General features: G+C 54.4%; 52 protein-coding genes and 2 pseudogenes (2 of these 54 only partly in view). 11 read left to right on the top strand and 43 right to left on the bottom strand.

Annotated elements, in window-relative coordinates; genetic code table 11:
• From PVV54_RS18340 to PVV54_RS18350, 3 genes are all read right to left on the bottom strand, one after another.
• Positions 1–568: the 5' portion of a DUF4823 domain-containing protein gene (locus PVV54_RS18340; RefSeq protein ID WP_274906609.1), read on the bottom strand. Its footprint begins 38 nt before the window's first position; 568 of the gene's 606 nt are visible here — the first part of the coding sequence; its start codon is at positions 566–568; its stop codon lies off the left edge, out of view.
• 66 nt (positions 569–634) lie between these two features.
• Positions 635–1,603: a GTP 3',8-cyclase MoaA gene (locus PVV54_RS18345; RefSeq protein ID WP_274906610.1), complete on the bottom strand. Its 969-nt coding sequence runs from the start codon at positions 1,601–1,603 to the stop codon at positions 635–637.
• A 108-nt stretch (positions 1,604–1,711) separates the two neighbouring features.
• Positions 1,712–2,347: a TetR/AcrR family transcriptional regulator gene (locus tag PVV54_RS18350; RefSeq protein ID WP_274906611.1), complete on the bottom strand. Its 636-nt coding sequence runs from the start codon at positions 2,345–2,347 to the stop codon at positions 1,712–1,714.
• Between the two features lie 72 nt (positions 2,348–2,419).
• Between PVV54_RS18350 and PVV54_RS18355 the strand changes: the two genes are divergently transcribed.
• A complete protein-coding gene (locus PVV54_RS18355; protein WP_274906612.1) occupies positions 2,420–3,553 on the top strand; it encodes an aminotransferase class V-fold PLP-dependent enzyme in 1,134 nt (377 codons plus the stop codon).
• A 238-nt stretch (positions 3,554–3,791) separates the two neighbouring features.
• On the opposite strand, the gene PVV54_RS18360 is transcribed toward PVV54_RS18355, so the two are convergent.
• From PVV54_RS18360 to PVV54_RS18390, 7 genes are all read right to left on the bottom strand, one after another.
• Complete coding sequence (locus PVV54_RS18360) at positions 3,792–4,574, bottom strand: TatD family hydrolase (protein ID WP_274906613.1); 783 nt, start codon at positions 4,572–4,574, stop codon at positions 3,792–3,794.
• Between the two features lie 29 nt (positions 4,575–4,603).
• The gene (locus tag PVV54_RS18365; RefSeq protein ID WP_274906614.1) at positions 4,604–5,590 is read right to left on the bottom strand and encodes a DNA polymerase III subunit delta'; all 987 of its coding nucleotides are present in this window, start codon (positions 5,588–5,590) and stop codon (positions 4,604–4,606) included.
• Positions 5,583–6,206 carry a dTMP kinase gene (tmk, locus tag PVV54_RS18370; RefSeq protein WP_274906615.1) on the bottom strand — a complete coding sequence of 208 codons (624 nt, stop codon included), beginning with the start codon at positions 6,204–6,206 and terminating at the stop codon, positions 5,583–5,585. Before tmk (PVV54_RS18370) ends, PVV54_RS18365 begins: the two co-directional genes overlap by 8 nt.
• Positions 6,207–6,761: 555 nt before the next feature.
• Complete coding sequence (locus PVV54_RS18375; protein ID WP_274906616.1) at positions 6,762–8,942, bottom strand: DEAD/DEAH box helicase; 2,181 nt, start codon at positions 8,940–8,942, stop codon at positions 6,762–6,764.
• On the bottom strand, positions 8,939–10,567 hold the full coding sequence (locus PVV54_RS18380; protein WP_274906617.1) for a HamA C-terminal domain-containing protein: 1,629 nt from the start codon (positions 10,565–10,567) through the stop codon (positions 8,939–8,941). Before PVV54_RS18380 ends, PVV54_RS18375 begins: the two co-directional genes overlap by 4 nt.
• A gap of 399 nt (positions 10,568–10,966) precedes the next feature.
• The gene (locus PVV54_RS18385; protein WP_274906618.1) at positions 10,967–11,155 is read right to left on the bottom strand and encodes a helix-turn-helix domain-containing protein; all 189 of its coding nucleotides are present in this window, start codon (positions 11,153–11,155) and stop codon (positions 10,967–10,969) included.
• Between the two features lie 62 nt (positions 11,156–11,217).
• Entirely contained in the window at positions 11,218–12,468 is a 1,251-nt protein-coding gene (locus PVV54_RS18390) for a DUF4427 domain-containing protein (protein ID WP_274906619.1), read from the bottom strand.
• 891 nt (positions 12,469–13,359) lie between these two features.
• Here PVV54_RS18390 and PVV54_RS18395 point away from each other — a divergent pair.
• Complete coding sequence (locus PVV54_RS18395) at positions 13,360–13,995, top strand: HAD family hydrolase (RefSeq protein ID WP_274906620.1); 636 nt, start codon at positions 13,360–13,362, stop codon at positions 13,993–13,995.
• A gap of 54 nt (positions 13,996–14,049) precedes the next feature.
• Here the strand turns inward: PVV54_RS18395 and PVV54_RS18400 are convergent, their stop codons facing one another.
• The 3 genes from PVV54_RS18400 to PVV54_RS18410 form a co-directional block, all read right to left on the bottom strand.
• Positions 14,050–14,403, bottom strand: a complete 354-nt coding sequence (locus PVV54_RS18400; protein ID WP_274906621.1) for a hypothetical protein — start codon at positions 14,401–14,403, stop codon at positions 14,050–14,052.
• A gap of 285 nt (positions 14,404–14,688) precedes the next feature.
• The gene (locus PVV54_RS18405) at positions 14,689–15,882 is read right to left on the bottom strand and encodes a restriction endonuclease (RefSeq protein ID WP_274906622.1); all 1,194 of its coding nucleotides are present in this window, start codon (positions 15,880–15,882) and stop codon (positions 14,689–14,691) included.
• Positions 15,883–16,026: 144 nt separating this feature from the next.
• Positions 16,027–16,503, bottom strand: a complete 477-nt coding sequence (locus PVV54_RS18410) for a hypothetical protein (protein WP_274906623.1) — start codon at positions 16,501–16,503, stop codon at positions 16,027–16,029.
• A gap of 219 nt (positions 16,504–16,722) precedes the next feature.
• On the opposite strand from PVV54_RS18410, the gene PVV54_RS18415 reads away from it, so the two are divergent.
• Both PVV54_RS18415 and PVV54_RS18420 read left to right on the top strand, forming a co-directional pair.
• On the top strand, positions 16,723–18,261 hold the full coding sequence (locus PVV54_RS18415) for a hypothetical protein (RefSeq protein WP_274906624.1): 1,539 nt from the start codon (positions 16,723–16,725) through the stop codon (positions 18,259–18,261).
• A gap of 227 nt (positions 18,262–18,488) precedes the next feature.
• On the top strand, positions 18,489–19,184 hold the full coding sequence (locus PVV54_RS18420; RefSeq protein WP_023099156.1) for a hypothetical protein: 696 nt from the start codon (positions 18,489–18,491) through the stop codon (positions 19,182–19,184).
• Positions 19,185–19,250: 66 nt separating this feature from the next.
• On the opposite strand, the gene PVV54_RS18425 is transcribed toward PVV54_RS18420, so the two are convergent.
• From PVV54_RS18425 to PVV54_RS18455, 7 genes are all read right to left on the bottom strand, one after another.
• Positions 19,251–19,412 carry a type II toxin-antitoxin system CcdA family antitoxin gene (locus tag PVV54_RS18425; RefSeq protein WP_274906625.1) on the bottom strand — a complete coding sequence of 54 codons (162 nt, stop codon included), beginning with the start codon at positions 19,410–19,412 and terminating at the stop codon, positions 19,251–19,253.
• A 292-nt stretch (positions 19,413–19,704) separates the two neighbouring features.
• On the bottom strand, positions 19,705–22,131 hold the full coding sequence (locus tag PVV54_RS18430) for a DEAD/DEAH box helicase (protein WP_274906626.1): 2,427 nt from the start codon (positions 22,129–22,131) through the stop codon (positions 19,705–19,707).
• A 253-nt stretch (positions 22,132–22,384) separates the two neighbouring features.
• On the bottom strand, positions 22,385–24,325 hold the full coding sequence (locus PVV54_RS18435) for a DUF3732 domain-containing protein (protein ID WP_274906627.1): 1,941 nt from the start codon (positions 24,323–24,325) through the stop codon (positions 22,385–22,387).
• Positions 24,322–24,807, bottom strand: coding sequence for a three component ABC system middle component (locus PVV54_RS18440; RefSeq protein WP_274906628.1), 486 nt, complete (start codon positions 24,805–24,807; stop codon positions 24,322–24,324). The genes PVV54_RS18435 and PVV54_RS18440 overlap by 4 nt, the downstream gene beginning before the upstream one ends.
• A gap of 3 nt (positions 24,808–24,810) precedes the next feature.
• Positions 24,811–26,022, bottom strand: coding sequence for an ABC-three component system protein (locus PVV54_RS18445; RefSeq protein WP_274906629.1), 1,212 nt, complete (start codon positions 26,020–26,022; stop codon positions 24,811–24,813).
• A 189-nt stretch (positions 26,023–26,211) separates the two neighbouring features.
• On the bottom strand, positions 26,212–26,748 hold the full coding sequence (locus tag PVV54_RS18450) for a hypothetical protein (protein ID WP_274906630.1): 537 nt from the start codon (positions 26,746–26,748) through the stop codon (positions 26,212–26,214).
• 634 nt (positions 26,749–27,382) lie between these two features.
• Positions 27,383–28,120 (bottom strand): hypothetical protein, encoded by a 738-nt coding sequence (locus PVV54_RS18455; protein ID WP_274906631.1) that lies wholly within the window; start codon positions 28,118–28,120, stop codon positions 27,383–27,385.
• Positions 28,121–29,019: 899 nt separating this feature from the next.
• Here PVV54_RS18455 and PVV54_RS18460 point away from each other — a divergent pair.
• Both PVV54_RS18460 and PVV54_RS18465 read left to right on the top strand, forming a co-directional pair.
• The gene (locus PVV54_RS18460) at positions 29,020–29,376 is read left to right on the top strand and encodes an antitoxin Xre/MbcA/ParS toxin-binding domain-containing protein (RefSeq protein WP_274906632.1); all 357 of its coding nucleotides are present in this window, start codon (positions 29,020–29,022) and stop codon (positions 29,374–29,376) included.
• Positions 29,377–29,460: 84 nt separating this feature from the next.
• Positions 29,461–29,922: a LacI family DNA-binding transcriptional regulator gene (locus PVV54_RS18465; protein ID WP_274906633.1), complete on the top strand. Its 462-nt coding sequence runs from the start codon at positions 29,461–29,463 to the stop codon at positions 29,920–29,922.
• A 37-nt stretch (positions 29,923–29,959) separates the two neighbouring features.
• Here PVV54_RS18465 and PVV54_RS18470 read toward each other — a convergent pair whose 3' ends face one another.
• From PVV54_RS18470 to PVV54_RS18490, 5 genes and pseudogenes are all read right to left on the bottom strand, one after another.
• A complete protein-coding gene (locus PVV54_RS18470; protein ID WP_274906634.1) occupies positions 29,960–30,862 on the bottom strand; it encodes an FRG domain-containing protein in 903 nt (300 codons plus the stop codon).
• A gap of 220 nt (positions 30,863–31,082) precedes the next feature.
• Complete coding sequence (locus tag PVV54_RS18475) at positions 31,083–31,643, bottom strand: hypothetical protein (protein ID WP_274906635.1); 561 nt, start codon at positions 31,641–31,643, stop codon at positions 31,083–31,085.
• A 382-nt stretch (positions 31,644–32,025) separates the two neighbouring features.
• Positions 32,026–32,994 (bottom strand): annotated as a pseudogene (locus PVV54_RS18480) (DUF4113 domain-containing protein); the annotation flags it as partial.
• Positions 32,995–33,262: 268 nt separating this feature from the next.
• Positions 33,263–35,077, bottom strand: a complete 1,815-nt coding sequence (locus PVV54_RS18485; RefSeq protein WP_274906636.1) for a hypothetical protein — start codon at positions 35,075–35,077, stop codon at positions 33,263–33,265.
• Positions 34,992–36,194, bottom strand: a complete 1,203-nt coding sequence (locus tag PVV54_RS18490) for a hypothetical protein (RefSeq protein ID WP_274906637.1) — start codon at positions 36,192–36,194, stop codon at positions 34,992–34,994. Before PVV54_RS18490 ends, PVV54_RS18485 begins: the two co-directional genes overlap by 86 nt.
• Before the next feature lie 844 nt (positions 36,195–37,038).
• Between PVV54_RS18490 and PVV54_RS26635 the strand changes: the two genes are divergently transcribed.
• Both PVV54_RS26635 and PVV54_RS18495 read left to right on the top strand, forming a co-directional pair.
• Positions 37,039–37,146: a DUF1289 domain-containing protein gene (locus tag PVV54_RS26635; protein WP_446731421.1), complete on the top strand. Its 108-nt coding sequence runs from the start codon at positions 37,039–37,041 to the stop codon at positions 37,144–37,146.
• A gap of 66 nt (positions 37,147–37,212) precedes the next feature.
• Positions 37,213–37,464, top strand: a complete 252-nt coding sequence (locus tag PVV54_RS18495) for a hypothetical protein (RefSeq protein WP_274906638.1) — start codon at positions 37,213–37,215, stop codon at positions 37,462–37,464.
• A gap of 228 nt (positions 37,465–37,692) precedes the next feature.
• Here PVV54_RS18495 and PVV54_RS18500 read toward each other — a convergent pair whose 3' ends face one another.
• The 7 genes and pseudogenes from PVV54_RS18500 to PVV54_RS18530 all read right to left on the bottom strand — a co-directional run bounded on the left by PVV54_RS18500 (position 37,693) and on the right by PVV54_RS18530 (position 42,659).
• Positions 37,693–38,667, bottom strand: a complete 975-nt coding sequence (locus PVV54_RS18500) for a hypothetical protein (protein WP_274906639.1) — start codon at positions 38,665–38,667, stop codon at positions 37,693–37,695.
• A gap of 417 nt (positions 38,668–39,084) precedes the next feature.
• Positions 39,085–39,684: an NAD(P)H:quinone oxidoreductase gene (gene wrbA, locus PVV54_RS18505; protein ID WP_274910461.1), complete on the bottom strand. Its 600-nt coding sequence runs from the start codon at positions 39,682–39,684 to the stop codon at positions 39,085–39,087.
• A 132-nt stretch (positions 39,685–39,816) separates the two neighbouring features.
• Positions 39,817–40,515, bottom strand: a pseudogene (locus PVV54_RS18510) (pirin family protein).
• A gap of 161 nt (positions 40,516–40,676) precedes the next feature.
• Positions 40,677–40,880 (bottom strand): hypothetical protein, encoded by a 204-nt coding sequence (locus tag PVV54_RS18515; RefSeq protein ID WP_274906640.1) that lies wholly within the window; start codon positions 40,878–40,880, stop codon positions 40,677–40,679.
• A complete protein-coding gene (locus tag PVV54_RS18520) occupies positions 40,877–41,296 on the bottom strand; it encodes a DUF6957 family protein (RefSeq protein ID WP_274906641.1) in 420 nt (139 codons plus the stop codon). The genes PVV54_RS18515 and PVV54_RS18520 overlap by 4 nt, the downstream gene beginning before the upstream one ends.
• Before the next feature lie 8 nt (positions 41,297–41,304).
• Complete coding sequence (locus PVV54_RS18525) at positions 41,305–41,607, bottom strand: hypothetical protein (protein WP_274906642.1); 303 nt, start codon at positions 41,605–41,607, stop codon at positions 41,305–41,307.
• Positions 41,608–41,918: 311 nt separating this feature from the next.
• Positions 41,919–42,659 carry a metallophosphoesterase gene (locus tag PVV54_RS18530; RefSeq protein WP_274906643.1) on the bottom strand — a complete coding sequence of 247 codons (741 nt, stop codon included), beginning with the start codon at positions 42,657–42,659 and terminating at the stop codon, positions 41,919–41,921.
• A gap of 200 nt (positions 42,660–42,859) precedes the next feature.
• On the opposite strand from PVV54_RS18530, the gene PVV54_RS18535 reads away from it, so the two are divergent.
• The 3 genes from PVV54_RS18535 (at position 42,860) to PVV54_RS18545 (ending at position 45,211) form a co-directional block, all read left to right on the top strand.
• The gene (locus tag PVV54_RS18535; RefSeq protein ID WP_274906644.1) at positions 42,860–43,333 is read left to right on the top strand and encodes a Cro/Cl family transcriptional regulator; all 474 of its coding nucleotides are present in this window, start codon (positions 42,860–42,862) and stop codon (positions 43,331–43,333) included.
• Positions 43,334–43,397: 64 nt separating this feature from the next.
• A complete protein-coding gene (locus tag PVV54_RS18540) occupies positions 43,398–44,309 on the top strand; it encodes a hypothetical protein (protein WP_274906645.1) in 912 nt (303 codons plus the stop codon).
• Between the two features lie 86 nt (positions 44,310–44,395).
• Entirely contained in the window at positions 44,396–45,211 is an 816-nt protein-coding gene (locus PVV54_RS18545) for a hypothetical protein (protein WP_274906646.1), read from the top strand.
• 122 nt (positions 45,212–45,333) lie between these two features.
• Here the strand turns inward: PVV54_RS18545 and PVV54_RS18550 are convergent, their stop codons facing one another.
• From PVV54_RS18550 to fabD, 11 genes are all read right to left on the bottom strand, one after another.
• Positions 45,334–46,647 carry a site-specific integrase gene (locus PVV54_RS18550; protein ID WP_274906647.1) on the bottom strand — a complete coding sequence of 438 codons (1,314 nt, stop codon included), beginning with the start codon at positions 46,645–46,647 and terminating at the stop codon, positions 45,334–45,336.
• A complete protein-coding gene (locus PVV54_RS18555) occupies positions 46,648–47,628 on the bottom strand; it encodes a hypothetical protein (protein WP_274906648.1) in 981 nt (326 codons plus the stop codon). It lies immediately after the preceding gene.
• 23 nt (positions 47,629–47,651) lie between these two features.
• Positions 47,652–49,790 (bottom strand): site-specific integrase, encoded by a 2,139-nt coding sequence (locus PVV54_RS18560; RefSeq protein WP_274906649.1) that lies wholly within the window; start codon positions 49,788–49,790, stop codon positions 47,652–47,654.
• A 2-nt stretch (positions 49,791–49,792) separates the two neighbouring features.
• Positions 49,793–51,772, bottom strand: coding sequence for a hypothetical protein (locus tag PVV54_RS18565; protein WP_274906650.1), 1,980 nt, complete (start codon positions 51,770–51,772; stop codon positions 49,793–49,795).
• 8 nt (positions 51,773–51,780) lie between these two features.
• Positions 51,781–52,416: a dTMP kinase gene (tmk, locus tag PVV54_RS18570; RefSeq protein ID WP_274906651.1), complete on the bottom strand. Its 636-nt coding sequence runs from the start codon at positions 52,414–52,416 to the stop codon at positions 51,781–51,783.
• A gap of 274 nt (positions 52,417–52,690) precedes the next feature.
• Positions 52,691–53,848: an endolytic transglycosylase MltG gene (gene mltG, locus PVV54_RS18575; protein WP_274906652.1), complete on the bottom strand. Its 1,158-nt coding sequence runs from the start codon at positions 53,846–53,848 to the stop codon at positions 52,691–52,693.
• Between the two features lie 4 nt (positions 53,849–53,852).
• The gene (pabC, locus tag PVV54_RS18580) at positions 53,853–54,668 is read right to left on the bottom strand and encodes an aminodeoxychorismate lyase (RefSeq protein ID WP_274906653.1); all 816 of its coding nucleotides are present in this window, start codon (positions 54,666–54,668) and stop codon (positions 53,853–53,855) included.
• A complete protein-coding gene (gene fabF / locus PVV54_RS18585) occupies positions 54,668–55,912 on the bottom strand; it encodes a beta-ketoacyl-ACP synthase II (RefSeq protein WP_274906654.1) in 1,245 nt (414 codons plus the stop codon). Before fabF ends, pabC begins: the two co-directional genes overlap by 1 nt.
• A gap of 174 nt (positions 55,913–56,086) precedes the next feature.
• The gene (gene acpP, locus PVV54_RS18590) at positions 56,087–56,323 is read right to left on the bottom strand and encodes an acyl carrier protein (protein ID WP_008096410.1); all 237 of its coding nucleotides are present in this window, start codon (positions 56,321–56,323) and stop codon (positions 56,087–56,089) included.
• Positions 56,324–56,527: 204 nt separating this feature from the next.
• Positions 56,528–57,268, bottom strand: a complete 741-nt coding sequence (gene fabG / locus PVV54_RS18595; RefSeq protein WP_012053293.1) for a 3-oxoacyl-ACP reductase FabG — start codon at positions 57,266–57,268, stop codon at positions 56,528–56,530.
• 16 nt (positions 57,269–57,284) lie between these two features.
• Positions 57,285–57,671, bottom strand: the end of a protein-coding gene (gene fabD, locus PVV54_RS18600) for an ACP S-malonyltransferase (protein WP_274906655.1). Its footprint extends 552 nt past the window's final position; only the last 387 of its 939 coding nucleotides appear in the window; its start codon lies beyond the right edge, outside the window; the stop codon is at positions 57,285–57,287.

The raw sequence follows: 57,671 nt of genomic DNA on the forward strand, positions 1-57,671 counted from the left end.
GCATTGGCGCCGCGAGCAAATCCTCTGGCGTGTTGTCGTGGAACGTCAACAAACCGCCACGGCTCTTGATGCGGGCCGTGTCGATCAGGTAGCGGGTGTTGGTTTCGATCAACATCATCTGCACCACGCCCGTGTCCCAGCCCAGGCGGTCGACCGCCTGTTCGTCATACCACTCGTCACCGTTGCCGATACGGTCATCGGTGCGGGCGAAACGGGTGTAGAGCACGTAATCGGCGCCCACCGAGCGCGCCTGTGCGATGGCCTCTTCCAGGCCCAATGGGCCTTGGGCGCGGCGCACCAACGGGAAGTATTCGACAAAGCTTTTGAAGGCTTCCTCGGCCACCACATTCTGCTTCGGCTGCGGCCCTTTGCCCGGCGGCATGAAGGCACCCTGGCCAATGAAGATGAACGAATCCGGCTGCAGGCGGATCGACAGCGTGCGGCGCGTGTCGCTGTGATCGAGCAACCCGGCATCGCTCATGTGGTAACGGACGCCCTCGCCCATATCGCTGACATTCATGCAGCCACCCAGCGCCAACAGCGCCAGGGGCAAGACAAGGCTACGCATCATTCCTCCAGTGGCCGGCGACGAAAAACCGGCGGATAGCGGGCGGATGCAGCTTTTGCGCCAGTCTTAACCGCCAATCACTTTCATGACCGTCACACCGCCGGAGAACGCCAGTTCCTGCTTGTCGGCCAAGGCTTTTACCAGCAAGCGCTGCAAGGCTGGCAGCGCTTCGTGACGCGGTTTGGCCAACAGGTCGCCGACATAGTGACGGTTGTTCGACGACAAACAACCATGCAACCAGCCCGTTGACGAAAGGCGCAGGCGTGAGCACGTCCGGCAGAACGGCACGCTCTCGTTGGCGATCACGCCGAAATGCCCCCTACCCGGGATCTGATAGCGCAGCGCGGTGGCATCCAGCGGTGCATCGACTTGCTGGTACGCGTGCGCCTGGCCAATCAGCTCCAACAAGCTGTCCAACCCGACGAATTGCTGAACGAACGCGTTGTGGTCACGGGCCAGGTGGCCCATGCGCATCAGCTCGATGAAGCGCAGCTCAAAACCTTGCTCCAGGCAGTAATCCAGCAGCGGCAACACCTGGTCGAGGTTCTGCCCGCGCATGGGCACCATGTTCACCTTGATCTGCATGCCAAGCGCCCTGGCCTGCTGCATGCCGGCGAGCACAGTCGCCAGGTCGCCTCCCCTTGCGATACGGCGAAACGCCAGCGGGTCGAGGGTATCGAGGGACACGTTCAGCCGACGGATGCCTGCGGCCTGCAACTGAGGCAGCTTGCGTGAAAGCAGTTGGCCGTTCGTGGTCAAGGTAATGTCTTGCAGGGCAAGCTGTGCCACAGCTGCCAGGAACGCATCCAGCCTGGGGCTGATCAGTGGTTCGCCGCCGGTGATGCGCAAACGCTCGATACCAGCCGCCTCGATCAGGTAGGCCACACCGCGCGCCAATGTATCTGCGGGGAGTTCATCCTGCGCGGCCACCAAGCGCTTGCCATTGGGCACGCAGTAACTGCAGGCATAGTTGCAGGCAGCTGTCAGGCTGACGCGCAGGTTGCGAAAACGCCTGCCTTGACGATCGACGATCATGGATGACTCCGGCATGGATGAATCGGGGGCTGGCAAAACCTGACTCAAAATTCAGGTTTTTGCAAGCCCCCGCTCAATGCCGCAATCGTTGTGAAACGCGAAAGCGCTCTAGCCAGCGGCTTCCGGGTCACGCTTGCGCTTGTTGCCCATGCGCACACCGATGTCCATGAGGAACTGGAAGAAACCTTCCTGGTCTTCCAGCACATTGCTCCAGAACGGCGAGTGATACAGCGCAACCGCGCCATGTACCAGCGCCCAGGCGGCACAGTAATGGAAGTACGGCGGCACATCTTCAAGCTTGCCTTCGCTGATACGGCCCTTGATCAGCTGGGTGAGGCGATCGAAGTTGGACGCGCGGATGCTGTGCAGCTCCTCGACCATTTCCGGCACCTGGTTGCCCTTGACCACCTTCTCTTCCAGGCGGTCGAACAACCGATAGCGCTGCGGGTCACGCATGCGGAACTCGAAGTAGGCGCGCGACAGCGCCTCCTTGTCGCGGTCGACATCGGCAGAATGCAACAGCGCGTTCAGGTCCCGCTCATAATCGAGCATCAGGCGCAGGTAGATCTCCGCCTTGGACTTGAAATGCTTGTAGATCGTACCTTTGCCGATACCCACAGCGTCGGCGATCATCTCGACAGTGACGCTGTCTTCACCCTGTTCAAGGAACAGTTTGAGTGCGGTATCAAGGATTTCCTGTTCGCGACGGCGAAACTCACGGACCTTACGAGGTTCTTTCTGCATAGGAAGGACTGGATGACAATCGAAGCGGATTATTATGCCTAACTTGCAGCAAATTGCACGGATCATCCAACCATGTCTATGTTTCACGATGAGTTCGAGCTGGCCCCGGGCCTGCGCTATCTGAACCACGCGGCCATCGCCCCTTGGCCACGCCGGGCCCGCGAGGCGGTGGCGCGCTTTGCTCAGGCCAATGTACAGAGGGGCGCCAGCGACTACACAGCCTGGCTCGCCACCGAACGGCGCCTGCGCGATCGCCTGATGCGCTTGATCAACGCACCGTCGAGTGGGGACATCGCTCTGGTCCAGAACACCTCGCAGGCGCTGTCACTGGTGGCCTTTGGCCTGGAATGGCAACCCGGCGATCAGGTGGTGATCAGTGATGAAGAATTCCCCTCCAATCGCATCGTTTGGGAGGCGTTGGCCGACCGCGGCGTAGAGGTGGTACAAGCCAGCCTTGCCGGCGATGATCCGGAAGCCGCCCTGCTGGCTGCCTGCGGGCCTCGTACCCGCTTGCTGGCCGTGAGTGCGGTGCAGTTTGGCAGCGGGCTGCGCCTGGACCTGGAGCGCCTTGGCCAGGGCTGCCGGGCACGCAATGTATTATTCTGCGTCGATGCTATCCAGCAGATCGGCGCCCTGCCCTTCGACGTTCAGCGGTATCAATGCGACTTTGCCATGGCCGACGGGCATAAATGGATGCTTGGCCCGGAGGGGCTGGGTGTTTTCTATTGCCGCACGGCGTTGCGCCCGCAATTGAAGCTGCATGCCTATGGCTGGCACATGATGGATCACCTTGGCGACTTCGAACGCCGACAGTGGCGGCCGGCACCCAGTGCACGCCGTTTCGAATGCGGCAGCCCGAACATGCTCGGCGCACATGCACTGGAGGCAAGCCTGTCGCTGCTGGAAGATATCGGCATGCCGGAAATTGCCAGGCAACTGACGCTACGGATCGAGCAACTGCATCAAGGCCTGGCCAACATTCCCGGCATACGCCTGCACAGCCCGGCTTCGCCGGAAAAGCGGGCGGGCATAGTGACATTCAGCGTTGACGGCGTGGCAAGTTCAGCCATCTACCAAGCATTGACCGCCGAAGGAACAATTTGCGCACTGCGCGGCCCTGGAGTGCGATTTTCGCCGCATTTCTATACCAAAGAGCATCATATCGAAGAAGCTGTTCAGCAAGTGCGGCGCCTGGCCATACGCTGAGGAAAGAACGAACCCCGGACGTATTCCAAATCTGTTTAAAAAACGACCAGAACTGCACTGGCACTGCGCCAAACCTGGCTAATACTTGAAGTGTTGGCGCGGCGCATCCCCCCCAGTGGCGCGCCGATAAAGGTGCCCAGGGACCGCGTACCTTTGTTTTACTCCTAATGGTCTTAACCCGGATTCCCCCCCCAGAACCCGGGTTTTTTTTGCCCGGATGCTGGCGCTGGGGTACAGGTCAGGCTACACGAGCGAGGGGGAACAACCGTTTGAAGTTGGCGGTGGTTTGCTCGGCCAGCTGCTCGTAGCTGGCACCACGCAACGAGGCCACGTATTCAGCCACCTCGCGCACGTACTGCGGCAGGTTGGGCTTTCCGCGATGGGGAATAGGGGCCAGGTACGGGGAATCGGTTTCGACCAGCAGGCGGTCGACCGGCACTTGTCGCGCCACTTCGCGCAGGGCTTCAGCATTGCGGAACGTAACAATACCGGAGAGCGAAATGTAATAGCCCAGGTCGAGGGCGGCCTTGGCCATGTCCCAATCCTCGGTAAAGCAGTGCAGCACGCCCGCCTGCGGCAAGCTGGCCTCACGCAGCAAGGCCAAGGTATCTGCCCTCGCCGCCCGTGTATGCACGATCACCGGCTTGCCGGTCTGGCGCGACGCTTCAAGGTGCAGGCGGAACGACGCCTGCTGCAGCTCGGCCGCTTCCGGCTCGTAATGGTAATCAAGCCCGGTTTCGCCAATGGCCACCACATGTGGGTGCGACAGTTCGCGCAGCAGCCACTCCAGCGCTGGGGTCTCACCCGGCGCCAGGTCGAGCGGGTGAATGCCAACCGAGCAATCGACATCGGCATACTGCTCGCTCAGGGCCTTCACCGCCCCGGCATTCTCGGCACTTACACCAATGCACAGGAAGTGCCCAACGCCGCGCTCCCGCGCCGCCTGCAGGGCTGCATCCAGGGAGCCATTGTGGGCGCTCAGGTCAAGACGATCGAGGTGGCAATGGGAATCTACAAGCATGGGAAACGGCACACATGAAAAGAGAATGGTCAGCGTGAACCCGGCAACTGCACCCAATGGGCCAGCAGGGCTTCCAGCAGCAGGACGCGGTTGAGGTTGGCCTTGCCCAGCACCTTCTGACGCTGCTCAAGGATCCAGGCCTGGACATCCAGCACCTTGGCCTGCCGGCTTTTTTGCGCCAGGTACTGCACCACCTTGCGCATATCCGCCAAGCCTAAACCTTCTTCGTCCTGGGTCAATTGATAACGCAGTATCAGGTGCGACCAGTCGCAGAACCAGTCAAACAGCAAAAGCAATGGCACACCGCTCCACGCCTCGGCCAGCTGGCTGGGTGATTGCTGCTGCTTCAGCAGTTTCTTCACCCCATCCGTGACCAGCGCACGCTGTTCGCGCACGCCTTGAGCCTGCAGGCTCTGCGCCATCAACGGCGAGCCGGCAGCCAGGGTCAGCAGCTCGTCGCGTTCAGCCTCATCGCTTTCGGCCAGCGCCGAGGCCAGCCAGGCTCGGCTTTCGCTCAGGCTGGGTTGCGGGCAGGTAACTTGCTGGCAACGGCTTTTGATGGTCGCCAGCAGGCGGCTGGGCTGGTGGCTGACCAGCAGCAGCACGGTGTCGCCGGAAGGCTCTTCCAGGCTTTTGAGCAGCGCGTTGGAGGCGTTGATGTTCATGGCCTCCACCGGCTCGATCAACACGACCTTGCGCCCGCCAAGCTGGGCCGTCTGTACCACGAACTGTACCAGCTCGCGCACCTGATCAACCTTGATTGGCTTGTCAGCCTCTTCAGGCTCCAGCACAAAGTTGTCCGGGTGGCTGCCTGCCTTGAGCAACAGGCACGACTTGCACTGGCCGCAGGCATCCAGGCCCTGGGGCTGCTGGCACAACAGGCGCGCCATGAGCCGCTCGGCCATGGCCCGCTTGCCGATGCCCTTGGGGCCATGCAACAGGTAAGCATGGGCATGCTGGGCACGCCCCGCCAACTGTTGCCACAACGCCTGCTGCCAGGGGTAGGCTTCAGCCACGGCAACGCACCACAATGCCTTGCAATAGCGCATCGATGTCACGCTGCACCATATCCAGCGACTGGGCGGCATCCAACAGGCTGTAGCGCTGTGGTTCACGCTGGGCGCGCTGCAGGTAGGCTTGGCGCACAGCCTCGAAGAAGGCTTGGCCCTCCTGCTCGAAACGGTCCAGGCGGCCGCGCGCTGCGGCACGGGCCAGGCCCACTTCTACCGGCAGATCGAATACGAGCGTCAGGTCCGGGCGCAGGTCGCCTTGAACGAATTGCTCCAGAGTAGCGATGCGCTCCACCGAAAGGCCACGGCCGCCGCCCTGATAGGCGTAAGTGGCGTCTGTGAACCGATCACACAGCACAACCGCCCCTTTGGCCAATGCCGGGCGGATAACCTGCGCCAAGTGTTGGGCACGCGCGGCGAACACCAACAGCAACTCAGTGTCTGCGTCCATCGCCTCGTCGCTTGGCGCCAACAGCAGTTCGCGAATTTTCTCGGCCAATGGCGTGCCGCCTGGCTCACGGGTCAGCACCACCTCCAGCCCCTGCTCGCGCAGGCGTGCCGCCAGGTAGTCGCGGTTAGTGCTTTTGCCGGTGCCTAATATTCTGTTTAGGAACGATGTCAACCAGACGTCAACCCCAAGCAAAATCACCAAAAATCTCATCGAACCTAATATTTTCAATGACTTAAATAATCCTATAAACCGTAAAATCAGGCCCGAAACGGCACACATGTCAACCAGCTCAGTTTCGGGTGACCTCAGCAAGCCAAATGTAAACCAAACAGCCTTCCCGGACGCAAAAGCCCTTCAATCCCAGAGGCTTTTCAACCCTAGGATGTAAACCAAATGAGCTATGGTCATGATTGTATATGGTCTTTTCAGCCCTGTCTGGATGACTTGAAACGTCAATAATCGACCGGCGAATCCGCCCCACACCCGTCAAAAACTCCGACCAACGGACGCTAATCCGACGTCAACGTGCGCATGAACGCCCACGCCAGAGACCCAATCATGTTTTGGAGCAAGCTTTAGCTGTCCATTCGCCCTGGCGAAAGCCTTTGATGAACCGAGCGCCCACAAGCTCGTCAACGTCCAGATCCAAAGCCCAGTTAACGAGCCATGCGAGCGCAGACCAGACCAAGCCAAACAAAGCCAGCCAGGCCAGCCCAAGGCGAGCCTTCACACAACCCCTAAAGCCCGCCTCACGAAACTCTGGTCTACGAACCCCATAAACTCCCAGGCAAATTCGTTCTGCCGGAGATATTCAGCCAACTCATCCACGCCCGCCTCTTCGGGAAACTCCACCAACTCAGCCATGCGGTGCAGCGTCTGGATGGGGATGCCTATCTCTTCAAGCGCGTTCACGCCTGCTGGGAGATGGAAACTCTCAAAACCCATCCTGACATGGCTGTAGTCAATGGTGCTGCGAATCCCCTTTTTGATAGCGTGCAAACGAACAACGTCCTCCAGCAGCCCCAGCAACTTGGGGATGGTGTAGCCGAAGGCATTGCTCACCAGCTTCAGATCATTATTGAGCGACTTGGAGAGGTTTACTTTCTCTTGGGCTTTGATCCGCTGCTTGGTGTACTCGATCTGACCTTTCAGAAAAGCCGAATAACTGTCGGCCTTCAGGTAGGCGGTCAGCTTGGCCAAGATGTTATCTGGGGTTTTAGTTTGAAGACCATTCGTAGAAAACGCCTTCGGTACGATCTTGCTGCTGATCTTAGCCAACGTCTTCAAAAATCCGGGCGCTGGAGACCAGTGAAAGACAAGTGACTCAAACTCGTCCTCGTTGAGCATCTGAACCAAGCTGTACAGCTGCTCAAACTGCTCCATCCTGAAGTAGGAGTGCTTCTTGACTAGATCGACGGAAAACCGATCCTGCGCAAACGCGGCTTCAAACCGATCCTGGGAATATTCAGTCAAATGATCTGGCTGGGCACTCGCGAGAAGATTCAGCGGCGTATCTTCATCCTGAATCCCCAGAGGGATATCGACCTCCTGATTCAGGTTATCCTCGGGAACGTCTTCTAGGCAAAACACCTTGCCGACGAAGTGGACGCCCATCCGCCCCGCACGTCCTTTAATATTGCCGTGGGTGAATTTGTCGATTCCCCGGGTACCGTTGCGGTTGTCGTAGATAACGACATTCTTAGCAATCGTATTTACACCCTCGATAATGGTTGCGGTGCACAGGAGAAACCGCAGATCCCCCGCGTTGAATCGGTCGGCGGTGTACTGCTGGAGGGCTCGGGGAAGTCCGCCGAAATGCAAACCGATGCTATTCTTAAGGGCATAGGTGTAGTCCCAATCCGGGTCGAACTCTTCCGCAACCCAGTCAATGTGAGGACTCTGGAATGGCTGCCCGTACCCAAGTCTAACTAGCTCGCGGGCGACGTTGCCGGCCACAGTGGACGACTTGCAATAGATAATCGTGGCGCCTTCACACTGGGGTGCGATAGTCGCCAACATCTCAAGCTTCCCCTCATCATCATTGGGATCCACACCGAAGGTCTGCACATCGACCGCCACGGTGTTGAAGTCGGCAGATATGAATGTGTGGTCGTACCCCAGTTCAGTTAGGCCACGTATACTGTTGATGAAGGGCCCAGTGAGGTAAAACTGCTTGGAGACCTTCAGCAGCTTACTGAGGGCGATATTCAACTCAGTGACTCGCTCATCCTTGAAGTCGGTAGTGCCGTTTTTAAGCTGCTGGAAGGCCAGTTTGTAGAATTCATCAATAACGAAAAGATCGATGGCCTTGATGTCATCACGCTCGTTTACCCGTTCCTGGGTCAAGACGTACACGACCCTGTCGCTGCGGCATTCTTGCGAGCTGTGGTGAATGATCTGATAGACCTCGCCAAAGCGCTCCTGAAGCCGCCGGCGTGTCTCGTCAGCCAGAGCGACGGTAGGTACTACGAGAACGACCCGCTTGAAGCGACCAAGGCCAAGCAGCGAGTCGACAATGGCACTCTTGCCCATACTGGTAGGCGCACTCAGTACGACGTTGCGGCCAGCCTTGAGCAGATCGAAGATCCGGAACTGCATCGAGTGAAAAACAAAGTCTTTCGAGAATGGCGTTTGGTACACGTCCAAAGCAATACGTTCGCCCTGGGAAAGCTCCGAGAACTCTTTCTTCAAGTACGGAAATAACCCAGCCTTCCTGACCATGTTCCGAAGAATTCCAACGTGATCCACGAATTTCTCACGGGAACCAAGCGCCCGAATGGTCAGATCTCTACCCAATGAAGTGGAAACGGGGTTGGACAGGAGGGAGTTGACCGCTGAGAGGTAGCGGAACGCGGAGAACCCATCTGCGCCCAAACTCTGCTTTGCAGCATCATAAACTTCGATCACAAGGCCTCCCTGACCTTCTTGTCTACCAATTGGGTTAACGTCTCCAGACTTGGCGCTGGGTAGATGAACACGTTGATTGTGAGCTTTGCGAAGGTAGGGTCGTGCTCCAGGTCATCGACAAACTTTTCGAATAGGGCTGCCGTTTCCTGCTCAAGATGATCTTCATGCCCCGGTGTTTCAGGCTCAGTGAGCAATGTCGAGTCGTACCCTATGAATAGCACGAAACGAAGACGATCCAGATGAGAGTCGAACGAATTGCTCTCGTCCAAGATCGTGTGGATGTCATGGCGCAGTAGGTAGGCATCGTCTTTGATGTCGAGGATCTTGCCCCGAGCGTTGCTGAAGCATTCCATGATCTGCTCGTAGAGCTCATCACGGATCTCATGCAAGCGCGCAGCGATGTTTGATGCCGTGACAAGCTCACTGAAGCCAACCCACAACTCATCGCCCCCAGGATCTCGCCGAACGATATGGACGTTCTCCAGTATCTTTTCTTCGTTCTGACCTTCGAGGTAAAGCATGCAGGGTATTGGCTGACTTGAATGCGTCTGCCGAATCGTGGCGTGGAGAAGCACCCGCCCCAAGAAGGAACGCACATCTCCCAGGGAAGCGAATACAGTGTTTTGTAAGCGCTGCCCTTGCTCAACAAGCGATAGCTTGTAGATATCAGCCAGTTCATTAGGGCGGAGAAACACCTCGTCCAGCCATTTGCAGACGTTGTCGACGATGTGTTTATAACGGTAGCGCGTCATGCTGTATTGCTGGTGCAAGACGAGGCCATTTCGTTTAGCGCACGGTGTGGCCAAGGGGGCGCGGAACGGAACCAGAATATGCGGTAGCTGCCGCTTGACGTAGATCTTGCGCCCCACCCGCTTCTGGTCTTCCTCGACCCGGCCTTGGAACCAAGTGTTCAAATCGGCGCGAAGATAGGATTTGCTATCCACCGAGTGGATTCTGCGTGACAGAGCGCCTTTACGCGTAACTGTGTCCAGGATACCTCGCCAGATATCCTCTGCAGAGGCTTCGGCGCTCAAGATGGCCCCGTGGAGCTCATCCGCAGCAAGCCGAATGTTCCTGATGCCCAGGAGCTCAATCTCGCGCATGGTTCGGAACACTTGCCACCACGCGGCGTCAACCCAATTCGCCACGTCCACCCCACTGGTAGCAACGTAATTGGCGGTTTTTGAGTTGAGGTATTTGATCAGCTCATCGCGCCCGGGCTTGCCGTCACGTTCTTCTCGGCTGATAAGCAGGTATTCGAGAGTGACGTTAGTGGGATGCTCCGTAACGATCCTGAATTTTCTTGGGACGGTGAGCTCGGGTTCGCACTCCATGGACTTGTGCAAGATCGAGCTACAAGGGATCTTTTTGTTGCTCGCAACCTTACTCAGAACGACAAGATCGCTCTGGGCCCAAAGGGTCTTGGTGGTGGTTTTGACCTGTACGAACTCTACGAAATCATCGCAGACGACGTCGATATCATCTGTGACCTCACAGCGGATGCGTCGAATTGTCTTGTCACGAAGCATCTGTGTGACGTAAAAGGCGGCAACGCAATCCTGAAATATGAAGCCGTGCTTGGCAGCAACTCCGCCGGCATCGTTTGGTTCCATCTTGACATCCATGGCAGCTCTGTCCATGGAATTTATGGCAATCGCCCCCATGCGTCTAGGTTATTGATGGCGTTTTGATGTGTCTCGTGTGGGCCTGCAGCCTCCTGAGGCGTTATCTCACTGCCATCGAGCCTCCGCCCCCGCGCCATTCTTGAAGCCCCAGACCACATATAAGCCCCAGCTGACAGCATCCCAACCGCAATCAATTCAGGGGGCATAGTTGACTGATCCTGGCCTCCTGATGGACACCCATGGCCCATCGATTTTCGGATGAGTTGATTGTAAGGGGCCGGTGAACACACCTTCCGAACCTGCCCAGTAAGGGTAATTGTGTCCGCGTATTTATAAGCGGACGCAATTACCCTTAAGGATTCTCCGATCAAGTTGCTCATCAGCCGGAAATGTACTTGGTCACGCTGGCAGATCTGCGTAGATCCGTATGCCAAGCTCCTTCAGCACCTGCAGCACGCTTGCGATAGCTACGGTGCCTTTACCGGTCTCGATGTCTCTCAGCAGCACATGACTCTTGCCTAACATGCCCGCAAGGTCGGTTTGGATAATCGACTGCTGTTTTCGTATTTTTCGAACTATGGCGCCCAATTCTGCGGTTGCTCATTAGCCGGAAATGGGCGGCTTATCGGCGTACTCGAAATCGGAAAAGCTCATCTATCCTCGTCATCCTCCTCCGGCGTCGGCAGGATAAAGTACCCGCCTCCCCAGATTTCGCCGGCGTAGCAGGGATACTCATCTGGAGAATACGATTCCCGGACACTGAAGTAGGTGCTCCGGATGCCGTACTGCTCCCGCAGCTGCTCTGACAGTGCCAACACGATCGCCTCACGCTCACGCAAATCACGCCCGCGATCCAAGCCGTCCAGTGAAGCAAGATAGCGCCCCTTGAGATTCGGTCGGACTCGACCAGCCTTCACCAGGGCTCTCACATAAGGATGGGTGTTGTCTTTAAACCAGAGCCAGCAGCCACCCCACTCCTGCACGAACCACTTGGCGGTAGAGGCTTCCTGCTCTATGACTCTGCTGGAGAAGTCCTGGTCTGCAGCTTGAGCCTCGTCGGCAGAGACGTTCAACGCGGATTTGAAATCAAGGCAGGCGTTGCTAAACGCCTGCTGCAGCGCTTCATCGTCCAAGCCCTCAATGCTCATGGGGAGCTGGTCGCACACGAGGATGTGATCGACATGGGTCTCGGAAACGAGCCCGAGGTCGATCAGGCACAAGACGTCGTATTGGAGCAGGCCCGCCGTTGGCAGGTCAGGCACGACGATCCCCATGCCTGACCAATTTTCCAGCGTGATGTCGAGACCTGGGATGACGTTGTCTTCGTAACCGTCCTCCTCGATGTTCTCTATGAGGTCATCGTAGTTCCCTGGGTACCGCCACCGCCATTCCGAACAGGGCTTGGGCTGAATGGGCCCGCTCGATTCTTCTGCAATGTACCGGTACTGAATGCGACCATTTGCCCGGATCAGGCCCTTGATCGGCGCTCCGTCCTGAAGGTATGCCTGCCCTTCGGCCCACTGGATTACTGGCAAGACATCCCCTGCCTTGGCTGCGCTTTGCAGGAATGTGATGGCGTACTTGGTAACCACCTCATTATTTACGGCACCACCGCCATGAACAGCCACGAGGTCAGCGAGACTGAAGCTCGCAAAACAGACGGCTGGATGCGGGCCCAGAATAGTTCTGCTTCCGTCGCGGATGCCGAATGTAGGCCACAGGTGATGCATGCGCATGGCAAGTCTGAGAAGAAGTCCAGCAGTCCAATCATCATCGTCGGGTTGGCAGTATGACGGGAAAGATTCAGGTATAAACTCTGGGCAGGAAGATCCAATAAGATTCACATCGCGAAAGAAGTGCGCGACACGAGGCAGCAACAAGTTACTTTTATCCGAATTCATATCACCCCCTCCCAACCCAAAAAACTACTTATACACCCTATGCAAGACAAAATTTTACGACTACCACAACTCATCCAGAACAATAGACACAACAAGACAAATTCGCAAGCGCCCCCCCGCACAAATAAGACCAGCACAGACCGACATATCGGATAACACAAATATTGATACTTCAAAAATCCGGTACACCCACAACCTCAATTAATCCAAAACCACTCGAAGCCCTCTCCTGGCGCCCCGCGAAGACCAAACTGGAATAATTACAAAATTAACACCAACAAAAATCACAACTTATTGATTTAGCTCGTAAAGCTCCAAGAAAGAATCGACATCATCAACCTCAGCAGACTGTATCAATTACACCAAAATTCGTCGCGCCTCGTGCTTCCAAACCCCTGAAGCCCCCGTATCTTTATAAATTGTAAAAACTGCAATATCGTCACCATATAGAAGACACTCCCTCACCTACCCCTTTCACGACCCTATGCTTGGCGCGAGAGCGCAGCCAAATATCCAGCCCCATTACCCATGACAAACACCCCTCCCTCACAAACAGCCCAACTCAAACACAACAACCAAATCGAAATTTCGCAAACCTCGACAAAACATCAACCCCCAAACTTCAGCCGCACACATAAACAATGAAAAAGTTATACAAAACGCGCACACAAATTTAAAATATGTCTACCAACACGCATAAACATGATATGTAAATAATACCGAGACATTCCCTGAAGATGCCCCTACTGAGCTGCCGCTGACACGACCCACCACATGCGGCTCCAAGCGCATAGGCCAACCCAGCCAAGCTGCCCGACGCGCTGATCCGATGTATCCTGCCTGGCCATTGGGGCTCGCCCCCCCCACCGATGATCAAGGCGCCCCTGCTCGATGCCAGTAAAATTCATACTTTATGACGCCTTCGGCACCCTGCTGCGGATCCCCAATGGCAGGCACCCTTATCGCCAGCTCTTGAGAGAGGGCGCGCGCCAAGGGCGAAAGATGCAGGCGAATGACGTGCACCAGATCATGACCCGTCATCTCGACTTGGCGCAGGCAGCAGAGCATTTCGGTATCAAGATCAGCGCCGACCATCTGGCCGAGATCGAGTCGGTGCTCAAGGCTGAGCTGGAGAGCATTGAAGCCTACGACGATGGGCTGCGCGCTGTAGAGATACTTCAGGCGGAGGGCATCAGGGTGGCCGTCGCTTCGAATCTGGCCGCGCCCTACGCCAATCCTGTGCGGCACCACTATCCGACGATGGACGCCTATGGCTTCAGCTTCGCTGTGGGCGCGTTGAAACCCCAGCCGTTCCTGTACAGGGCGACCTGTGAATTACTCGGGATGGAAGACACCAGCACCCTTACCGCAGATGAGGTGATGATGATTGGCGACTCAGAGAAGTGCGATCGCATTGGGCCGCAAGCAGTGGGCATTCAAGGCTTTCTCTTGAACCGCAACGGGGGTCAGGACTTCACTGATCTCATGGCGTTCGCAGAGCACGTGCTGGCGTACAACCGACGCTGAGGTTACCGGGCAAGCCCCGCTGGATGCCCGCAGCCTCAAAACTAGAAAGGCCGATCACACCGGCACGATGGACACGAGCTCGAAATACCGAAACTTGCGTTTCTTCGCAGCCGCTCGCGCCTCCTGCTCGGCCAGCAAGGAGCTCAACGTGTCCGCATCGTGGGTGAAGACCTCGACCGCGCCTTCGAAGTCCTTGGTGACGTGTAAGGTGACCCGGAGCCGCCCACGTGAACGTACCGCTTTGGCCACCGGGCGAGGTTTAGCATTCCTCACGCCGGCCTGTGGATTCGGCGCTAACGCTGGTGGAGGGTCAATAGATTTCTGCGGTGGTGGCACTTCAGCAGGCGAAACGGTTGCCGGCCCGAACAAAGCCGCGCGCATTTCTTCCTCAGTCAAAGTGTCGCTCATTTCGGGTCTCTATATGGCTCTGGTGGGGGATATTCCGGCATAAAACCAAGTCATTGGTTTCGCCATAACTACCCCGCAAGTCTACCAGCAGATCCTTGCTATACCGTATGCCGAGGTGCATCGATCCAACGCAGCTAATGACCCTTGTGCTCGATCCAAGATGTTACGCAGAACCAGTCATGCGCAGCCGGTCATAAAGAGCCAATCATGCAGAAGCATTGACGGGTGGACGGCGTTCTCAACGGTGGAACAATCCGCATGGGATTCCGCGCTTCCTGCTAGCCCTCAATCCAGAAGACTGAAGTGACAGGGGCGTCTATCCCAGACATGGAACAGATTCCGGCCATCCCAGTAGCTTACCGCTCCATGGTCATCGACCCTTCGTTTGCCTCTGAAAACCGTGTGTGAATTCTTGAAGCCGAGCACCCTGTCGTCGAGCATCGGAACCTCGTGCCCTTCAAGCGCACCAGGGGCTCCACCCACGTTAACCTTTGGAAGAATCAACAACAGAGCTGCGTGCCGAGTTTCTTTGAGAACCAGGGCAAACACGTTTCCAATGGTGGAATAGCCCGACCGGGCATGAAGGACGCTGACATGCTGCCCCCGCTCGACCTTACGCAAAACAGACAGGATATGAGTGTCTGAAATCAGCGTCGATTTATCCTTGATCACCCCACCTTCAGCATCCTTACACCACTGGGCAACATCATTCGATGTTTTGAGCTCAAGCACCCCAGATGACCGCCGTGCAAAAGCCTCAGCGCTAGGCAAGTACCGCGAGGTGGTGACAAAGATGCCGCGATCTACACCATCATTCGCCACGACACCCCGGAGAGCGGCAACAGCCTCCAGCCCGATTGGGTTGGATGGTGAATAGCGCTTGGCTTGGACATAGGCGAGCGTGTCTCCCAAAGGCCCGCGTTGAAGCAGCTTGACATCGACCCCACCGTCCCCGACGCCAGGCCCAAGTTCCGATTCATAGCCTTGACTCTGAAAGAGCCGATGCAAAAATATCTCGAAATCTCTGTGATGTAGGTTGTGCAGGCGCTCCGGGCGAGCGTGAAAGTACTGGTAAAGCTCGCCGTACAAGTCGCCAAAATCCTCGACGATAAGGCTGCACACCCACTTCCAGTGAAAGTACGCGTCGTAGGCGGTTTGAAGCTCATCCGTTGTCGCGAAGAAATAGTAAGAGACACCGTCGTAGTTCTCGTACCAGAAACCGTGCCTGTCGGCGATCTGATCAAGCTGAGCCCGCAAAGGGGGATCCAGATCGCCATCCAGCATCTGTGCTAAAGGGCCAGAACTGTATAAAACGAAGATGACCGCCTCTTGGCCGGGCTCTGCACCGACCCGCTTCGCATACGTAGTGAAGCCACTGTCATACCAGATGTCATGAGACTCCGCCCACGACTTTAGATCGGCCTGCACCCTAGAAATCCGTTTCTCCAGGTCTGCATCTGAGTAAGCCACTACGCTCATTTCGTCGAACCACCCCTGAACCCTACCGCTTCCGTCTTGCCTCGCATCACCCGCGAGACGCCCCCCTGACCAACCTCTGACCGAACCCTGGTTGCACGTCAGATTAAGCCGGCCCGAATCATATCTCGCAGACAATCCCAAGCCTCAATGGACATAACGCCCGAGCTCACTGACGCCTTTGCGCATGAGGTCAACCAATCCATTCAGCTTGCGATAAAAGTTGTCGGCATCGACGAGAAAGCCTAATCGCCCAGTAATTTCGTCTCGCTCAGCGATCACTGCCTGATATTCAGCGCGGTGAGCCAGACCGGCAACCACCATGCCTTGCTGCAGCATAGTCAGCTCACGATGACGATTGATGTTCGCAGCGTAGCGCACGAAGTAGCGATTATTGAGCAGACGGTGCCGACTCAGCAGCAGACAGTATGCGCCGCATCCCGCCACGTACAACTTCATCATGCTGATGTGGATGCCAACAAACTCGCTCAGGTAATCCGCCAACTGCGGGGTCTCGTAGCAGGCAGCGGCGTACAAGATTGGCCACATGGCGATCGCAAAAAGGGCCTGCTTGGTGGAGGGAATGGCAAAGGCTTGGCTAAACATGCGACGCAGTCGATTCATTGAAGCTCCTATGGGCAAAAGTGACTCAGTCCAACATGAGGCTGAGCTGAGCCAGCTTCTACTCCAAACTTCGACGTCGCAAGCCAAAACCAAGGGACGTTTTTCAACCCAATCTGAACGTTGCCGTAGGTGCTACCACTCCCCCGCCAGCCAGCGCAGCGCGTTTCTGGTAGTGTCCATTTCGATGGTATCGAACACATTTGGTGAGCGGGGAATCAAGTGGATATTGGAACGGGTGGCGAGCACTACTTCATGGCAGTCTGCGCCACGCAAGGCATCACAGCCAACAAATCCCAGACCGACCGGCATGGGTGGGACGTCCTGATCGAGGTTGACCGGGCGGGGGTTCCCCTGAGCCAGGCGACGCTGCATGAGCCTGTTATCACCGGGGTAGTCCAGATCAAATCGACCACCACCAGCTCGCTCAAAGTAAGCGTTTCTCTGTCCAACCTGCGCAATATGGCAAGCAGCCCCCTCCCAGCGTTCTACCTGCTGATGGATTATTCCCAAGGGCACGTGCCGACCAGGGCCTTCCTGAGGCACGTTGACGAGGACTTGATCCGGCAGATTCTGAAGCGTGTGAACAAGCACACGGTGGCGGGCGACGAAGGCAATCTGCACAAGCGCACCATGCAAATCGATTTTGCCCTGGGCCAAGAAATCGACCTGCAGGAGGCCAGCGCACTCAGAACCGAATTCCTCCGTGCCATTGGCAACTCCCAGGCCACGTATACCGATACCAAGCAACGCTTCCTGAGAAGCGTTGGTTACGAGGATGGGGCAGGCAAAATACGCTTCCAACTGGTTGGCCGGGAAAGCGTGGAAGCCATGATTGAGGCCACCATGGGCAGAGGGGGGACGGTTGAGATGCAGGACATGCTCTTCGCTCTACAGCGGTTTGGTCTTGAGGATCCCCGAAGTCACCACCACACCCCAGTTGGAACGCTTGTCGTTGATCCCTCCCCGCCCATGGCCACGGGTACCCTCACGCTACGCAGCAGGCGCACAGGCGATAACGTCCAAGTGCCTGCAGCGGCCTACGTCAGCGCCATGTACGGCAGTGTGCCGTCGCACGTACTGCAGGCCCGTATCGATTGCGGTCTTTTTGACTGGTACCTCAGCGCGGATGGCGCGAGCGCCAAATTCGCATCAACTCTCGACCCAGAAAGCCCTGTCAAACTGGAAGACCTTCACGCCTACCTTCAGATCGTCGCCATGCTGAATCAGCCTGAAGGGCTGGGGGTGGAGTTTGAATTTGTTGGCCGCCCCCGGATCACTGCCACCATTAATAATGGTTCGAACCTGCCGGCATTTCCGGGAGCTCTGGAACTGGCCGACAGTCTGCTCAAGATAAAGACAGCATTCGGTGACCGGGGCGAGCTGAACATCAGCCTGGCGGAGCTGCTGGAAGGCTACAACGTTATTTGGCCCTTCTTTGCCTACATGAACAACAAGGCTTCAGCCAGAGTGTACTGGCCTGCAGGAGACCGAACAGAGGCCTACGAAGCGATTGTCGTGACGAAGCTAGACCTGACTGTAGACGGCAAGTGTTATCTCGCCATTCTCGCCGTCTCCGGGCAAATGACCCTCCAACCCGACGGCAGATTTTCGATGCCGTGCAAGGGTTTCGATCCGATCTACAAGACAGTCCTGCGTGCGGATGAGTGCCAGGACGAAGAGACCCTGAGACATTTGCAGCGGGTGGTCGATGATTACTCGCACACGCTGCCTGTTGTGCGACTGGCATCGTTCATCTAAAGGCACAAGCCTTCTAGCCAGACGCCCCTTTCTCGCGCTGAGTCCCCCATCAGTTGGTAGCAAAAAGGTCAAAAATAACACTGTATATACCACCAGCCATGCTCACCATTTTGGTGAGTATTTTCTAACCAGGACAGTTGCTTTATCTTCCTTGGCAGCACGCGTCGGCTGGACGGTGAAGTGTTCACCAACCGGCCTCACGATCACGAGCCAGAGGCATGACAGGGATGACCTACACAATCGACTGTTCGGAAGAAGCGATGGCCTTGCTTCACCAACTGGGGGTTCACGAAGAGTCCCCGGGAATCTGGGCGTTCTCGGACATACAGACCGCAAGTTACGGCTACCTCCACCACTCCCATAAACCGGTCGCACTTGTCGCCTACGCCACGATCAATCCCATCTTCGCAGCCGGTCGCTTTCCCGATTACACGCTGATCAATCTCGTTGAAAAAATGCCCCTCCTGGACGGTATCGAGTACACAGCCCTGGCGTTCCTTTGTGGCATACCCGCTCCGATATACCCGTCAGCCGAGCAACGCGGGAAGGTATTCGGCGAGGTTGCTTGGGATATCGTTCACCACTACAAGCTGGGCGAATGCTTCACAAAAAGTCGGCCATTCGGATTCGGTAGCCAAGCCAGTCACTACACGATGCGCCCCTGCGGCTTCGACCACGACCTCTCGGAGCCTGTCCCCGAGGCGTTGAAGGCAATGCGCAGCGCGTATCGGAAGATGAACAACGTACAGCGCGTGATGGTGCTGACACTGCTGCATCTGTATACGCAAGGGACAGATGATTTTTATCTTAAAGGTGGCTGCCCGACCAAGATATCAGCCGCCGAGGCGATCCAGGTGCTCCGCTCGGATCAAGACGCGCTCTCGATGTGGGCGCGGCTCATCACGCATTACGCGGGCTGGTGAAGCCATCCCCATGCATCAGGGTGCTCCAATGACAGGGCCTGGGCAGACTGATGAATGGCTGACAAATCAGAAGTTTCGTACGTCATCACCGAAAAGGCGCCCGTCCTCGACACGCTGGTTGTAGGCCTGGATAGCCCGCTGGTTGGCTTCAAGCCACTCAGCCCGCTGAGCCTGCTTGGCGTCGTCGGACTCATCAGTCGGATGTTTGCGATCATGATCGGTAGGCATGAGCCGTCTCCATCTAGTGCACCCGCTGATTGTATATGACCTGGCATCGGACAGGGTTTCGCCCCTAGCCCCGAGCGCCCGTGTAAACCAGATTTTTTGACCAGTAACCTTCTGAAGGTTACTGGTCAAAAAAATCTAATTTCTCCATTTAAATCAGATAGATGAGCACTATTCTCGCTAGATCTTATCAATGACGTGTAGCTGTTCAACAACCACCGATTAAAGCTGTCGCCCAAGGGCACAGTGACCAGGGGATTGGCTCAATCGGCGGCGCTGCGAGGTTCGTTCTCTTCTACGCCTCCACGAAAGGCACCAGGTAGTTGACCAATCTGTCTGCCCGTATTGGCGAGTGCTCGATTGAAAGCTGACACTGCCCTTCAAGCTCGATGTCGGTCAACTGAGACTCACACAGCTCTTTCAGCAATACCCTGGATTCAGCAACCAGTTGGTTCAACCGATCAAGCGTGAGCGCATAGCTCTCGTTCGCTGACGCTGCAGGGGTTGCCTTGTTCGTGGGGTGCACCACCACACGATGACTTGAGTAGCCGGGGTAGTTTCGGACAAACCACTGTTCTGCGACCAGAAGCTGACCATGCTCCTCCTTGGTCAACGGGTTTTTTTCCTGTTTGCGGCTTTTTGCTTCCAGGATCAGAGCAGTCTTGTTGGGGAGCAGCCAAAGCACATCTGGCCCTTCCCCACCAACGTCATGGCGCTCTGTAGTAAGCCCTATCAAGGTACCGAGTTCTGCGAGCGCCTGCTCGAACTGATTGGCAGAGGCGCTGCCGTGCAACTTGGACACCACCTCCTCAAAGCGTTGAAGCAGGCCACGCCTGATCCGGTATCCACGTAGCTGAGAGGCAATCGCTGCGCCTTGTGCACCAGGAGACGCCAGGGGCCGGTAGGGAGGAGCCGTACGTGGACGCAAAAGGTTGCGGTTCGCCGAAAACGCCGATCGTTGGAGCTCGTCACTGCGCTCGGTTTGCCCCCAGTTTTCTGCGATACGGCCTGCCAATTGGTACAACCAGCCACGTGTCTGGTCATCCACCGCGCCCTGAGCACCTGCTACCTGATCCAGGCGTTCGATCGCTTTGTCGTAAAAGCCGTCGGCCCAAAGGTTGAAGGCCTTGCGCTCCGTTGAGGCCGTATTGAACCGCTTCGGGTCGGGCGCCTCTGGCCCAACGTTTTCCGCAAGGGTTGCGGCATGGTACTCAACCCATCCGATGTCCCGATTGATGCTGAGCGCGATTGTATTGGTCAACTCGTTGACGTCACTGACTTCTTTGCTGACCGTCGACCCCATTTCGAGCTGTGCCCGAGTCGCGCTCGTGAGCAGCCTGAAGTTCGCGTCCTTGGCAATCCAACCAGCCAAGTCCGAGCCAAGCAGCAGCACTACGCAATGGTCGCCAGCCCCACGCGCTCCGCGTCCGATCCCCTGCTCTATCCGCTGAGCGAGCATGCGACTGATGGTAGCTCCACCATAGAGGGTCGCAGCACGTAACAGCTCATAATCAGACGTGCCGGAGGGAAGCCCTTCCATCACCAGGACTCTGCAAGAGTCACCGGGTAGATCAATTCCATCGTAACGGTTGGCAAATACGAATGGCCCATTGGTTCTACGCGACTGCAACGCCTCGATCGCGATCTCCACCTGGTCTGAGCCTTCCGCGAACTGGGCAGTGTCAGTCCATGCCTGCGCAGCATAGTTGGCGTGTACCAAAGCCACCGCCCCAAGGTTCATCCCAGCCACTTGCTTGAGCGTTGACTTAGCGACCTGTTGCGGATCGAAATCGAAGGGCATCAGACTTGGGATCAGGATCATCCGCTCACTGATTCCCGCGAGAGACCTAGAGGTTAACGCGTTGTTTACGAGCTGAGGATCGGCGTCGAATGTGCGGACAATTTCACTATCGTCAGCGATGGTCGCCGACATGTAGATACGTCGTGGAGCATCAGCGAATGTGGGGAAATTGTTTACCTGGGGCAGAACACTCGTAATGGTGAAAGCTTTGCCACTGATCAGCGCATGGCACAGATGCAGATTGTCTCGCAGCAATGGCCAAGCATACGGAACGTTCGCACCGTCGCCTCGCAACATTCCCCGTACGGTATCCAACTGCTCATTCCAGGCCCAATAAGGTACTTCCACAACGCCGCTGTTGAGGCCTGAAACGGTGTCGTCAAAAGTGCCTAGTCGATCGATGTCTCGAAAAGCATTGCGGAACAAGGTGCACAGCGCCTCGTACATTTCCTTGTCTTTCTCAGAGGAAACCTCAAGGGTGAACGACTCGCGCACCACAGAGAATGCTACGTGGGCGTCATCGAGGATTACGGCACCTACTCGAATGGGCATTTTCTGCCCACGAACCCCAAACTTGCTATGGCCGTTGAACAAAGCTTTGTACGAGGCGACCATGACAGCCTTGCCGTTCACAAAGTCGTCGTGCAGGGGCTGACCTCGTATGTATGGGACAGCGAGAATCCCCAGCGATTTCGCCTTTTCCAAGGTCTGTTTGACTAACTGCGTGGTCGGAGCCAGATACAGAACGGGCTCTTTGAGGTCATTCAGGGTCGACTGCGCAATCAGCAGACCAACCAAGGTCTTCCCGCCCCCGGTGTGCAGCTTGACCACCGTGTCACGCTCATCCTTTCTCTGGAACCACGCCTCCAGCACCTCTGCTTGACTGGTGTACAGATCATTGATGCCCTGAGGTTTGGGCATGCGCCTGAAGATCTCCAGGGGATCGATAGGTGCAGGTCGCTGAGACTGCGATCTGAGTTTGTTGAAGTCCACCATCCTTGTTTACCTCGCAGTCGCTGTTGAGCTTTAGTCGCTCATGTTCATTGGGTTATATCTCATCTTCTACGATTACTTGTTCTGCTTTGCCATGCTGGATACCCGCGATCCAGCCACGGGACTATTCCCAGCTTGGGCTATAAATGCGCTCGCCGCATTAGGCCATATTTGTGAGCTGTCAAATGGTGTCTGGCCTCCTAGGCCAATCCCGAGGAATCAAGGCATCCTCAGAGAGCTTGTTCCACCGCTTGCGAGTAGCGGCGACGTAACGGTGGTCATCGCCGAAGAAGGCGTGCTCAATCAGCAGTACCTGCAGACCTTCCTGGGCAGCCGTCTCATTGAAAAGGAAGTCGATGTGTCGACGCATGGCCGATACCTCTTCGTTTTCTCCAATCGACGACTCGTCTTCCCCACGTTGCGGGTAGTAAGGTCGGCTAATCTGGTCGAACGCGAGGAAGGCTGGTACTGGAGCATTGATTTCACCCAAGTACTTCTGCAGCGCGAAGGACAGGGCAATATGGATCGCCAGGTAGTTTTCGTCCGACCCTGCATCATGCAGCCGGAGAACGGCTCCTGTGCCCTCCTCGATAATCGCGACCTCAGGTGGTTTGGAGGAAAACTCAAGGTCTGCCCCAATGCATGGCGCGACCGTAGGCAACTTTGCGAACGCCTCCGACAGGTATTGCGACACCTTGCGTTCGGCGCGCGAGAGCAACACTTGCTTGGAGTTACTGTCGATCAGCGCTTCGAGCCTGTGAATCTGCTCATGCAGCACGCTCAGGTCAGAGCCTGGTTGGGGCCTGGTCGGATTCATCTCCAAAAACTGTGACACCTTACCCAGCAGGTGCGAATGGTATCGGGCCAAGCTATCCATTTGCTTGGCTTCATCACTTTGCCGAACCCAAGTCTTGATGCGCTCATCGGTTTCACGCAGCTTGATATTCAGTCGATCGATCTCGATCTGCAACGAGTCTTCATGTTCGATCAAGCGCGGCCTGACACTCTCTACCGCAACGCTTTCCGATCGCACGATCTTGATGGACTGGTGGATCGCTTCAGAGATCGCAATGCCACGCTCCGTCGGTGTGTCGCACAACGGACAGGTGCCAGAAGCTGGCTGAAGATGCTCGGCGATCTTCAGTTTCTCGTACTGGCGTTGGACAGCGCCCTGAAAACCCACCATGTCCTGAAGCGCCGACCGGGTCGCACGGGATTGCCTGCGCGCTTTCTCGATGTCACTCAGTAGGCTGCGCCGCTTTTCGTACAGGTTACCTAGCTCGCTTTCGTTGGGGTTCGACACCACTTTGGCATTGATCCGCTTGACCCGTTGCAGGATGGCTTCCAATTCCTGCTCGGTAGCATCGTCCGAGGGGAGGTCGCACAGGCCGCTGCGACTAGCATCGAGCAGCAAGCGCATGGCGTGTTTTTTGTACTCGCTGCCGGCTGCCTGGCGAGTTCGCTGCTGTCGCTCCTCTCGCTCAAGCTGCTTGCGAAGATCGCGCAAACGCCGCTCCTGGAGCACGCTGTCCTCGTTCACGACCCGCAAGAAATAGGGCATCGTCTCGATGATCGCCGGAGCTTCGTCAGCCTGATCCAGCCCATGAAGCAAAGCCGTTTCGTTATAGATGACATCCTTGGGAACGAACATGTAGGCCGTGGCGTGGCGCACCGTTGGGCGCCATTTACGGGCGATCTTGTCATCGGAGACGTCAGACACACCGCCGATGCCAAATGCTCGTTCGATGAATGCTTTACCCGCATCGACCGTCGTAGCACCTTGGAGCTGGTCAACAGCTTCGGGAATTGGCAAATTCCGCCCATTGCTGACGAACATCTTGGTGCTGGTGCCTTGGCCAACAGGCGGGACGAGGCGAGCCGTAATCATTTGCGCGCCATCCAGCACCCACTTCACACCGACCGCCACACTGTGGCGTTTCACATGAGCTGCGAGTTCGCACTTGCTGGAGCCAAGGCAGTAATCGATGGCTTTGATCAGGGTTGATTTACCGGTACCGGAGGCACCGGTAAAAATGTTCACCTCACCGAGCCGCAGATCAAGGATGCGAACCCGCCCGCCATCGCCGATGAAAAAGATGTTTGAGATGTTCCAGCGGCTCACAATTCTAGCCCCATCATGTCGAATACAGTCCGTGTAGTGCCGGCCAGGGCAAACCAGCAGCCCAGGCGGTCAATGTTCTTGAAAATGTTCCGGGTCTCCTCACTCAATTGCTTGGTGAGAACTTTGCGCAACGAGGCTGCGCCCAAGACGAGTCGACCTTCGGCATTGACCATGAGCAATTGGCTGAAGCATGCAAACTGGATCGCCTGGGTAACGATATCCAGGGAGCCATTCACTCGATCTGCAAGCCGGATCTGAATGAAGGGGCTTCGATGCAGCCACTCCAATAGGCCCGTCCTTCGATCGGTACCCGCAAAGGTAGACGCTAGGTCACCTGACAGTGCCAGCGGCAAGGCTGCGTAGCACAACGTGAGGTCTGGCGGCGTGTTGCTGCGAGAACAGTACTCTGAAACAAAGTGGGTCAGTAACGCAGCACAATAGGCCGGGTTGGTTTCGGCATAGATATCGTGGGCAATGGCCATGCTCTAATCCTTGAGGAGGTTCAGATAGTCGACATGCCACCCCACAAGCCGGTCGATCGCCAACACTTGGTAAGTGCCCCGCACGTAATAGTGCCCGCTCCAGCTCGGCGCAATCGGCTCGACATCCTTGGGGGCATGGTCATGAGCCCAGCGCAGAAGCTCCAGCCCTTTGGCCTCGACTTCGAGATGATCTAAACCCTCACAATCTTCTGCCATTCGAGAGTGGAGATCCGACCAACGCTCGGTGAGCTTTGCGTCATAACTGACGATCTTCGACCGCATCTGAGGTTTTTCGACAATCCACTTCGCCCGTTGCTGCGTCGCCCTCCATTGCTCACGGACAGCCTTGGTGACATCAGTGGGTCTTCCCCGAACCAAAGCGATCTGGCGATAGAGCATACCGTCAGACTCATAGTCATCGGGATGGTTGACCATGTCGAAATCAGCGATCAGCTTTTCGTCGTCCAGATGCGCGATGATGGAGGAGATGCTGTGTTCCATTTCGCTGCGCTGAATCACCCGGTCGCGCTTGCCACACAGGGTGTACACCACCTGCTGATCCCACCACGCAAGCAGTCGCTCAGCCGCTTGGGAGCGCTGATCCTTCGGAAGCAAGTGCAGATGTTTGGAGAGCGCCTCAGGGATCTGCCCAATCGTGACAGTGCCATGCTGAATGCGGATTCGTCGTAGCAGACTCGATCGGGTTGATGGGTCAAGGTTAAGGAATGCCTCACAGCCCGCAACACGTGGTGCATGCGGAAGTTTGTCACCTGCAGCCTTCGCAGCGGTGCGCTCATCAACGACACGGCTGGCTTCCTCAAGCATCGCCTTGAGCAAGGTCTCTCGATTCGCCTGAGGGTCACACAGAGCCATCAAGGGAGAGTCGCTGGATACGCTGCCGACCGAAACAAGGCAGAAGGTCGTATCAGCAAGTGACACGAGCGGGATGGCATCAATCCATACCTTGATTGTTTTCCACAACGCTACGCAAGCCAGTGTGACGGGGGGCGGATTTTCTTGGACGGAATGCTTGAGTTGGTAAAGAAGGGTCTGGCCGTTAGCCGTGAGCTCTACGTCGTCCAGCCTTTCGATTGCCACCGCAGCGTCATCATTCGTCTGCGATATCAGCGTCAGTAGAGCGAACTGGCTCTGGAAATAAAATCCCAAAGCGGCTGCGGACGCCTCATGAATCGTGTTTGATTCTGCACCTTCCATCACCCGAACAAACGCCTCCATGGTGCAATAATGCGATCCAATTTAGTCGCAAAATGATACCAGAGTGCCACTGTCAAATCACAGGTGAGCACCGGTTTGAGGTGAAAACGAAGGTCGACTAGGCAACCGGAGAAACTCGGCAAATAGTCTTCACCCACACCCTCGATGCGCTTGAGTCGAGCGTTAGACTCATTTGACGATCAGCGTCTCGACGCCCGTGACCGGATCACGAGAGGATTCAATCACGCTGGGGTTATCGTTGCCGATTTGCCTGAACAGCGCGATCACCTCATCGATGTCCATGAAGAGCAAAAACTTGTCTTTCTCACGGTCTGAGGTGAAGAAAAATCCGGACAGCCCGCCTTCTTCCGAGACACAGGGTGCGAATATGAAGCTGTGTATGACCCCGCCGCAAACGAAGGGAATGCTCCGCTTTTCTTGATTGTATTTGCTGAAGTCATAGAGCTCGTCAAGCCTATGATTATTACGCCAGGTCACAGGCTTGAGGTTGGCGAACTTGCTGACCGCGAGCAGCATGGTTCGTGTCTGATCCGTCACCTTCGTGGGGGTTTCAGTCAGCCTTCTGACCGAGTAAAAACCTATGAAGATATCCCGCTCGATCTGGGCAAGCTGAGCTTCAGAGAGCTCCTGGGTCGCCTTGTGAGCCGCGAGGCGCTTGGCCAGTTTCAGCAGAGGTAGCTTCCAGTTTTCACTTTCCCAAACCATTGAGTAAGCCCCCCCCAAGGATTGCGCCTGCGTCCAGCATGGCCGCCCTACAACCCGAGATCCACCGCGAATCGTGCATCCCTCATCTCATCAGTTGCCAATTGATCGCTGACCAGACGCTGCAAGACACAATAGTAGAGATAATCGCGTTTATGCTGCCGCACCCAGAGAACGGATGCCAGCGGGTCATCATTGCCCCAGCCGTCGTTCAGACAAACCTGCAGGGCCCTGAAGGCCGCGTCGCCCACGCTTGTTCGGTATAGCCGAGTCATGTCGTCATGCCCAGGCGGACGCGCATAGGTGTGAAGCGCACCACGAATGACATCTTGCAAAGACTGCCCATACGATCGAGCAGCACAATGCCAGAGCTCATTTTCCAGCTCAGCCCGTTCCACGGCACGCTCCCAACAAATTAGACCGGGATGCAATTTCCACGTAAATCAGCCTCTGTGCCACTGCTCATGGACGCGAGAGCGAGATCGCTTACACCGTTTATTCAGTAACGAAGTTGCCATGAGGCGCCTTGTTTATCAGGCCATGCCCAGCCACCTCGTTACGCTGCAGAGCGCCCTGAGCAAGGACAGTGTTGGGTATGGCTGCTGACCGTGGCCCAGACGTTTCTGAAAGACAGCCTTCAGGACTGACTGGCGTAGCTGCACATCAACTGAGAGATGATGGGTTCCTGGACATACGAGACCATCGCGCTCAAGAGCACCATCCCAACCGCCGTGGATAGCCAAGCACGCGTGCGTCCAAAGTCATGAAGAACGCGCTGCATTTTGATGACGCCAAGGAGGATGAACAATATGTACCCAAACAAGACTAGGTAATCGGAGACCGTTGCCATCTGGCTTTGACGGATTGCAGCCGTGACAGCTTGGTCATAGCTGAGCGAAGCACAAGTCTGCGTCATGGCCTTCAAGCGTGCGCCTAGCGCTGGCATCTCAAACATCTTGAGTACCACCAGCCAGCCCGAGAGGTAGAAAAAGGTGTTCACGCTGGCCAACATTTCACGTCGGCTCCCCACCAGACGAGCAGCCAATCCAAAACACACCCCATAACACGCAACGAGAAGCCAGTTTGCCAACGTCATGACACCGGCGAACTCTACAGTTGGGATGATCCCTGCTGAACGGGAAGCCGGCAATCCCAATACACCCAACCCAATCGCAACGACGATTCCGAACAACCAAGCCCGTGAGCACATGCCCTTGCGCTCTTTCATCTCTTTAAAGAACGAATCTTTCGACTGCATGAGAGCTCGCGCATCGGTGGCGGATGCACACACGGTGGGCCACATTTTTTCCAGGAAAAATCCTGCTATTTTTTCCACATTGCTATCTCTACAGATCGGCAACTGCACACCCGGCACGCACGATTCCGTGGGCCTGTTTCACTTAGCGCAAGCTCGCCGACGAGGCTGTACACCTCGGGTTGTACGACATTGGGAATTGAGTGAACGGAGTTGTCCGTACTCAAAAATTCAGTTGACCTTAGCTTTTTTGGTTTCAAAGAAAAAGCAGTTCGGCCTGGCGGCCTTAATACCGATCTCTCTAGCCCCTGGCGGGGCAACCTCATGGTGTCTTCAGCACCGTGTCTGAAATTCCAAAACGCAAACCTCAAAAGCAACAGAAAACAGCAGAGCGGATCGCCGCATGCCTCCCTGAAAAAGGTGTCTGATGGATCACCGCTTTTTTTTTGCTCTCAAATATAAAAACTCCGTCGCGCTTAAAATTTTTCAAGGGGGTGGGGTGCGAAAGTCGTCGCATATTCGACTTTTTTGTCGCACTGGCGACAGTTTGTACGAAGCTGTCCGAAGATACCCGACAAATCCGATTCACTGCACCTCATGAGTTAAAAATCCCAGCACGATCAAATTTGTCGGCAAACTGCTCGAACCGAGTCAGGTTTGCAGCTTTTCGATACCCCTTGTGAGACAGGCTGTTTACGGTCTCGGCGGTCTCAAAAAATAGCGCTCGACTCGTGATTCGCGGCAGAGCCAATGAGCACAATATGCCTAGCCCTACTTGGCAGGTTCAAGGCGGCTCCGGTGAATCGGGGGTATAGGACTGCGAGCGCTGGAAGCGGTAGGACTACCCATCGGTCTCGGAAAAATGGACAACGAAGAGAAAATCTCAAGCTGCTGACTGGTGTGGGTTTGGCTTACAAATTTTCGGTCGAGCTCACATGCTCAGAACCTACCTACCCATGCTGCCTTGTAAATGCCCGTATCATCTATCGGGACGCCCACCAGACCGCGAGAGGATTGACATGCTGATTGTGCTCGAATTGAACGGCAACGACGCAGAAGCGCTCCTGCATCATTGTACCGATCACCACCCTAACTCGGGGGATTTTCGACATGACTCTCGCCTTGCAGAAGCGTTAGAAACCCTCGCAACAGCGGTCAAAAACGCCATGAGCGGACAGGCATTAAGCAATCAGCCTACGGACATTATCGATTCCAGATTGATGGAGGCTGCGATCAGGCTGTTCAACGAGGAAGTTGTCGCAATCCAATGGCTGCAAAGGCCATTGAGGGCCCTCGGCCAAAAGCGTCCTATCGACGTTGATGTCGACACGGCCCTCGATTTGATTGGCCGCTTGGAGCATGGCTTTGGTGCCTAGAGGAACAATCAAAATCGTTCGATTACATCTGCGCGGGCGCGGACTGTACTGTCCGGCGAGCACGGCTTATAGTCGTGCCCGCCTATGAAGAAGCCATTTACCACACTCGAAGACGTCGCCCTCGCAGCGGGCATGTCCCGCGCGCAGACCTCCCGTGCGTTACGGGGTGATCCGGGAGTTCGCGCTGGAACCCGCGATCGCATCGCCAAGATTGCGGAGCAACTCGGCTATCGTCCCAACCTTGCGGCGCGAAGCTTGGTGTCTGCCCACTCATCCATGGTGGGTTTGCTCATTGGCGACCCGAACAACCCATTCCATGTCGAACTCGCACAATCGATTGATCGCGAGCTGATCGCTGCGGGTTTCGAGCCTATGACTACCCTCAGGGCCTCGGACGACACCTCCGTGAACAGCGCAGTGGAAAGGCTGCTGCGGGTGCGCGCGGCAGGCGTCATCCTCATCGCCAACTCGCTGTCTGCCAAAGCCATTGCGCCGTGGTTTCCCAAAGGCGAGCTACTTGATCCATGTTTAGAAATGGCCACTTAGCGGTGGCCATGCCGCTGCAATGGGTGGCACCGGCTGGCTACTTGGTGGCCCGCTTAGCCGCTTTTTTTCTGCGTGAGCTTGCGTATCTATGGTTGGCGGCGTTCGCAATATCCTTGGCAATCGAATCCAGGCTGGGATAGATAAAGCTTTCGTTAATACCCATCCTCGCCAGGCTTGCCAAAATATCTCTCGTAGCCGTGTAGGGTATGAAAATTTTGGTGATCAGGTCTTGTAAGGCGGTGTAATAGTCGAGCGGCGGGATTTGTGCGCCATGCAGGGTAAATGCACCGCTTTGCGCACGGATACGAGTTGTCATGTGTGGGGCAGAGATGCAGACAGGAAGCGTAGTGGTGTCCTTCGACATCGGGTCGATGTACTTATCCCAAGCATCTGCATTCGAGGCGATATCTATCGTTCGAGAAGTTAGAACTGTCTTTTTATTGATCTTCGATGGCTCGATGGAAAAGACTGCGAAGCCTTCTTCACTCAGGTGATCCTCTTCAAAACGCTCACATTCTGCGATCCCATCACCTTTGCGTACCAGAGCCCCTTGAGCCGCGAAGTACAGGGCAACCAGAGCATTGGTTGACCAGTCCAGCAATCGGGTCGGTAGGCCATGATGTTGGGCGATAAACATCCATTCGAACTCGTTCGAGGGCTGTTGCTCAAGGAACGGTCTGGCGAGCTGCTTGAATTCTTGCAGCATCCTTTCTGAGTCAGGGCCTGAGAAAGTCCCGCCGCTGCTGATCGTCACTACCGAGTCATCAATCTCTCGCCCGAGGTAATCGTGAGACTGGTGGATGTTCCGCAGCGCACCAGGTATGAGCTGATGACTAGCATTAGATTGGCCGCGAAACCACAGTGAATTAGGCTCATCAGCCTCCAAGCCGTCAATGATCGCTACGAATTCTACGAGCGTCCGAGCTGTGTAAGTCTTCACGTTAGCCTCTAGCTAAAGGGAGTGGGGGAACACCAGTTTTTGTACAAAGCACGCATGACTGCGTCGCAATCGGTCGATGAGGTGCGCCAAACGCTGAAAATCTGATCCTATCGCTCACACCTCACACCAGCCTTGGCCTGCACCGGGCACGGCTACGGATCTGGGGACATTCTCCGGTTATGGTAAGTCATCTTGAACGGATAGGCCGGCGCTCGATGCTTTACTGCTGAAATTTCTCCAGATGGCTTTGCAGGCCTGTGGCCAGTTCGATGTAGGAATGCACCGAGTCCAGGGTTGGCTCCGCGCCTACCGCATGAGCGGCATCGTTCCGAAGACGTCGTAGTTCGTGGTAGAGCGTAACCTGTGTCTCGCTCAATGCACCGATACCCGACAACGCCTGCGCCAGGCGAGCTGCAGTTATATAGGTCTTGCCTGGATCTGCTGAGCTTCGAGCCAGCGCTGCTCGACCCGCCGCCTCGACGCGTACCCAGGATTCCTGAATAGCTGAGCGCGGATGAACTGCTGCGAGCTCGAACAGGAATTCTTTAGAGGCCCTGACCTCGGGGCTCAAAGGCGGGACGGGCTTTGCAGGCTCGTCGACCATCTCTTTGAGCTGATTCACGTCTCGTTCGAACTCAGCCTCAACAGGGCCTGCTTTGAGCTTTTTTAGGAAAGGCGCCAACGCCTTCAATTCTGGCCTCAGTAACACCAGAACAGTCACAACGACCACCGGCCACGCTAATGCCTTGATCAGTTCGGAAATAAAGGTAAGAACGTCCATTGCCCATCCCTGGTGAGTCTCGTACACAAAGCAAATCAGGCAGAGAAAGGGCCACCGCCCCACCAAAACCTGACCAAGCATAGACCGCGATCCTGAAGCAGCCAGCGCTTTCGCTCAAGGTGAAGCTGATCCGCCTGGATGCTCTGCACCTTCAGGTTCGGGATGTGCCAGGGCTAAGGGTGTATAAGCGGTCATTGAGCACACCCTCATTGCGCAGGAAGAGGATTGCTCAATATTGGCGAGGCCTCTAGCACGGGCCTCTGGCGCGAATTATTGCTGAGCCATAATTCCCAATAATTCCCTGGAGAGCGCTTGCCAGCGGCTGTATTCGCTCCGGCAGTACGGCCATGAAGGTGTGCCGGCTGCTGTTCAAGCGCGGTCGTCATTTCGCCTGCACTGTCCACAACTGATCAATTCGAGTGGTGTAGCTCTGACTCATCATCTCCCGGCGCATGGCCCATTCGGGATTTGAGGGCACGCTGGCAAGGCGCAGCGTTCCCCTGCCCCACCTTTCATTGACCTCATCCAGGACATTCATCAGCGTATCGGCTATCACGGGCTGCGACCGCGCGAACAGATCACCCGTGAACTCACCTGGCTGGCGTAAATCCATGAGCAGCACTTCCGCCTTGCTGTATTTGTAGCCGGGTTGGAAGAGCCGATTGACTGCCTCGGTGGACGCTTTCGTCAACAGCCGCACATCATTCGTGGGGTAAGGCAGCTCAACCAAAGCGCCGTTTGCGTAATGGGCTTCATTGGGGTTGAACATGCCAGTACGAATACTCACTCTGATTTTTTTGCACCGGGAGTTCTGAGCGCGAAGCTTCTCAGCGGCCCTATGGGTGTAGGTCGCCACGGCCTCCCTGATCGGTTCGATATCCGTCAGGCGCTTACCGAACATTCGGCTGCAGCAGATTTCTTGTCTCGGCGGATCCGCTTCCTCTAGCTCAAGGCAGGGCGTGCCGGCCAGTTCGCGCGCGGTCTTCTCGATCACGACGCTGAACTTCTGCCGGAGCGTCCAGGCATCGGCCCTGGCCAAGTCCATTGCACTCTTGATGCCCATAGCTTCGAGGTGCGCCTTCATCCTTTTGCCCACGCCCCAGACTTCACCCACGTCGGTGTTGCGAAGCGTCCAGTCGCGGTTACGTTGATCGCAAAGATCCACCACGCCCCCTGTCCTGTCGATCAGTCGCTTTGCCGTGTGGTTGGCGAGCTTGGCCAGCGTCTTGGTGTGCGCGATGCCGACACCCACCGGAATCCCCGTGCACTGAAGAATGGTCGCCCGAATCTTTCGCCCAAACGCTATGAGGTCTCCGGGGATCCCCGTGAGATCAGCGAAGGCTTCATCCACTTAAAGGAAAGATTGCTATCCATGGACATGCTTCCACACCGCGTCGCTATTGGTTCGAGCCTGAGCAATCGGATGTCCATGGATTAACCTCAATCCCCCTCACGTTATTGCTAAATGTCCATAGGTACCAATCCCTGTAAACCGGTAGCGAAATACGAAATCGCCGAGGATAGCTAACGTAAGCAATCTGCCATTGCCTCCCTAGCTGAGGGGATATCCGTTGAGATCGATATCAAGATATCTTCACCCCTGGTCCAAGCCCTGCCCCCTAATCAGCGACATGCTTCAATACGGGGGCTCGCGGCATCCCAGGGCCATGATCTGAATAGAGATGCTCTACAATCAAAAAAAGACAGCATGTCAATTTAGGCCAACAGTCAGCACTAACCTCTATAGACGGACCTTCATCGGACTCCCCCTGATGCACATTAGCATTACGAATCGAATAAATAAGATTCGCAAATCTTTTCATGACGGCGACATCTTCTTTATTCTCAAATTTGGCAGAGAGCGATTCAATCCCAACAGGATCATAATTAGCCAGCACACGCCTTGGAATAATCTCGAAGAGCTTAGCAATTGACGCTCGCTCATTGTATTTCCACGACAGCTCATTTTGGAGCTTCAGATAAAGCTCATATTCACTATCCCCACCACCAAAGGTTCGCCTGACACCGTACATCCAACCAAAATAATACAAGCCTTCAACCACTCGATAAATTTCAATAAACGAGTGTTTCCAATGACTTGCAGAGAGCGCCAAGTAAATGTTTTCGTACGGAACAAACGGCAGCAGCAATAGACGCTGCGAAACCTCAATTATCTCTTGAGGAATGAAAGGCGAACGCGCCATTTTGAAACGCGCGGCCAAATGACAGAGAATTGCCCAAGGTGATGAGTTTGGAGATTCGCTAAATTCAAAGACACGAACATCTTCGTATACAGATATAACATCTGAGAGAGCAACAGATAATGTACTCTTCAAATCAAGAGCATTTTCGAGCTCTCTTGGACGCGACAAGCGCTCACGGGCAATATCTAAATATTGCCCGTGAGCATGAACAAACGACATGAAGTGAGTGCACTCGAATTCGACCTCACAGACTCCTATCTCAGTGAGCGCTTCCAAAACCGAACTAACTTCAAATTCGTGAAAATTTCTAAGCGAGAGTGCTAGAAATTCCTGACCTTCCTGCACAAATTTGAAACATACCCCACCCCCCGGACCAAAAACCACACCGTCCTTATCAGGACGAACACTCATGAGGGCTTTACCAAGCTGATCCGCCGACTGAAGCGAAACACTAGCTTGAGTAATTTCCTTATCAGCGGCTGACGCAATCGGTTTAATAATTGAACGACATAGTTTACGCAAATCGAGCACCTGAATACTTTCATTAGAGCTCTTAAGCCGACCTATGCCAAATTCCGGATCATCGCCACCATAGCCTATGGAATGCTGCCCACCTTCCTCCCACGTCAAGAGATCCAAAAAATCCACAGAGCATATCGAGTCAGTCACCTTGTAGGAAAAAAAAGCACCATGGAAATTGATAACGTCATCAAAGTCCATTGACGACTTGCCTGCATCGCTTGTTCTTATCTGTGCTTCAACCTCCTCCTTTGTTACATAGGCTGGCAATCTAATATCCAACTCTTTAACTAGAAAGAAGAAGAATGCGTCAATATGCTCACAGATGGTAACATCGAGTTGGTGACTTACTTCTTCCACCTTGCGATTGAGTTCATCTCCACCGTCAAATCGATAGAGGACGACGTACGCTTCGGATTGCGTACGAATAGGAACAAGAAACCCCTTATCCCCAATAATAATCGGGCGTTCAACGTCTAACCTCAAATGCTCAAGTAAACTGGCCGCATCCATGCGTTCCTTGGCCACTCCAGCAGTACTAAGCTTTGCACCAGGATCATTAAAAGCCAATGATCTCAGCTTACTGGTCGCTGCGGCTATGTAGTCATCCCACTTAATATTCATATCAATATGCTTGCCAGCACGCTTTGAAATTTTGAAGAAGGTCACCATCCTCGAAAAGAGCACCAAAAGCCTTTTCAAAATATTCACGTTCAAATCGCCCCACTTGAGATGCGGCTACACGATGAGCGGTGATCCGTTCCTCTAAGTCTTCGAGACAAAGCACTACCTCTTTATCTTCAGGGGATTCTGCTGCCTGTATGGCTTCTATGAGACGCGCAATATTTCTTTGAACCACGTTGAATTTTTCAGGGACAGCTTGCCAGTCCGTTTCCATGCCAGGCTTTCCGAAAAGGTATATTGAAAGTGCTGATACAAACCCAGCCTTTGCCGGAAACGCTCGAAACACTTCTCTACCACTGGAAAAACGACTTAGAGTTTCACTCAACGACGATTCTGCTTCAAAACTAGAGAAAGCAGTATTCAGCTTGCTGAGTAACAAAATAGCCTCGGTGAAATAGCGCATCACATCGACATGAGATGACGACTCGATCATATCCAGCCTGACGAAATCCTGGGCTATTTTATCCTTTAAATTAAGCTCTCTCTTTCTCGACGAAAAGATAAGCAAAAGCTCAACAACATCTTCCGACTCGTACTCACTAGCCGAAAGATTTGACCGACGCCCTGAATCCTTCGACAAGAATCTTATCGTACCCTCAACTGACGCCTCTACTTTTTCAAGTAGCGGCCTATAAATGGCCTCAAGTTGACGCGCTATATCCCACGGAACTTGCCCAGTATTCAGCACCAACATTCTATAGATCAAGTTATTGGCACTATCCGATATCCAGAACTCGACGCGCAAATCGCTCACACCATCGTAACCAGATTCTTTGGCGGCTTCTAAAATAGCAGTTGTACGCTGCATACCGTCAATGATCGATAATCTTGATGACTCTATACCACGAACCAAAGAAAGCATATCATCCCGACTAACAAGACTCTCTGTTTGCGCAGTATAACTATCTGAATCAACTAAAACTCCTACGACAACAGGTGGCAAGGAAGCCCCCCTGGATATATCTGTAACCATCCGCTCTCGGATTATTTTTGCAGTTTTCGTCTTAAGAGCGGCACGCTGCCCAGGTAGCCCGCCCTGCTCATTCCTGTAAATCTCCTCAACAAGCTCAATGTATTGCTTAGCAGGCATCTCAATTATTACAGAGGTACATCCATTTTCAGACTGAGCAATCTTATGAAACATATAATTTACCTATAACTGATCAGAACAAAACTGCATAAATTCTACTAGAGGCTTAAAAACGCATGACCACGCCACCGACCCTCATTGTAAAAACGCGTAACCAAAAACGCAATACAAGCCCCCAAAGAAAATCCCAATGAAACAAATTGGAGCCAAACCTTTGACGCCAATCCCTAGTAATTCCATGAGACAATTAACGTCTACTTTGCGCCTAGTCATGGAGCTAGAGTTTAAAATTGTTACGCTAGCAACCCAAGAGACTGGAAGTCAAGAATACCAACGCTTACTGTACATCTGGTTCTTTTGATATGCCGCATTATGAGAACGGCTTGATAAGTGACTGCAACCAAACACATTTGAGATTGCATCACCGATGCGAACCTTCAGTAAAGCGCCGCCTATGAACGTTGGCGCATGTAAACCCTGAATCGCCCCTGGTTTCGTAGACACCTCCAAGCCTCATTATGAGGCTTGGAGGTGTCTACGAAACCAGGGGCGATTCAGAGCCACTTCGCAGTGCTCGTGTAACTGCCTGATACTGCCATATAGCTGTACTCGCGATAACGGAATTTGGCAGAAATTATCGTATCTATGGAGCTACAAAAATACGGGGCATTGTTCACTTGGAGTGATCAGCCTATTCCACAATCAGCAACAGTGGATTTATTAGTCTAGACAACAGACAACTTTATCTGAGCATTCGATACTGATGATCATTATTTTGGATAATTAACTTCCAATAACGCGGGTACAGTTTTACACCTCTTTATGGTGTCGCGGCGTATAAAGAGGGCTAGCAGCGAAGGAAATGCTGCACAGCTGCGTAACTTGATAGGAACTGCCTGTGATAATTCAGAGCATCAAAACCCTTTGCATTGGACGGTGCTCCACCGTTTTCGGAGATCGAGTGTGTCGAGGGTGCCACCGCTTCCACGAAGAAATTGTCGATTGAAACGGCTACGACGACGCCCGGCAGGCACGAACGTGGGAACGCCTGGAAGCGATGGTGATTGCTGCCATGACCTTGAGAATTGACCTCTTCGACACAGTGGCCCTCCGCAGCCAGCTTCAACAGCGCAAGATCCGATTCATCGCCCATCACTCCCCCTACTGCTGGGCGTATTGCCTACTGCGCGTTGGCGCGCCCTCCATTCGACGCGTCGAAGCCTACGGCTTCAGCCTCAAACCCGCTTATGAGCAGCGAACGATTGTCGAGATACGCGACGAGATCGATGGTGAACTGCATGAGCGGGCTGAAGCTCAGCTATGAAACCTTGACGACGTACGCCAAGGGGTGGATGGTTCGGCGAGGGGCTACTAGAGGGCATGGTGCCGTTGGCACTGTAAATTGAGCAGGTCGTAGGGGCCAATCCTACTGGGCATAGGTAAGTGACTTCCGTCCTAGCTGAAGCAGGGAACGACGCAGTTCCCCGCCTTGACACACTCTGCCATAACTTCCGGCGATGCAGCTTGTGGCGACCAGTCAGTAGCCGAGTGATTACTCTGTACTGCCAATTTCAGTGAGGTTGAACCGATCAGGGGTGAACATTTTGAGATGACGTTCGAACGCGTGCTCCATAGCATCTTTGACAGGTGCGATGTAGGCTTGCCACCGATCAGGGTTGTATTTCCGTATGATGGATAGAACCGAATACTCCAGCTGATGCAAGGGATATCTATCAAAATGATTCCCTCCAGACAGCTTTCCTCTCAGCACGTCGTAAAACTTATGACAATCAATTTTATCGTCGTCATTTTTTAAGGTATGGAACAAGATGTTTCTTGAGGCATCGGTGATCCGCTTAACCTCAGTCATGTCTCTTTTGAGATTCAGCAACTCAACATTAATGCTAGGCGCATGCTTTTCCTCTGCTCGCTCCAACGCAGCCTCAAGCATTGAAACCCTGTCTTGGTGATGAGCATCCACAACCTCTGGCGTAACTTCGTTCAGCCATAATTGATGATGATACTCAGGCAGACCACCAATCGACGGCAGCTTATTACCCAAATGAAATCCGTATAAATTCTCTTTAGCTAAGTCTAGCGCTTTCACCATGTCGCCCGGGACATTATTTCCGCTATGAACATTTTTCAGACCAGCTTCTAGGTGCCTCTTGTTGATATCGCCGTCAGTGACACAAACGACTTCTAGGTAACGTTTATCGCCGGTCGCTCCGAGTTGCTCCCGATAGAAATAGATACCATACAGCAACGTCGGCATATTATCCCAAGCGCCCGCTGTGATAATTTTGTATGACCCTTTGGTTTCATTCGTCACCATCCCGAGGACTTCTTTCGCTAGGTCATCTTCACAAACCACAATGACGGAGGGTATTACATTCCCCCTGGCGGAGCCGTGCCGCTCTATCTTTATGGTCTTGGAGTTCTCACCGACCGACGTTGTGTATGAGGCCGTGCCTATAATCCCAATGCCAACATTCAGTTTGATTGGCGGTCTTTTTTCTTCGTCCATGATTTATCCTTGATAGAAGCTTTTAAACTATATTTTTAGAGGGCATGCTTGTGCCTAAACGCTTGAAACTTACGAATGAGCGAGGCGAAACATGATTTTGTGTCACATTTACAGGCAGCCATTACACTATTCATAGCAGCCTTTCTACGCGAGCAGGATCGGCAATGTCAACGCTCACCCGCTTATCCAATATTGAGCACGGGAGGTCGCTCAGGCAATGATTCGACATGTGTGGCTTAGCATCGCCAGAAGGCGCTGACTTAAAAAGGATGACGCCCATGCCCGGTGGCCAGGACAGATAGAACCTTTATCGTGAGCACCTAAAAGCATGTTTCTCACAAGGCTAGCGCCCCTCAAACGAATCTGTGCAACTCAGAAGTCGAGAAGGTGAGAGAGGCGCAGAGCCAGCTACAGCGTTTAGCGCGTCAGTTTGGCCACAAATTTGGCGACGTACTCACCCTGATGGCGAGCGATGTCGAGCTCGCGGACATCCGGCTGACGGGAGCCATCACCTCCGGCGATAGTGGATGCACCGTAAGGCGTCCCGCCACCGACCTTAGAGATATCGAACAGCGCGCTCGTGCTGTAGCCGATCGGGACAATGACCATGCCGTGATGGGCCAGGGTCGTCCAAGTCGATGCGATGGTCATCTCCTGGCCGCCACCGGTACCGGTGGAAGTGAACACGCTGGCCACCTTACCGACCAACGCGCCCTTGGCCCAAAGACCACCCGTCTGATCCAAGAAATTGCGCATCTGGCCCGACATGTTGCCGAAGCGGGTCGGGGTGCCGAAGATGATCGCATCGTACTCGGCGAGATCTGCTGGACTCGCTACCGGAGCCTGCTGATCGACCTTTCCATGGGCTGCCTTGAAAGCCTCAGGATCCATGGTTTCCGGTACACGCTTGATGGTGACCTCAACGCCTGGGACTTGCCGAGCACCCTTGGCGACTTCTTCCGCCATGGTTTCGATGTGGCCATACATCGAATGGTACAGCACCAGTACTTTTGCCATTTTGACTTCCTCCTCTAGAGATTTGTTTGCATCACCGGACAAGAAGGTGGCGATGCTCTTGAGCCAACTCATGTTGGAACCTCTTCATTTCAAACGACTTTGCAGGCTCACTTCAGGCAAGCCATGGGGACATCACGCAACGTCCACCATGACAACCTCAGCCAGATCCAATCCCTTCACAGCGAGGTTTGGCTCACTGTGGATAGCGGCGCCGTCACCCGCGTTGATGACGACCCCATTGATCTCGACGGCGCCTTTGGCGACCACGACGTAGGCTTTACGTCCTTCGGCAATCACGTAGTTCGCCTGCTTGCCCTTGGGCAGCGTAGCCGCAAGTAGCCTGGCCTTCGCCCGAATCGGGAGCGCATGCTCGTCCCCCGGCAGCCCACTGGCCAACGTGACAAACTCACCCGACAGCTCACCACGAGGAAATGGCCGGGTTCCCCACGAAGGAGGCAAGCCGGTCTCTTCAGGGATGATCCAGATCTGGAAAATCTTGGTGACCTCAGGCTCGCGGTTGTACTCGCTGTGGCGGATGCCCGTGCCTGCACTCATGACCTGGATGTCACCCGCGATGGTGCGGCCCTTGTTGCCCAGGCTGTCTTCATGGGTGATCGCACCTTCCCGAACCTAGGTGATGATCTCCATGTCCTGGTGGGGGTGCAGGGGGAATCCGGTCTGCGGCTGGATGGTGTCGTCATTCCAGACGCGCAGTTGCCCCCAGTGCATCCGATTGCGATCGGAATAGGAGGCGAAGGAAAAGTGGTGCTTGGTGTCCAGCCAGCCGTGATCGTCACCGCCGAGCTCCGCAAAGGGACGTACTTCAATCATGCCGTTCTCCACCTAAAGCTAATTGCGATGAAGTACATGATCAGGGCTTAGGGAAACTCAAAAAAGCGCAAAAAAATTGGAATATCTATCAAGCCTTTAGATAATTCCAATCAATAAAACAGTTCATTCACTATTTGATCAACAATCCAACTGAGCGCGCTTCATAAGTCTTCTCTATTAATTAAAGGCGAGGCATCCGGGCTGGGCAGATCGCGCTTTAGCCTGAGCTGATCACGCATCCAGTCACTCGCGTCATCAAATTCGCGCATCATCGTGGCAAATTCTTCAGGCGTGAGCTCCCGAATGCGTTGTTGGAAGTACTCACCATGCACACGATCTGGGACGTTGTGAGGATTCCGGGTCATTGAATTGAATCCATTCCGGTCGGAAGTTTGATGATTGAGGAAAGTGCGGCGCGCCGGCGCTGGCCCGGGCCGATGAGGACATAGACAGAGTCCTTGGTCTCAAAAAACCGCTCCTCTATGAAGGACTGCAGGGGTGCAGTCCGAGCCCAGCCACCAATGGGGTACCGCCCAAGCGTGTCATGCACCATATCGAGGAACACGAGCATTATAGGCTTCTGCCCCATGCCGGCCATGCCGTCACGTACCAGATCAGGCATCTCTAGATCGAAGAGCACCCAGTCCTGAACCACGCAGTGCGGTTTTCCAGGGAACCTCTCGGCTACTTGTGCTGCGGCCTCCTCAGCGGACGCATTGAGGCCTTCCATAGCCAGAGCCGGCCCGCGCAGCATCTCTGCCAGTAGCTTCAGCTTTTCCATGTACACCTTCAGTGTTCAATTCGTTGGCTGAGATCCAGAGGGAGCTCTTCAGGGCTTTGCGTCACCAAGACGTAAGCGCTACCAGTTGAGGTAAGCGCGACGGAGTACCCACCTTGATCAACAAACTCAACGATCATGGAGCTACGAATGCGCCGGCCATCCTTGAAGCGGTTTTTCTGATCGAAGTAGACGATACCCGTCAGCATGAAACCCTCGACCTCAGGACAGAACAAAAACGCAGTTATCCCGATATTGAAATGCGCACGTTTGGCATCCGCGACTTGAATGGGTACCCGCCCTCTATCAAGCATCAGTCTCGTTCCCTGCGTCGATATCATCATCGTCGATTGAGGATACGAGGACGTAGTAGTCACCCCCGCTCTCGCTTTGCAAAAGGGTGAAACCTTGCGCTCGGCGGATGGGACGGACAGGCGGAGTGAGTACAGTCTCACCATCTCTAATCTGGCCAGAGCAATCGAAGTAGGCATGCGCCGAGTAGTGGCCGCAAATCCGACCTGCCTCGAAAAGGTAGGCGTCTACCGCAACACCCCAGTCGACGGATTTCGCATTCAAAACCGCCTGAGGCACAGTCGTTGAGGGGCCCTGTTTCACATCAAACCTTTCAGCGACGCTCATCTAAATCCAACACCTTGTAGGGATCAAAACCTGTTTGTTCGTTGGGATAGCCCAGAGGATTGGAGACCAACCTGCAGCCGGCCAACTCGACATCAACGGCATGGTGGGTGTGCCCGAAAATCCAGGCATCGCTCATTGTCACTAGTGAGTGCCAGTTGTTGCAGTATGAAGCGGTGATCGGCCCTTCGTTCTCGTGCCCACCGACCTCTACCAGCGGCGCGTGATGAGTGACCACCACCGTTCTTCCATTGAAAGGCCGCTCCAACTCGGCAGCCAGCCACGCCCGGGATTGACGACTGCGGCCAGCGACCTCATCAGTGCGCAGCTTGTGAAAATTCGAGCCGGCGCGGATCACTCGGAAGTCGGTCATTGTTGCCCTGGCCGCAGCACTGGCTGCCGTGACATCCCCCATCGCGGCGAAGTCTGTCCATCCCGTACAACCTAAGAATCGAATACCGTCTTTGATGAAGGTATCGTTCTCCAGGACATGGATGTGGCTCTCAGCCGCCTGCCGCGCTTTCTCCAACGTCCGATCAAAATGGCCGCTGTAAAATTCATGGTTGCCCAAGATGTAGAGCACCTCACAAGAAAACGCCTGATTGGCCCATTTCACACCGCGCTCTCGTGTGTGGATGTCCCCGGCGAGCACGACAAGATCAGCGTCTAAAGCCAGAGGCTCGAATGGCTTGAATTCGAGATGCAAGTCAGACAAGACGCTAATCTTCATTCCCAGCTCCAATCTCGATTTAGCTATAAATTGATGTATCCAACGCTCGCTGACGCAAGGCGGTACCGGCCTGCTTGGTGGTCATGCCATCGTGGGCACATCGTGTGGGTGAGCATCTTAGCCGAATCAGACCGTTAATGTCAGCATACACAGTTTATCGGTCGTAATGGCTGTGGCTCTATCCTCGCTTTTGGACGCTTATGTCACTCAAGATCGAGGTAGCAGCGGCGCTACGCGGGATTCGCCAGCAGCGGCAACTGAGCTATGAAAATTTGGCCGGTGGCTCGCTGCGCACGACGATCGGTGCTCTTGAGCGCGCCAAGGCTGGCGTGACACTCGACAAGCTCCATGAGATTGCCGCAGTACTCGATTTCGACCTGGTGACGCTTATGGCTCTGTGCGTGGGCCTAAAGGACGGCAAGGAGCCTCAGGCTGTATTAGAAGCAGCCATGCAGGAGCTTGAGGCGTTCGAGGCATCAGGTGGCGCCGAACTCGTCCAAGCGCAGCTCAAGGACGGCCAGCTTTCTTCTCGATCGGTCGGCAAGCCGAAGAAGGTGCGTAATCAGGATGCTGTCCTGGCGCTCAAGGCGCAGGGGAAGACGCCTGCTGAGGTTGTGGAGGTTCTGGGGTTGTCTCGTACCACGGTGAGCAGGTACTGGCGTTCTGGCGAGTAGTCGCACGTCTGTCTAATACCAGGAGCGTCAGTATCGTGCAGGATTGGCTTCGGAGGAAATCGCTATGGAAAGTCGAAACTTCACTCTCAGGCGAAGTGGTAACTCGCCTGCAAACGCAATCCTGACCATCAGTTGTCTGAGCCCAGAAGACCTGCAAACTGGCAGGACGCGCTTGCAGGGGCTTCATGATTTGCTGCTTGAGTTAGACGCAGGTCGGTTTGAATACAACCGAAATTTCGCTCATCTCTTTGAGGCAGAAAGTTCTGGAGCTCTTAGCGCGACCTTCCAAGAAATCTATGAAGTCTGTGACATTGGAATAGATCCAATCTTATTCATAGATGGTCATGGAGATGAGCTTAAGGGCATGCGGATGCCTAATGGAGAATGGGTCAGTTGGAAGTCGCTGCTTGAACACTTCCAACCCATGATTGATCGAACCAGAGGACAATTGACCGTCATCATTGCCGCCTGCCACTCCATGGCAGCAATCAAACATGTTGACTCAAACAGAAAACTTCCATTTTCGTTTTATTACGGTTACCCCTCAGAGATATCAGCCGGGGTTGTGCAGGACGAAACTGAAAAAATCTACCGCAGTCTTTTACTGGATCATGGAAAAATATTAGTAGACGAACATCGCTTAAGAATTGAGTGTTTCTCTGAATACGATCATTTAACACCCGCTCTTGCGCCTGCTCTTCTACTCTCCAAATCCCCTACGCTGTCTGCTCAAACCCAACCCGAGCTTTCACGCAACGAGATCAATAAGTACATATCAGTTGAGATGGCTCGGGCTGGAAGGCCGGTAAAAGGTACTAGGCACCGTATAAATGAAATACTGGGATCAGGGGCTTTGGCAGTGCAGATTGCTAGAAACCTTATGCACGATACTGAAAGGTTGGAACGCGTGATTGAAGATATATATGCATTCATGAAAGGGGGGGCCCTGCCACCGCTTCCCAACGATTCGGACTGAGCCCTACGTCAGCAAGTGGCGACGCTTAGTTGGACGAAAGGCGTTGGAGAGAAGGAAAGCAGCCAACCTTAGCCAGGAGAATCAATGTGACGGATTCAGAGCAGTACATGTCAGAGAGCGAGTTTACGGACATGATGCTGGGTCATGTACACCCGGTGATCCTCAGCAGTGAGCATATTGATGGGTATTATTCACATGGAGGCATAGGGACTGCCTTTGTCTTGGAGTTCTGCGGCGAGCTCTTTGTCGTAACGGCCCTTCACGTTCTCAGGAACCAGTTCGCCACTCATGACGAATTGCGGATCTTGCTGCGCAACGCCCCGCTCTCCATCCTGTTCGACCTCCGCGCAGTATTCCGGGATGAGTCAGACCCCGACCCGGATTCAGACTTGGTGATTTTACGAATCGTGAAATCTCAGCACGCCGAGTTGTATGCGGCAGGGCTTGTCAGTCTTGACGCTGCCGAGTGCGCCTTTATCGAGGACTACAGCCGCGCTGAAAGCTTTGACGTTTTTGGCTACCCAGAGACCGGACGATCGTACGACTACGAAGAGAACATCCTGGGATCCCAGTTACGTTGGCTTAAGGGGGAACTCACAGAGTCCACAGTTCAAGGCCTTTGTACCCTAAAAATCAAAGGCCAACGCCCGGGCGATTTCAACGGCATGAGTGGTTCATTGGTCATCGCCGACGTGGATGGCCTAATGAGGTTCGCCGGCCTGGTGACGCTGGCAAGTAATGAGGGTGGGATATTGAACTTCATTCCTGCAGAGAAAATAGTGCACCATTTGGACGAAATGTTACGCATGGAGTTGGCGGGGGTTGTGGAAGCTGAGGATTCGGGCTCTGTGGATCGGTCGATGGATGGGGTCTCCGATGGTACCAGAGAGAGCCCGCGATAGAGTTTGCTAAAGTCCTTTAACAATTGGCGGGCTCGCTGCTTTCTCGCTGCTTTACAGTGCGAACCTGTCAAGCAGGCTGTGATCCTGGCGTATCTAGGTATCCAACAAATCGATCCAGTAGTCTATTCCCCTGGTTCACCCTTTGACTGGTCGTCAAATATCGGCGCCTCCAAAAACTGCTGGACACTCTGATCGGGATTGCTGAACAACTCGTTTACATAGCCCTCATGGGCGAGCAAAAGCACCCGAGCAAGATCAAGGTAGTGATTGTAAGTAGTAATAATGTGCTTGTGGCCCATCTGCTGCTTCAGGACTTGCATGGCCGCAGCGTCACGCACTTCACTCAGCTCCCCCAACAAAGCGCTTTTGAATCGCCGGATGAGAAAAATAGTCGGCCACCAATGGCGCGCATCATAAAAGCGGAGAGACTTTCGAATAGAGGGATCTAGCCTCCTAGCTCGGGTCTTCGCATCATTGGAGCGGCCCGATATCATCTTGCGCGTAACGGGAACACCACGGGAATTCAAAAACAATTGTGACGGAGGACAAGGCTTACCGTATTTCTTGGCATATAGTGCAGCACGCTCTGGATATAGGGTCTTGATATAATGGTCGTCCAATGCCTTTAAATCTAATCGATGTATTTTTATTGTACGACTCTTTTTACCTTTGCTATTAGCAATATGATAATCGACAGTTTCGTCAACAAAGGTCATATTTTCATAGGGCATAATATGCTGATTCCTCCCCGCGCCGGCGTAAGGAAAGCGACAGAGATCTACTGGCCGCATAGCTGTGCCTAGAGAGAGTTTGAAGATCGCGGCATATACAGGATCAGAGTAACCCAAGATCAAACAAGACATTTCATAATTGGTGGGCAAGGTATAGGATTGATCTTGAAGAATCTCGCGATCCAAAGCGCGGATACCCTTGCCATCCAATACCAACCGCGCCCTCGTTTTAATATGAGCTAAAAGCGCCTCGTCTTTAAAATTGGGCTGCCATGTTTTGTACCTGAACGATACGCACGACGTATAACCAACCTTTTTTAGCCACTCAAAAAAACCATAAACAAGCATCCCGTCTTGAATAATGGTCTCAGTACTAGGCCTGGTCGACTGGGCTGCAACGCGATCAATAGCCCTTTGGATTTGCCAATTTTTTAAATCCTGGTTGTCTACCAGGGCATGGTAGCTGGTCACTGAGACATCTTGGTACTTTTCCAAAGTCGATAGATAGCGGTAAAATTTTGATAGGACGTTTGAGTATCGATTGGAAGTATCAAGAGATGCACTGAGTTCCTTGAGATAAAGATTTACGTGACTCAGCATCACCATCGTTTTTTTCACGTGTGCAATGATGATGTAATGGGTACAGATCTGCCCTGGCGTCAAGGCACAAATATAAGTTAATACTCTTCGTGTGATCGTAATCATTCAATCACCTTGAGCTATCCTGAATACGGTTACCTTATCGTAGCCGTCGGTTATTGACGGATACGGCTCCTTAATCGCTGCCTTGCGTTCAAACTCAGGCACCTGCTTGAACATGAAACCGTGCTGAGCCTTGGTGACTGCTTCGCTATCGCAATAAGGGGAGTAAACTTCTAACGGGCTTGCCCCGTGCAACGAGCGTAGAAACTCTTGTGTCTCGACGCGGGTAAATACTGGCAGGTTGACCACTAGCACAGACGACGAAGAACGCGCAAAAAACCGCTCAACAAACTTATCAAATGAGCACAGATAGCGTTCCTGGAATACAACAACCCTGATGGTGCCATGCCTCAGGATCTTCAAAATCTTGTTCTGCATCTTATCTAGTGCCTCATGCTTTAGCTTGAGGTACGCTTCGACATCCTGGGATTCAGAGAAATTTGATATAGCCTCCGACATGTTTGGCTTGAAGACCTGAACACGCTCATTATCATCCGGCCCTGGCAAGAGCGGATTGCTAGAAGCTTGAAGATCAAGCGCCTGATCCAGTTCCAACTCGGTGACTTGGCGTTTCAACAATTCTACATGGAGGGATTTTCTCTTTAGCTCTTTGGTGAGTTCCTTCGCCCGATGCGTTAAAATATCACTTTGCATGAGAGATGTTAGCAAATTGCCTTCGAAGTCCCGAAATCTGGCGTCCTCGGTAGACTTAAGCAGTTTGATCTCGGATTCAAGATTACGCACCAGTTTCTGGGTCTGCATAATCACTTTAGATGTATCAATCCCTTCCCGAATGAGCAGCTCATCAATGGCACGGTGCCCGGTAATGTAGGGTTTCAAATGCAGGTAATTCTTGTGGAATGCCTGGCGGGAGATGCCTACCCGCTCAGCGACCAGCTGAATGGTGAGCGCTTCCGGGTCGTCATTCAGGAAATGCTCGCAGATCGCTTTTATTATCCGTCCCTCAGTATCTGCGACGCTCATGGAAAATTCTCCCCGAACCAGGACTAGCTGTTTAGATTTTTTGAGGAAGTAGCCTCAGAGCTAACGACACGCCCTGTAAGCTCTCGAAGGAGACGCTCATTGATATCGATCTTGTCTTCAATTTGACTCACTGCCTCCAATTTGAGTCTTTCCCGGTTGATCAAGAGAGAACGATAAAACTTCAAGTTATGCTCGATCGCATCTTTGGAGCCTTGAAGAATTATGTTGTGCTCACATTGAATATGGCAGCTTGAAAAGTCTGGGGCTGTTGGGAAAATGAGGTCGCGCCTGGACTTCAAGCAAGGGGGCAGATCATCATCGGAATCGTAGCGATGTGATAAGCACATGGTACCAAGCGAAGTGCGTTGAATTCTGAGTACTGATCCGCCTTCGAGCAGATGGCTGACGTACTGCATAATCGTCGTTTTCAGCACAGTGCCGCCGAAGTATTCAGGGCGGCTCTCTACCTGGGTTGCAATCCGATGCGCAGCTTCGCCTGCATAGACCCCAGTGTGGATGGCCTGCACTACGTTGACGAAGTCTTCTGCGAAATGCTCCCTGAGGGTTTCTACTACGGATGAGACGATGAAGGGGTTACGGGCAATGTAGCGGAGTGTCATTACATAGGAGCTGTGCCCGAAGATCATCCTGATGACGTCAATATTGGCTTCAGACTCATGGATCAATAGCTCGGCAATCGTTTTCCGGAACCGATGAACGTGCAGTTGAGGCAATCCTGTTTCCCTGGCGACATTCCTAGCCACCGTATCAATCATCCTATCGGTGAGGTTCATTTCAACGTTGCCGAGAGCAGGCTGAAAAATATATCCTTTAAGATAATTATTTCCCACTTTCCGCAGGCTCTCGAACGTTTCAATAGCCTCACCCAAATAATCGGGAATTGTAATGAAATCCGGATCCCCATGATAATTAGGATCACTACTGGTTTTATACCTAGAAAAATAAACGCGCCAGACACCATCCTTACCTTTGATGACGTCAGAAAATTTAAGGGGAGCAAGCTCTTTTCTCCGCATGCCCGTCATCAAACAGAACAAAATAAAAACAGCATTACGCACTCGATCGATTGCGTATTTGTACTTCAACCGCCAAGTATAAGAAAGCTGGACATATTTGCGACGCTCGCCACTTTTCATTTTATAAAGTTGAAAACGCTTTCCTCGTCCAAATCCTAAGACCTCAACCCCTTTGACCTTCTTGCCCAAGACACTTTCGAATTCCGGGTCTGGGCGCGAGGTCAAATAGTGCGCGTCTGTTATTAGAGACCTCAACTCCAAGTAGTTTTTTGCATCTACTATCAGAGGCATGGCCTCATCGATCCAAAAAAAAGCGTAACCCAGAAGAGTTATTAATTCATCTTCGGAATATGGTTTCCAACCAACGAATGCGGAGCTAATCACATCAAGAACATCTTGCCTTCTACTGGCAGTATCAACCAGGGAAGCATCGACCTTGAGCGAGTATTCTGGCGGCAACAAGCCTTGACTGGACAGCGTCAACCAAAAGTTAATATAAAAAAACATCATATTGTAAGCATGTGGCGACCCTTCGCGCTTAACGGTATCAAGGGCCTCATTAAGCATGCTGTCGCCAATGATTGAAATGGACTCCGCCGATCCGTCTAAATGATTAGCTTCAAACACATATGTCTGAATATGCTTGAACGAGTCGGCATAATTCTGAGAAGACACAAAACTTCTGATTGTACCGAATGGGTTAGTAGCTGGAAGAAGATAGTAGGAAATGGCACGCTTAAGGGGTTGCAGGTCTTCGGGGGAGTTATCGATGATGATGGAAATTTCGGTGAACTGACCAGCTTCGAGCAGTACCCATCTGCCATTTTTATACAACGAATAGGGAGAAATCGGAAAATCACCATCCGGACTAGCAGCCAACTTGACGTTCAAATTACCTTTTCGCTGACGAGAATAGTCTTGTTTCTCATCCTCAGATGAATCACCCTCAAACTCTTGAAGAAATTCATCGTAGTCGCCATCCTCCGCAGCGGAGCCACCACGCCCATGGGAGGTTTCATACAGTTCTTCAAAGTAAGCTTTAGCTGACTCCCGAGATTCCTCTTCAATTTCCGCCATGAGTTTGACAAAGTCATCGTTTTCTTTTTCTTCATTTGCGGACTTCATGCTTAATCCTCTACGTAAGCGATTAATGACTTCAGATCGACAGGAAGAAGAACCTCGTATTTGCTTCTATATAGGCTTGCAGATTCCAACAATGATCTGTTTTTTAACTTATCAACAAGATATTTGAGTACTTGAATCTCATCCGCGTGATCATCATGTGCACCTGGATCCCGCTCTACTAAAATTTCAAGTATTGCTTGGCGCTCCATCAAAAACGGAAGAGAGTCTTCCAGCACGCACCACTGTTCGCAGCCATTGCATTTATCTAAACGCGTACAGCGAGCGCCGGAAGGCAATTCTTTACTACCAGGGTACGAGGGCTGGGTAGAATCCAAGCACGCCCAGAGCGGCCTCTCATGGCCGATCAACGTGAATATCCTGAACCTCGGATATATCGACTCCTGAGCGATAGGCTTGCCCATTAATCCCTTGAACAGGCCTTCTTGACCCTTCTGGATAAATCGCTGCTGGAAATCATGGAAACGCGTCCTACGTCCTGCCATCGCCGATACCGAGCTGTCGTAATGGTTGTCGGTGGTAACAGAGTCGGCGTGACCGTATAACAGGGCAGTAAGAGCTATGGGCTGACGGCGCTTGTTTTTATTGTTCTGAAGGGACGTAACGCGCAATCGTGTTGAGAGACTGTCAACGTTCACAAGGGGCTCTCCGTTTTCCACTAGCTGCGCCCTAGCCAAAAAACGTTGAACGCCAGCCTGCCAGTGGCCCGGAGCATCCAAACTAGATAGCCGATCACCTGGAATCCAAGGTTGCACTGGGTCTTGAAAAAATAAAAATGGAGTTTGATGTCGCTTATCATCAACCTCAATACTTGGGTCGAGCTTTAAGTATCCTCTGCAGCTCTCCGAGAGATCGCAAGCTAGACGAATCAAATTGTAACCAGAATAGGGGTCAGTTCGGCTACTAGAGGTAACCATGGTTTTAGGACTGATGAATGACTTGCCCTGGCCTTGTGACCGAGTTTTAGTTGATATGACCACCACCACACCCTCTTTCGCTAACTCGGACATAGGGTGGACAAATCTGTCTTTATCCAGCGCAAGCACAGTCTCTTTATTCCAACCCAACTGGCGCTGGGTAAACAGAGCGAGAGTTGCTTGATCAGTAGCAGTAGGGTACATCAGCTTAAATAAATCTCGAAAACTAATGCAACCAGGCGCCCGCCTGCGCAAATAGGCACGATCTAAACAACAAGACAACACAAATTCCAAGGGCGTTCTACCAATGGGGCTAAGACCACCGACGCTCGCATCGTAATAGAGGCACTTCATCAAAGCCGGACGAATATAAAAAGGAAAACCGTGGTATTGGAGTGTAGCGGCGGCTTTCAACGGATCAATTGCCCATGTTGATAACTTACCATATCCCAAACTCAGTAAATCGCGGCTTATCTCCCATACTTCCCAGCTGTCATATGGCTTAGTAATGTGTACCGCCCGTTGAAACGCAAGTTTTTCTCGCAACAGATCGACTTCTCGGCACATAGCTTTGTACAGATCATCATCTGTTTGGTCTGACAGCGGTTCAGCTGGATTGAACTTTGGTTCCTCGATCACTGGCAGCTTCAACGCTGGCATACCATCTTCAAATCGGCGTGCCACATGTACAAAAGCTGACTTCAAACGTATAGCTAAGTAAATTCGAAAATTATTCCGTAGCAAATAATCTTCAAAGCGTTTGTATTCTTCAGCTCCGATATCATTGAGAGATGAAATTTTTAGTGCGGGAATAATGTTTGAATTATATCCAGTCGCAAAATCGAGAAATTTATTGATGGCCATCCGTAACTCATAGCCCTTGGCATTCGTTGCCATGCCCGCGCCTCGAACAAAGACGTAGTGCAGACCAGAATGCAAAGGGATTGAGAAATCGAAATCTGGCCGTTCCAGATAGTTGGATGAGATGACGACCTGATCCGTGGAGGTGGCGCTTGTTTCACTGCGATACATGTGAAGGTATCGCATGGCGGCACCTACGCGAGTTTCGCCAGCAGAGCATCCACTTCGGCAAGCACGTTTGCACTCACAGCATCGAAGGGCTGAGAAGCGTCAATCACTACGAAAGTGTCTGGTGCCTCTTCTGCTTGCCGCAGGAAGCCTTCACGGGCTCGTGTCAAAAATTCCAGCTTTTGCATCTCCATACGATCTAGCCCTTCACCACGGGACGCCACTCGCCTCATCCCGATCTCCGGATCTACGTCCAGGATGATATTGAGGTTCGGGGAAAAGCCCTCAAGCGCAAAACCGTTGATGCTCTGCACCAGGCTTAGGGGAATCCCTCTTCCGTAGTGCTGGAACGCTACCGTCGCGGGAGTGAAGCGATCACACACCACTACCTTACCGGCCTGGATCGCTGGAATGATCTTTTCTTTCAAGTGCTGAGCGCGAGCAGCAGCAAACAGAAGCAGCTCAGTCGTATCGCAAAGCTCTGGGGTCTCAGGATCGAGCACCACGCTCCGGATCTTTTCACCGATACGGGTTCCGCCAGGCTCGCGAGTCACGAGGTAGGAATGGCCTCGTGAGTGGAGAAACTCTTCGATGGCACGGATAACCGAAGACTTACCTGCCCCGTTATTTCCGTCACATACGATCAGACAGCCTTGCGCCATTCGTTTGTCCTAGTGGCTTTGGTGGAGGGGGCATTGGTTTACATCGTGGTAGAAGAGAATGTAATCGTCAAGTCCACACCCTCCCTTTCTGACCGCAGCCCCATACCCTCTGATTTTTGCTTTCGGGCTCAGAGGACTTGGTAGGGAAGGATAGCTTTGGTTTACATCGCACAGCTACTGAATATATTTTTTCTGGTTTACATGGAAGTCAAAGCGAATATAACGCGCCTTCGGGGCCTTCCAGGGTAATAAACAAGCCGCTCACAGGCAGTCCTTAATGTTGTTCGTCTGGCGCTGGCGCTTCAGCCGGCGCTGGAGATTCGCCTGACGGCAAGGCCTGCTGCGCATCAGGCTCCGGGGCATCAACAGCCGGCGTCTCGACCGAATCGGTCTGGCCCTGGGGCGCAGGGCTCGAGCGATAGTCTGCCCGCCGCTTGAGCTGGAATTCGCGCACTGCCGAGTTGTGATCGTCCAGGTCATCGGAGAACACATGGCTGCCGTCACCACGCGCAACGAAGTAAAGGCTGGTGCCGTCGGACGGGTTAAGCGCTGCATGGATAGCCTCGCGCCCGACCATGGCAATCGGCGTCGGCGGCAGGCCGGTGATGGTGTACGTGTTGTAGGGCGTGGGCTCACGCAGGTCGGCGCGGGTAATCCTGCCGTTATAGCGCTCACCCATGCCATAGATCACGGTAGGGTCGGTCTGCAGCATCATGCCCAGGCGCAGGCGCCGCACGAACACGCCGGCAATCTGGCCACGTTCCTGGGGGATACCGGTTTCCTTTTCCACCAGAGAGGCCATGATCAACGCCTGATAAGGGTCGCGATACGGCAGGTCGGTGGTGCGCTCGGCCCACTCCTTGGCCAGCACTTCGTCCAGGCGCATATAGGCTTGCTGCAGCAGCTCCACATCACTCATGCCGCGCACGAAACGGTAGGTATCCGGGAAAAAGCGCCCTTCGGGGAACACGCCGGTATGGCCAAGCTTGTCCATCACCTCGGTGTCGGACAAACCATCAAGGGTATGCTTGAGCTTTTCATGCTTGGCAATCGCCGAGCGCACCTGGCGGAACGTCCAGCCTTCGACCAGCGTCAGGTTGTACTGCACCACGTCGGCACGGCGCCAGGCATCGAACAAGTCTTCCACGGTCATGCCAGGCGTCAGGCGGTACTCACCGGTATGCAGCGGCGTGCCGGCCATGTTGAAGCGCCAGTACAAGCGCAGCCAGACGGCATCATCCAGCAGCCCTTCGCTTTGCATGCGGTAGAACATGCGGTTGGGGTTTGTACCGTTGGGCACGTCCAGCAGGCGTTCCTGCGCCACGTGCAAAGGTTGCTCCAGGACCGAGTTGAGCTTCCAGGCCGACCAGCCCAAGGCCAGGCCGGCAAGGATCAAGCCCATTTCCAGCAACAGCAGGAGTTTGCGTCTCACGAATTCAGGTATCCAGTAACGTACGGGCAACGGCCTGCAGTTTACGGGTGAGCGGGCCCGGCGACCAGTTTAGCTCGGCGTGGCCGCGCACCGGCCAAATGCCATAAACACTGTTGCACACAAAAACCTCATCGGCCTGCGCCAGCTCTTCAAGCATCACATCACGCACCTGCGTTGAGATGCCTAACGCTTTTGCCTGTTCCAGCAATGCGCTGCGCATCACGCCGGCGACACCGCATCGATTGAGGTCAGCCGTTACCAGCACGCCATCGCGCACCAGGAACAGGTTGCTATAGACACCCTCGATCACCCTGCCCTGCCCGTCCTGCATCAAACCTTCAGCATGTTCACTGCCCTGCCACTCGGCACGGGCCAGCACCTGCTCAAGGCGGTTGAGATGTTTGAGGCCGGCCAGCAAGGGTTGTTCCCCAAGCCGGGTCTGGCAAGGGTACAGCCGCACACCCTGTTCGGCATGTTCAGCCGGGTATTCTGGCAGCGGCCCGCCTTGCAGGATGCGCCGTGGCGGCACACCTGCAACCGGGGCATAGCCACGCTGGCTATCGCCGCGAGTCAGGATGAGTTTGGCAACGCCGTCACCCAACTGGCTGGCAAAACGCAGGACCTCGTCGCGCACCAGCGGCATGTCGGCGTTGATCGCCAACCGCTCGCACCCCAGCGCCAGGCGAGCCAGATGACCTTCCAGCAAGCTGGGGCGGCCAGCACGCACGGCGATGGTCTCGAAAAGACCATCACCGTAGGCCAGGCCCCGGTTCTGCAGGTTGACCGCAGTCGCAGGCTGGCCATCGATCCAGCTATGCATCAACCGGCGAACCGGCGGAACACCAGCGAGCCGTTGGTGCCACCAAAGCCGAACGAGTTGGACAGCACCACGTCGATCGGCATGCTGCGCGCCTGATGCGGCACGAAGTCAAGGTCGCAACCTTCGTCCGGCTCATCCAGGTTGATGGTCGGTGGCGCCATCTGGCTGTTGATTGCCAGCACGCTGAAGATGGCTTCGACCGCACCGGCAGCGCCCAGCAGGTGGCCCGTCATCGACTTGGTCGAGCTGACGGCCAGCTTGTAGGCATGATCACCGAACACACGCTTGATTGCCGCAACCTCGGCAACGTCACCCGCAGGGGTGGAAGTGCCGTGGGCATTGATGTAGCTGACTGCTTCCGGCTGGATGCCAGCGTCGCGCAGGGCGTTGGCCATGCAGCGGGCAGCCCCTTCGCCGCTATCGGGCGGCGAGGTCATATGGAAGGCATCACCGCTCATGCCAAAGCCAACCAGTTCGGCATAGATGGTGGCGCCACGGGCCTGGGCATGCTCAAGCTCTTCAAGCACCAACGCACCGGCACCGTCGGACAATACGAAGCCATCACGGCCCTTGTCCCATGGACGGCTGGCACGGGTTGGCTCATCGTTGCGCGTTGACAGCGCACGCGAGGCACCAAAACCACCCATACCGAGGCCACATGCAGCCATTTCCGCGCCACCTGCAATCATCACGTCGGCTTCGCCATAGGCGATGTTGCGCGCGGCCATGCCGATGCAGTGGGTGCCAGTGGTGCAAGCCGTGGCGATGGCGTAGTTAGGCCCCTGCAACCCCAGATGGATCGACAGGAAGCCCGAGATCATGTTGATGATCGAACCCGGCACGAAGAATGGCGAAATGCGGCGCGGCCCCGAATCGTGCAGGGTGCGGCTGGTTTCTTCGATATTGGTCAGGCCGCCGATGCCCGAGCCCATGGCCACGCCGATGCGCTCGCGGTTGGCGTCGGTCACTTCCAGGCCGGCATTACGCACCGCCTGGAAACCGGCTGCCAAGCCGTACTGGATGAACAGGTCGAGCTTGCGGGCCTCTTTGGCCGACAGGTACTGCTCGACTTCAAAGCCCTTCACCGAGCCGCCAAAACGGGTGGAGTAGGCAGAAAGGTCCGTGTGTTCGATCGGCCCGATGCCACTGCGGCCAGCCAGAATGCCCTGCCAGGTGCTCGGTACATCCGTACCCAGTGGCGACAGCATACCCATACCGGTGACCACGACGCGTCTACGCGACACAGTACTCTCCTTTTTCGTTAACAGAGTTTCTTGCCATTGCATTCAAGGCAACGGAATGAAATGGCAACAAGCTCTCGGCGCTCATCGCACGAAATCGCTGCCTGGCAAAGAAAAAACCGCACGCCAGCAAAGGCAGTGCGGTTTTTCTCGTCAAGAAGCGACGACTACAGCGTCTTAGGCCTTGTGGCTGTTGACGTAGTCGATAGCAGCTTGAACGGTAGTGATCTTCTCGGCTTCTTCGTCAGGGATTTCGGTCTCGAATTCCTCTTCCAGAGCCATCACCAGCTCAACGGTGTCAAGCGAATCGGCACCCAGGTCGTCGACGAAGGACTTCTCGTTGGTCACTTCTTCTTCCTTGACGCCCAGTTGCTCGGCGACGATTTTCTTGACGCGTTCTTCGATGGTGCTCATACCTAGTTTTCACTCCTAATGGACATATGTCAGGCAGCTGGCCGGTGACCAATTTTATAGAAAGACGTTCGCTTTTCAAGCGGAACGCACCTTCGGGTTGGGCACCGCACCCGCTGCCTGGAATCTGGTTGCAGCTTTATAACGGATTTTAGGCTCGGAGTATGACTCTTTTTTTAAGCAATCCGTCACATTGAGTTGCAGGGGTTACATGTACATCCCGCCGTTCACCGGCACGGTGGCGCCGGTGACATAGGCTGCGCCGTCGGATGCCAGGAACGAAACCACCTTGGCGATTTCGTCAGCCTGGCCCAGGCGGCCCAGCGGAATCTGGGTTTGCAGGGCTTCGCGCTGCGCTTCTGGCAGTTCGCGAGTCATGTCGGTATCGATAAAGCCCGGGGTCACCGAGTTGACGGTGATGCCACGCGAGCCCACTTCACGCGCCAGGGCACGGCTGAAACCTTCCAGGCCCGCCTTGGCGGCCGCATAGTTGGCCTGGCCAGCGTTACCCATGGCACCGACGACCGAGCCGATGCTGATGATACGACCCCAACGTGCCTTGGTCATGCCACGCAGCACGCCCTTGGACAAACGGTAGAGGCTGTTCAGGTTGGTGTCGATCACGTCGAACCACTCGTCGTCCTTCATGCGCAGCATGAGGTTGTCACGGGTGATACCGGCGTTGTTGACCAGGATGGCCGGCGCACCGAACTGCTCGCCAATGGCGCCCAGCACAGCCTCAACCGATTCGGCGCTGGTCACGTTCAGCTCCATGCCGGTGCCGGTGATGCCGTGCTCTTTGAGGGTGGCAGCGATGCGCTCGGCACCGGAAGCCGAGGTGGCAGTACCGATCACGGTAGCGCCCTGGCGGCCCAGCTCGAGGGCGATGGCCTGGCCGATACCACGGCTGGCGCCAGTGACCAGTGCAACTTTACCTTGCAGGCTCATGCAAGCTTCTCCAGATTCAGGCCAGCGCCGCACGGGTGGCGGCGACGGCGTCAGGGGTATTGAGGTTGTAGGTGGTTACGCCATCGGCGCAACGCTTGTTCAGGCCAGCCAGCACTTTACCGGGGCCACATTCAACCAGGTTGACGGCGCCGTGGGCCGCCAGGGCCTGCACGCACTCCACCCAGCGAACGGGCTGGTAGAGCTGAGCCAGCAGGTCGCGCTTGAGTGCATCAAGGTCGGCGGCAATGGCGGCGGTAACGTTCTGTACCACCGGAATTTGCGGCGCCTTCCACTCGATCGCATTGACTGCTTCGGCGAATCGCTCGGCGGCAGGCTTCATCAGTGCACAGTGCGACGGCACGCTGACGGCCAGCGGCAGAGCGCGCTTGGCACCTTTGGCCTT

The sequence above is a fragment of the Pseudomonas sp. PSKL.D1 genome, assembly GCF_028898945.1.
In the GTDB taxonomy this organism is placed as follows: Bacteria; Pseudomonadota; Gammaproteobacteria; order Pseudomonadales; family Pseudomonadaceae; genus Aquipseudomonas.

Bases quoted from the DNA above. Each gene is read 5' to 3' on its own strand.
- wrbA (WP_274910461.1), bottom strand. From the start codon at position 39,684: ATGGCAAAAGTACTGGTGCTGTACCATTCGATGTATGGCCACATCGAA.
- PVV54_RS18400 (WP_274906621.1), bottom strand. From the start codon at position 14,403: ATGAGCGACACTTTGACTGAGGAAGAAATGCGCGCGGCTTTGTTCGGG.
- PVV54_RS18460 (WP_274906632.1), top strand. From the start codon at position 29,020: ATGCTGATTGTGCTCGAATTGAACGGCAACGACGCAGAAGCGCTCCTG.
- PVV54_RS18380 (WP_274906617.1), bottom strand. From the start codon at position 10,567: ATGGATGTCAAGATGGAACCAAACGATGCCGGCGGAGTTGCTGCCAAG.
- PVV54_RS18515 (WP_274906640.1), bottom strand. From the start codon at position 40,880: ATGACCCGGAATCCTCACAACGTCCCAGATCGTGTGCATGGTGAGTAC.
- PVV54_RS18565 (WP_274906650.1), bottom strand. From the start codon at position 51,772: ATGCGATACCTTCACATGTATCGCAGTGAAACAAGCGCCACCTCCACG.
- PVV54_RS18540 (WP_274906645.1), top strand. From the start codon at position 43,398: ATGGAAAGTCGAAACTTCACTCTCAGGCGAAGTGGTAACTCGCCTGCA.
- PVV54_RS18490 (WP_274906637.1), bottom strand. From the start codon at position 36,194: ATGTTTCATAAGATTGCTCAGTCTGAAAATGGATGTACCTCTGTAATA.
- PVV54_RS18355 (WP_274906612.1), top strand. From the start codon at position 2,420: ATGTCTATGTTTCACGATGAGTTCGAGCTGGCCCCGGGCCTGCGCTAT.
- PVV54_RS18450 (WP_274906630.1), bottom strand. From the start codon at position 26,748: ATGGTTTGGGAAAGTGAAAACTGGAAGCTACCTCTGCTGAAACTGGCC.
- PVV54_RS18360 (WP_274906613.1), bottom strand. From the start codon at position 4,574: ATGCTTGTAGATTCCCATTGCCACCTCGATCGTCTTGACCTGAGCGCC.
- PVV54_RS18430 (WP_274906626.1), bottom strand. From the start codon at position 22,131: ATGCCCAAACCTCAGGGCATCAATGATCTGTACACCAGTCAAGCAGAG.
- PVV54_RS18410 (WP_274906623.1), bottom strand. From the start codon at position 16,503: ATGAATCGACTGCGTCGCATGTTTAGCCAAGCCTTTGCCATTCCCTCC.
- PVV54_RS18345 (WP_274906610.1), bottom strand. From the start codon at position 1,603: ATGATCGTCGATCGTCAAGGCAGGCGTTTTCGCAACCTGCGCGTCAGC.
- PVV54_RS18475 (WP_274906635.1), bottom strand. From the start codon at position 31,643: ATGGACGTTCTTACCTTTATTTCCGAACTGATCAAGGCATTAGCGTGG.
- PVV54_RS18495 (WP_274906638.1), top strand. From the start codon at position 37,213: ATGACCTTGAGAATTGACCTCTTCGACACAGTGGCCCTCCGCAGCCAG.
- PVV54_RS18560 (WP_274906649.1), bottom strand. From the start codon at position 49,790: ATGAAGTCCGCAAATGAAGAAAAAGAAAACGATGACTTTGTCAAACTC.
- PVV54_RS18555 (WP_274906648.1), bottom strand. From the start codon at position 47,628: ATGAGCGTCGCAGATACTGAGGGACGGATAATAAAAGCGATCTGCGAG.
- PVV54_RS18445 (WP_274906629.1), bottom strand. From the start codon at position 26,022: ATGGAAGGTGCAGAATCAAACACGATTCATGAGGCGTCCGCAGCCGCT.
- PVV54_RS18500 (WP_274906639.1), bottom strand. From the start codon at position 38,667: ATGGACGAAGAAAAAAGACCGCCAATCAAACTGAATGTTGGCATTGGG.
- PVV54_RS18465 (WP_274906633.1), top strand. From the start codon at position 29,461: ATGAAGAAGCCATTTACCACACTCGAAGACGTCGCCCTCGCAGCGGGC.
- fabG (WP_012053293.1), bottom strand. From the start codon at position 57,268: ATGAGCCTGCAAGGTAAAGTTGCACTGGTCACTGGCGCCAGCCGTGGT.
- PVV54_RS18520 (WP_274906641.1), bottom strand. From the start codon at position 41,296: ATGGAAAAGCTGAAGCTACTGGCAGAGATGCTGCGCGGGCCGGCTCTG.
- tmk (WP_274906651.1), bottom strand. From the start codon at position 52,416: ATGGCGCAAGGCTGTCTGATCGTATGTGACGGAAATAACGGGGCAGGT.
- PVV54_RS18525 (WP_274906642.1), bottom strand. From the start codon at position 41,607: ATGCTTGATAGAGGGCGGGTACCCATTCAAGTCGCGGATGCCAAACGT.
- PVV54_RS18350 (WP_274906611.1), bottom strand. From the start codon at position 2,347: ATGCAGAAAGAACCTCGTAAGGTCCGTGAGTTTCGCCGTCGCGAACAG.
- PVV54_RS18425 (WP_274906625.1), bottom strand. From the start codon at position 19,412: ATGCCTACCGATCATGATCGCAAACATCCGACTGATGAGTCCGACGAC.
- acpP (WP_008096410.1), bottom strand. From the start codon at position 56,323: ATGAGCACCATCGAAGAACGCGTCAAGAAAATCGTCGCCGAGCAACTG.
- PVV54_RS18550 (WP_274906647.1), bottom strand. From the start codon at position 46,647: ATGATTACGATCACACGAAGAGTATTAACTTATATTTGTGCCTTGACG.
- PVV54_RS18395 (WP_274906620.1), top strand. From the start codon at position 13,360: ATGCCAGTAAAATTCATACTTTATGACGCCTTCGGCACCCTGCTGCGG.
- PVV54_RS18420 (WP_023099156.1), top strand. From the start codon at position 18,489: ATGACCTACACAATCGACTGTTCGGAAGAAGCGATGGCCTTGCTTCAC.
- PVV54_RS18530 (WP_274906643.1), bottom strand. From the start codon at position 42,659: ATGAAGATTAGCGTCTTGTCTGACTTGCATCTCGAATTCAAGCCATTC.
- PVV54_RS18405 (WP_274906622.1), bottom strand. From the start codon at position 15,882: ATGAGCGTAGTGGCTTACTCAGATGCAGACCTGGAGAAACGGATTTCT.
- pabC (WP_274906653.1), bottom strand. From the start codon at position 54,668: ATGCATAGCTGGATCGATGGCCAGCCTGCGACTGCGGTCAACCTGCAG.
- PVV54_RS18535 (WP_274906644.1), top strand. From the start codon at position 42,860: ATGTCACTCAAGATCGAGGTAGCAGCGGCGCTACGCGGGATTCGCCAG.
- PVV54_RS18390 (WP_274906619.1), bottom strand. From the start codon at position 12,468: ATGAATTCGGATAAAAGTAACTTGTTGCTGCCTCGTGTCGCGCACTTC.
- PVV54_RS18440 (WP_274906628.1), bottom strand. From the start codon at position 24,807: ATGGCCATTGCCCACGATATCTATGCCGAAACCAACCCGGCCTATTGT.